General features: G+C 49.2%; 44 protein-coding genes, 1 tRNA gene and 4 pseudogenes. 26 read left to right on the forward strand and 23 right to left on the reverse strand.

The features are described from left to right. Nucleotides 1-8: 8 nt before the first annotated feature. On the reverse strand, nucleotides 9-1160 hold the full coding sequence (locus AC2A1E_RS20180) for a porin (RefSeq protein WP_484385243.1): 1152 nt from the start codon (nucleotides 1158-1160) through the stop codon (nucleotides 9-11). A 318-nt stretch (nucleotides 1161-1478) separates the two neighbouring features. Here AC2A1E_RS20180 and AC2A1E_RS20185 point away from each other — a divergent pair, with 318 nt between their 5' ends. Next, a complete protein-coding gene (locus AC2A1E_RS20185; RefSeq protein ID WP_484385244.1) occupies nucleotides 1479-1922 on the forward strand; it encodes a YybH family protein in 444 nt (147 codons plus the stop codon). A 74-nt stretch (nucleotides 1923-1996) separates the two neighbouring features. Here AC2A1E_RS20185 and AC2A1E_RS20190 read toward each other — a convergent pair whose 3' ends face one another. The 5 genes from AC2A1E_RS20190 to AC2A1E_RS20210 all read right to left on the reverse strand — a co-directional run bounded on the left by AC2A1E_RS20190 (nucleotide 1997) and on the right by AC2A1E_RS20210 (nucleotide 8248). Continuing rightward, nucleotides 1997-2710: a fimbria/pilus chaperone family protein gene (locus AC2A1E_RS20190; RefSeq protein WP_484385245.1), complete on the reverse strand. Its 714-nt coding sequence runs from the start codon at nucleotides 2708-2710 to the stop codon at nucleotides 1997-1999. A gap of 77 nt (nucleotides 2711-2787) precedes the next feature. Continuing rightward, nucleotides 2788-5163 carry a fimbria/pilus outer membrane usher protein gene (locus AC2A1E_RS20195; RefSeq protein WP_484385246.1) on the reverse strand — a complete coding sequence of 792 codons (2376 nt, stop codon included), beginning with the start codon at nucleotides 5161-5163 and terminating at the stop codon, nucleotides 2788-2790. A 109-nt stretch (nucleotides 5164-5272) separates the two neighbouring features. After that, nucleotides 5273-5929, reverse strand: coding sequence for a DUF1120 domain-containing protein (locus tag AC2A1E_RS20200; protein WP_484385247.1), 657 nt, complete (start codon nucleotides 5927-5929; stop codon nucleotides 5273-5275). 77 nt (nucleotides 5930-6006) lie between these two features. Further along, a complete protein-coding gene (locus tag AC2A1E_RS20205; RefSeq protein WP_484385248.1) occupies nucleotides 6007-6645 on the reverse strand; it encodes a DUF1120 domain-containing protein in 639 nt (212 codons plus the stop codon). 712 nt (nucleotides 6646-7357) lie between these two features. After that, the gene (locus AC2A1E_RS20210) at nucleotides 7358-8248 is read right to left on the reverse strand and encodes a LysR family transcriptional regulator (protein WP_484385249.1); all 891 of its coding nucleotides are present in this window, start codon (nucleotides 8246-8248) and stop codon (nucleotides 7358-7360) included. 227 nt (nucleotides 8249-8475) lie between these two features. On the opposite strand from AC2A1E_RS20210, the gene AC2A1E_RS20215 reads away from it, so the two are divergent. The 3 genes and pseudogenes from AC2A1E_RS20215 (at nucleotide 8476) to AC2A1E_RS20225 (ending at nucleotide 10659) form a co-directional block, all read left to right on the forward strand. After that, nucleotides 8476-9672 carry an MFS transporter gene (locus AC2A1E_RS20215; protein WP_484385250.1) on the forward strand — a complete coding sequence of 399 codons (1197 nt, stop codon included), beginning with the start codon at nucleotides 8476-8478 and terminating at the stop codon, nucleotides 9670-9672. A gap of 170 nt (nucleotides 9673-9842) precedes the next feature. Then, nucleotides 9843-10147, forward strand: a pseudogene (locus AC2A1E_RS20220) (alpha/beta hydrolase); the annotation flags it as partial. A 167-nt stretch (nucleotides 10148-10314) separates the two neighbouring features. Continuing rightward, nucleotides 10315-10659: a cyclophilin-like fold protein gene (locus AC2A1E_RS20225; RefSeq protein ID WP_484385251.1), complete on the forward strand. Its 345-nt coding sequence runs from the start codon at nucleotides 10315-10317 to the stop codon at nucleotides 10657-10659. A gap of 170 nt (nucleotides 10660-10829) precedes the next feature. On the opposite strand, the pseudogene AC2A1E_RS20230 reads toward AC2A1E_RS20225, so the two are convergent. From AC2A1E_RS20230 to AC2A1E_RS20240, 3 genes and pseudogenes are all read right to left on the reverse strand, one after another. Next, nucleotides 10830-11162 (reverse strand): annotated as a pseudogene (locus tag AC2A1E_RS20230) (NAD-dependent dehydratase); the annotation flags it as partial. A gap of 155 nt (nucleotides 11163-11317) precedes the next feature. Then, nucleotides 11318-11644: a hypothetical protein gene (locus AC2A1E_RS20235; RefSeq protein WP_484385252.1), complete on the reverse strand. Its 327-nt coding sequence runs from the start codon at nucleotides 11642-11644 to the stop codon at nucleotides 11318-11320. A 116-nt stretch (nucleotides 11645-11760) separates the two neighbouring features. Continuing rightward, nucleotides 11761-12717 carry a globin family protein gene (locus tag AC2A1E_RS20240; protein ID WP_484385253.1) on the reverse strand — a complete coding sequence of 319 codons (957 nt, stop codon included), beginning with the start codon at nucleotides 12715-12717 and terminating at the stop codon, nucleotides 11761-11763. Nucleotides 12718-13064: 347 nt separating this feature from the next. On the opposite strand from AC2A1E_RS20240, the gene AC2A1E_RS20245 reads away from it, so the two are divergent. The 6 genes from AC2A1E_RS20245 (at nucleotide 13065) to AC2A1E_RS20270 (ending at nucleotide 19533) form a co-directional block, all read left to right on the forward strand. Next, entirely contained in the window at nucleotides 13065-13796 is a 732-nt protein-coding gene (locus AC2A1E_RS20245; RefSeq protein ID WP_484385254.1) for a hypothetical protein, read from the forward strand. Further along, the gene (locus AC2A1E_RS20250) at nucleotides 13789-14364 is read left to right on the forward strand and encodes a hypothetical protein (protein WP_484385255.1); all 576 of its coding nucleotides are present in this window, start codon (nucleotides 13789-13791) and stop codon (nucleotides 14362-14364) included. Before AC2A1E_RS20245 ends, AC2A1E_RS20250 begins: the two co-directional genes overlap by 8 nt. A 339-nt stretch (nucleotides 14365-14703) precedes the next feature. Further along, nucleotides 14704-15030 carry a Mor transcription activator family protein gene (locus tag AC2A1E_RS20255; protein ID WP_484385256.1) on the forward strand — a complete coding sequence of 109 codons (327 nt, stop codon included), beginning with the start codon at nucleotides 14704-14706 and terminating at the stop codon, nucleotides 15028-15030. 57 nt (nucleotides 15031-15087) lie between these two features. Next, nucleotides 15088-18306, forward strand: coding sequence for a phage tail length tape measure family protein (locus tag AC2A1E_RS20260; RefSeq protein WP_484385257.1), 3219 nt, complete (start codon nucleotides 15088-15090; stop codon nucleotides 18304-18306). Nucleotides 18307-18314: 8 nt separating this feature from the next. Beyond that, a complete protein-coding gene (locus tag AC2A1E_RS20265; RefSeq protein WP_484385258.1) occupies nucleotides 18315-18890 on the forward strand; it encodes a hypothetical protein in 576 nt (191 codons plus the stop codon). Nucleotides 18891-18927: 37 nt separating this feature from the next. Further along, entirely contained in the window at nucleotides 18928-19533 is a 606-nt protein-coding gene (locus AC2A1E_RS20270) for a hypothetical protein (RefSeq protein WP_484385259.1), read from the forward strand. 132 nt (nucleotides 19534-19665) lie between these two features. Here the strand turns inward: AC2A1E_RS20270 and AC2A1E_RS20275 are convergent. Continuing rightward, nucleotides 19666-20403, reverse strand: a pseudogene (locus tag AC2A1E_RS20275) (SDR family oxidoreductase); the annotation flags it as partial. A 698-nt stretch (nucleotides 20404-21101) separates the two neighbouring features. Here AC2A1E_RS20275 and AC2A1E_RS20280 point away from each other — a divergent pair. From AC2A1E_RS20280 to AC2A1E_RS20295, 4 genes and pseudogenes are all read left to right on the forward strand, one after another. Next, nucleotides 21102-21308 carry a YgaP family membrane protein gene (locus tag AC2A1E_RS20280; protein WP_484385260.1) on the forward strand — a complete coding sequence of 69 codons (207 nt, stop codon included), beginning with the start codon at nucleotides 21102-21104 and terminating at the stop codon, nucleotides 21306-21308. A gap of 11 nt (nucleotides 21309-21319) precedes the next feature. After that, complete coding sequence (locus tag AC2A1E_RS20285; RefSeq protein WP_459399082.1) at nucleotides 21320-21847, forward strand: RNA polymerase sigma factor; 528 nt, start codon at nucleotides 21320-21322, stop codon at nucleotides 21845-21847. A gap of 112 nt (nucleotides 21848-21959) precedes the next feature. Beyond that, nucleotides 21960-22316 (forward strand): carboxymuconolactone decarboxylase family protein, encoded by a 357-nt coding sequence (locus AC2A1E_RS20290; RefSeq protein ID WP_484385261.1) that lies wholly within the window; start codon nucleotides 21960-21962, stop codon nucleotides 22314-22316. Between the two features lie 41 nt (nucleotides 22317-22357). Further along, nucleotides 22358-22471 (forward strand): annotated as a pseudogene (locus AC2A1E_RS20295) (IS630 family transposase); the annotation flags it as partial. 81 nt (nucleotides 22472-22552) lie between these two features. On the opposite strand, the gene AC2A1E_RS20300 reads toward AC2A1E_RS20295, so the two are convergent. The 4 genes from AC2A1E_RS20300 to AC2A1E_RS20315 form a co-directional block, all read right to left on the reverse strand. Beyond that, nucleotides 22553-23152 carry an NADPH-dependent FMN reductase gene (locus AC2A1E_RS20300; RefSeq protein ID WP_484385262.1) on the reverse strand — a complete coding sequence of 200 codons (600 nt, stop codon included), beginning with the start codon at nucleotides 23150-23152 and terminating at the stop codon, nucleotides 22553-22555. After that, nucleotides 23152-24348: an MFS transporter gene (locus AC2A1E_RS20305; RefSeq protein ID WP_484385263.1), complete on the reverse strand. Its 1197-nt coding sequence runs from the start codon at nucleotides 24346-24348 to the stop codon at nucleotides 23152-23154. Before AC2A1E_RS20305 ends, AC2A1E_RS20300 begins: the two co-directional genes overlap by 1 nt. Nucleotides 24349-24353: 5 nt before the next feature. After that, nucleotides 24354-24971, reverse strand: a complete 618-nt coding sequence (locus AC2A1E_RS20310) for a hypothetical protein (RefSeq protein WP_484385264.1) — start codon at nucleotides 24969-24971, stop codon at nucleotides 24354-24356. A 311-nt stretch (nucleotides 24972-25282) separates the two neighbouring features. Further along, nucleotides 25283-25358 (reverse strand) — tRNA-Asn (locus tag AC2A1E_RS20315). A gap of 375 nt (nucleotides 25359-25733) precedes the next feature. Here AC2A1E_RS20315 and AC2A1E_RS20320 point away from each other — a divergent pair. Beyond that, nucleotides 25734-26144: a hypothetical protein gene (locus AC2A1E_RS20320; RefSeq protein WP_484385265.1), complete on the forward strand. Its 411-nt coding sequence runs from the start codon at nucleotides 25734-25736 to the stop codon at nucleotides 26142-26144. Between the two features lie 218 nt (nucleotides 26145-26362). Further along, the gene (locus AC2A1E_RS20325; RefSeq protein WP_484385266.1) at nucleotides 26363-27550 is read left to right on the forward strand and encodes a sugar transporter; all 1188 of its coding nucleotides are present in this window, start codon (nucleotides 26363-26365) and stop codon (nucleotides 27548-27550) included. Nucleotides 27551-27611: 61 nt separating this feature from the next. Here the strand turns inward: AC2A1E_RS20325 and AC2A1E_RS20330 are convergent, their stop codons facing one another. The 6 genes from AC2A1E_RS20330 to AC2A1E_RS20355 form a co-directional block, all read right to left on the reverse strand. Continuing rightward, entirely contained in the window at nucleotides 27612-28343 is a 732-nt protein-coding gene (locus tag AC2A1E_RS20330) for a fimbrial biogenesis chaperone (protein WP_484385267.1), read from the reverse strand. Then, nucleotides 28340-29731: a fimbrial protein gene (locus AC2A1E_RS20335; protein ID WP_484385268.1), complete on the reverse strand. Its 1392-nt coding sequence runs from the start codon at nucleotides 29729-29731 to the stop codon at nucleotides 28340-28342. Before AC2A1E_RS20335 ends, AC2A1E_RS20330 begins: the two co-directional genes overlap by 4 nt. Next, entirely contained in the window at nucleotides 29716-32331 is a 2616-nt protein-coding gene (locus tag AC2A1E_RS20340; protein ID WP_484385269.1) for a fimbria/pilus outer membrane usher protein, read from the reverse strand. The genes AC2A1E_RS20335 and AC2A1E_RS20340 overlap by 16 nt, the downstream gene beginning before the upstream one ends. Before the next feature lie 52 nt (nucleotides 32332-32383). Further along, complete coding sequence (locus tag AC2A1E_RS20345; protein WP_484385270.1) at nucleotides 32384-33124, reverse strand: fimbrial biogenesis chaperone; 741 nt, start codon at nucleotides 33122-33124, stop codon at nucleotides 32384-32386. A 54-nt stretch (nucleotides 33125-33178) separates the two neighbouring features. Further along, complete coding sequence (locus AC2A1E_RS20350; protein ID WP_484385284.1) at nucleotides 33179-33700, reverse strand: fimbrial protein; 522 nt, start codon at nucleotides 33698-33700, stop codon at nucleotides 33179-33181. Between the two features lie 656 nt (nucleotides 33701-34356). Next, entirely contained in the window at nucleotides 34357-35292 is a 936-nt protein-coding gene (locus AC2A1E_RS20355; protein ID WP_484385271.1) for a LysR family transcriptional regulator, read from the reverse strand. A gap of 145 nt (nucleotides 35293-35437) precedes the next feature. On the opposite strand from AC2A1E_RS20355, the gene AC2A1E_RS20360 reads away from it, so the two are divergent. The 7 genes from AC2A1E_RS20360 to AC2A1E_RS20390 all read left to right on the forward strand — a co-directional run bounded on the left by AC2A1E_RS20360 (nucleotide 35438) and on the right by AC2A1E_RS20390 (nucleotide 43453). Next, entirely contained in the window at nucleotides 35438-36172 is a 735-nt protein-coding gene (locus AC2A1E_RS20360) for a DsbA family protein (protein WP_484385272.1), read from the forward strand. Between the two features lie 44 nt (nucleotides 36173-36216). Continuing rightward, entirely contained in the window at nucleotides 36217-36519 is a 303-nt protein-coding gene (locus AC2A1E_RS20365) for a monooxygenase (RefSeq protein ID WP_484385273.1), read from the forward strand. Nucleotides 36520-37113: 594 nt separating this feature from the next. Beyond that, nucleotides 37114-37641, forward strand: coding sequence for a fimbrial protein (locus tag AC2A1E_RS20370; protein ID WP_484385274.1), 528 nt, complete (start codon nucleotides 37114-37116; stop codon nucleotides 37639-37641). A gap of 239 nt (nucleotides 37642-37880) precedes the next feature. Beyond that, nucleotides 37881-38408 (forward strand): fimbrial protein, encoded by a 528-nt coding sequence (locus tag AC2A1E_RS20375; protein WP_484385275.1) that lies wholly within the window; start codon nucleotides 37881-37883, stop codon nucleotides 38406-38408. Between the two features lie 66 nt (nucleotides 38409-38474). Next, nucleotides 38475-39215: a fimbrial biogenesis chaperone gene (locus AC2A1E_RS20380; RefSeq protein ID WP_484385276.1), complete on the forward strand. Its 741-nt coding sequence runs from the start codon at nucleotides 38475-38477 to the stop codon at nucleotides 39213-39215. A 53-nt stretch (nucleotides 39216-39268) separates the two neighbouring features. Next, nucleotides 39269-41872, forward strand: coding sequence for a fimbria/pilus outer membrane usher protein (locus tag AC2A1E_RS20385; RefSeq protein ID WP_484385277.1), 2604 nt, complete (start codon nucleotides 39269-39271; stop codon nucleotides 41870-41872). Between the two features lie 357 nt (nucleotides 41873-42229). Further along, complete coding sequence (locus AC2A1E_RS20390; protein ID WP_484385278.1) at nucleotides 42230-43453, forward strand: Bcr/CflA family multidrug efflux MFS transporter; 1224 nt, start codon at nucleotides 42230-42232, stop codon at nucleotides 43451-43453. Nucleotides 43454-43532: 79 nt separating this feature from the next. On the opposite strand, the gene AC2A1E_RS20395 is transcribed toward AC2A1E_RS20390, so the two are convergent. The 3 genes from AC2A1E_RS20395 to AC2A1E_RS20405 all read right to left on the reverse strand — a co-directional run bounded on the left by AC2A1E_RS20395 (nucleotide 43533) and on the right by AC2A1E_RS20405 (nucleotide 46836). After that, nucleotides 43533-44477: a p-hydroxyphenylacetate 3-hydroxylase reductase component gene (locus tag AC2A1E_RS20395; RefSeq protein WP_484385279.1), complete on the reverse strand. Its 945-nt coding sequence runs from the start codon at nucleotides 44475-44477 to the stop codon at nucleotides 43533-43535. A 20-nt stretch (nucleotides 44478-44497) separates the two neighbouring features. Next, nucleotides 44498-45670 (reverse strand): p-hydroxyphenylacetate 3-hydroxylase oxygenase component, encoded by a 1173-nt coding sequence (locus tag AC2A1E_RS20400; RefSeq protein ID WP_484385280.1) that lies wholly within the window; start codon nucleotides 45668-45670, stop codon nucleotides 44498-44500. A gap of 245 nt (nucleotides 45671-45915) precedes the next feature. Continuing rightward, the gene (locus AC2A1E_RS20405) at nucleotides 45916-46836 is read right to left on the reverse strand and encodes a LysR family transcriptional regulator (RefSeq protein WP_484385285.1); all 921 of its coding nucleotides are present in this window, start codon (nucleotides 46834-46836) and stop codon (nucleotides 45916-45918) included. A gap of 118 nt (nucleotides 46837-46954) precedes the next feature. Between AC2A1E_RS20405 and AC2A1E_RS20410 the strand changes: the two genes are divergently transcribed. The 3 genes from AC2A1E_RS20410 to AC2A1E_RS20420 all read left to right on the forward strand — a co-directional run. After that, nucleotides 46955-47965 carry a zinc-dependent alcohol dehydrogenase family protein gene (locus tag AC2A1E_RS20410; RefSeq protein ID WP_484385281.1) on the forward strand — a complete coding sequence of 337 codons (1011 nt, stop codon included), beginning with the start codon at nucleotides 46955-46957 and terminating at the stop codon, nucleotides 47963-47965. Between the two features lie 18 nt (nucleotides 47966-47983). Next, entirely contained in the window at nucleotides 47984-48544 is a 561-nt protein-coding gene (locus AC2A1E_RS20415; RefSeq protein WP_484385282.1) for a histidine phosphatase family protein, read from the forward strand. A 1048-nt stretch (nucleotides 48545-49592) separates the two neighbouring features. Continuing rightward, on the forward strand, nucleotides 49593-50353 hold a 761-nt coding region (locus AC2A1E_RS20420; protein ID WP_484385283.1), incomplete at its 3' end, for a methyltransferase domain-containing protein.

Raw genomic sequence — 50353 nt, forward strand, 5'->3', positions numbered from 1 at the left:
GTCAGTGGTCAGAAATCGTAACGCATACGCACCACCGTCATGTCACCGAGATTATCGGTGCTGGAGGTCAGAACGTGTTCGACGTCAACACGGAAGCCGTAATCCAGTTGCACCGCAACCCCGAGTCCATTGTCGATGCGCTGATAATCGCGATCGTTGACGTACTCCAGGCGATCCCCCATAAAGTAAGGCATCACCGATTTCACGGCATACTGACCAACCGGCACGGTATAACCTGCCAGGTACTCAATCCCCCAGGCATCACCCGCAAAGTAGTTGGTTTCTGACTGTTTTTTAGTGGTCAGGAAGTTGTTGTACCAACCGCCGCCAAAACTCAGGGTCCAGTTATCCGGTTTCCAGCTCAGCGCCGTCCCGAAGATATTCTGATCGTAAGTGGTGCTGCTGCCATCGGCAGGGCTGCGCATTTCGGCATTGGTATAGTTCCACGCCGTGCCCCAGGTCAGATTCTGTGTCAGATGATAATCCACGCCCAGAGAGCCGCCGCCTTTGCGCTTGTAGCGCAGGCTTTTGCCCGGCAGGTATTCGTCGTCATTGAACAGGTATGACACATAAACGTCGGCATTATCGAAGGTATTTTTGTACTTCAACATTTTGCGCGAACGGTAGGAACCATCGTAATCACCGTTGATCCCGTTGCCCGGCGCCTGGGCCAGCATGTCGTAATCCCAGAGATCGGTTTTGATACCCACTACGTCGTAATACACGCTGTTCTGTTGACCGAAGGTCAGTTGCCCCCAGGTTTTGCTTTTCAGACCGGTATACAACATGCGGCGAGTGGTATTGTTGGCCCCCTCGGCATGGTGGTTGTCCCAATTGAACAGGGCGGGGATATTCACGCCAAGTTCGTAGTAACTGATCCAACTGATGTCATCAAAAAGATAATAATCAGCGGCAAAACGGAAGCGGGTACCGCCGTCAAAGCCATTGCGTTTATAAGAGCCGTTATCGCCATCGCCGGTCATGATGTTGACCTGTGGGCGGATACTGCCACCAACGGTAAAGTTGAGGCGGCTCAGTGGATTACCTGCCTGTGGATCTTGTTTTAGCAGTGTGATTTCAGCTTGGGCGGCGAAGGAAACAGTACCAACAACCAGCGCCAAGCCGATAGCCTGGGTTAAAGAGTGCAATTTTCTTATCATTTTTACCTGACCATACTTACCATAATAACTTGCACCGTTGCGCAAGTACCCCTTTGCTCAGAAAGACCATTTTCTGCGCATTTCCATAGGTTTTCGGTGTGACTGAAAAAATGGGGGGCAGATATAACATAGCGTGCTAAGTAAAAATTTACTTTTCTTGCTAACTAATTATCAGGCTGATGTTCAGAGAGGGGCGGTGAGGTGAGGGTGTATGGATGCTTTTTAATCACTATTCGTTATTTTTATAATATTAACAAAATGTTACCCTGCTGCCTCTTATCATAATCAGGTTCTTTTCCCCACCACGAGGTATGCACCATGCTTACAGTCGGCTACAAAAAAGTCATTGTTATGCTCTTGTTTACAGTCATGGGGAGTGCCCATGCCGCAGACGATCTGAATAGCACTCGTAGCGGTTTTGGCCAAGCCATGGCGGCGCGGGATGTAGAAGGTATTGCACAGTTTTTTGATGAAAAAGGCATTCTGGTCAAGCAGGACGGTTCTCTGGCTAAAGGACGAACCGAGATCAAAGAAGGATTTCGCGAGATACTGGCAGATAAAAATAGGCGTGTCCGGAGCGTTCCTGATTCATCTACTACCGTACAGAATGGCGATATCATTTTACGCAGCGGCCGCTGGCAGCTGATCGATATTAATGGAAAGGTGCACGAAGAGTGGTTTGCCAGCGAGGTATTTCGTAAAAACGCGCAGGGTAAATGGGTTTATTTAATTGATAATCCTTATAACAAACTGCCTGATTAATTAGCCTAAAAACGCCAATGCACCCAGACAGGTGCATTGGCGGATGTACAAATTCAGATTCTCTAATGGTTAAACTATTTGCCGACCGGCAGCGTGACCTCTGGCAGTTTAAAACCATAGCGGCTCAATGGCGTGAGAGTGACCGAGGTCGGGGTGCCGCTAATGGCAAGCCGTTTGGTCTCGCCGGCCTGCAGATAGTAATTCTCCAGTGGAATCACCTTATTGGCAGGCAATAAAGTGATCTGTGGTGCCAAACGGATAACGTGTTTCCCTGGGTTGGCCATCACCAACTGTTGCCCTTCGACGCTGAACTTCAGGTCTTCCCACGGGGTTTTGCTCTGAGCAACAGAACTCGGTTGTACGATAAACCCGATATCCTGGCGGATAGGCATTTTGGCGCTGTTATCCGCAGCCTGGTTGACCCCCTCAAACGAGGCTTTCAGCAACACTTCGTGAGTGAGTGGCGCGCCCTTTTTCAGCACAAAGTTAACCTGCTGGCTTTGATCGGCATCGATACGGGTGATCGGCGGCGAAATCAGGATCTGTTTGCTGAGGTTACCGCCATCCAGATCAATCAGCTTGGTCACCAGTAACAATGGCGCTGAAGAGGTATTCTGAATGTTGAAGCTGACTCGGCCTTCGCTTTCATTCAGGATAATGCCGGTGCTTTCCAGCTTGAATGAAGCCTGTGCAGGAGTAACCATCAGCAGTGAAACCAATAATCCCAGCCCGAGCAGGACGGATAACAGGAGCTGAGGGTGTGCATTTTTTCTGCTCGTTATAGACATAGTAAACCTCACGATGTGTAAACAGAACTTGTTTTAAGTGTAATCCCTGATAATAAGAAAAACAGGGACGGGAATAATTAGCGACAAATCGCTTCAGAGACTTCGTATAACGCGTTGGCGTCGAACTGGGTTGGGGCTTGATAATCGACCAGGCATTCACTCTGATTCATTGCTTTGACGCGCAACGGTTGGCCGATATCATCATTGGTCAGCATCACGTTCCCATCGCCGATCACGGTGCCCATAAATTTGCCGTTGCCGTTCAATACCGTTGCGCCAACGGGGAGCGCAGTCCCCGTGGTATCGCGGATGGTCAGCAGCAACTGGCGGGTTTCGGTTACCGTAAAGCTCTTGCTGGCAACCGAACCGCGCGCCAGTGCAAAATCGGCGGTCGTGCTGTTCAGCCTGATATTCAGTGGCAATGTTTTGGTATCAATCTGCGCGGTTGCTGTCGTATAAGGTTGCAGCGCAGGCAGAATGGCCTTGCCGGAGCGATTGGTCAGGGTCGCACCGCTGCCAGGAGCCTGCACGCGCAGATTGCCCTGCTTGGGAATGTCGACAATCGCAAACGTATCTCCTATCGCTTGTGACGATGTCGCCACGCTGCCGTTGGCGTAGGCCATGGCACCACTGGCTGACAGCGAAACGGAGCGGCTCTGGTTAGACGACTGTGATACCCCGGTGGCTAATTGAGCGTAAGGCGTACGCAAGTTAGCACTACCGCTGACGCGTTGCTGACTTTCTGAACCTGTTACACCCACCGAATAGCCACGGTTTTCCCCCCAGCGGCCTTGATAGGTGGAGCCCATAGACAGAGTATTATCCACTTGCTGTATCCGACTGTTCAGTGTCCCCTGGCCCAGTGGCAACGACAGGCTGGCATACGCCGACTGGCCGAAAGCGGAGGATTGCAGACTGAGACTCAACGTCGCATTGCCCCAACGCTGGCTGCTGGATAGCGTATGGGCAATATCACTGTCGCCATTGCGATAATACTGATTATGCGAAGCCACATAGGAGAACGCCCCCCAGCGTGGATGCGCCCAGGTAATGGCAGCACTGGTGGCATTACGCAATGCCTGGGCGGCAGGATCCTGACGATAGGCGAAGCCACTGAGTGCGTCATCCGCGGTCAGATAATCCTCTGAACGGTAAAGTGTGGACAGGGAGGTAGAGACATTTACCCCCAAATGGGCTTGAGCCTGCAGATCCAACTGATAACCTTGCCGGTTATCTTTACCCCGGGCATAGCCGACCCCGCCACCCACCCAGCCGCGTTCAGTTCCAGCGTAGCTGCTTTTCATCACCAGGTTTTGGTATTCAGACGACAGCAACCCACCGGTTGTCGCCCGCTGGCGGCTGACGGGGCTGAAAGCCAGTTCACCCGTAAGCAAAAGTGGAGCATCCGTGGGCATATCTGCCGTCGCGTTAGGATTGCGATAACGCCCGAGCCCCAGTTGGTAGCTGCTGGCTTCCTGATAGGCATTGATGTCCAACGCATTGGTTACAGAGAAACGCTGCCTGCGGCCATCTTCTTCGATGATCTCGACGTCTGCCGGGATGCCATTGGAAAAGTTGCTGATGTTACTCAGCGAGAACGGCCCTGGAGCGACCACGGTACGGTAAATGGTGCGCCCGCGCTGGCGGATTTCGACGGTGGCGTTGGTATTTGCGACGCCCTTAATCGGCACGATCAATTGTGAAGCACTGAACTGTGCGCTGTCGGAATAGAGTTGTGCGCCGAATAGTGGTAGACCAGAGAAGGAGTCACTATTGCTGCCGAACTGACCAAGTTGCAATACTGATCTGAGCGATTCCACAGCACGCAACGCTGAGGTTTCCTCGGAGGTGTAACGGCTATTGCCCAGGCCGCTGGAGACGCTGCTGCGGTTGCGCACTACCCAGTTACTGAGGTTGACGCCAGGCTCAAATAGCCCTTGGAAAAAGCGCAGGTCGGCGTTGTTACCAGAAATTTGCTGACCGAACAGGTTATAGTTGAGCAGCAGAGCGTGCCCACCGTACTGAAAATCGCCCTGTTCAGGATCAAAAGCTTCTTCGGGCAGCATCAACTCCAGACGGAACTGCCCAGGGTAGGTTCTGACCAGAGCAGTAGGCCATAGTGTGCTCAGTTCTTCACATTCTGAGGCGAGCTTGGGCTGGCGAAGTTTCAGGGCAACCAACAGCGCATTATCAACGCAAAGTTGTCCGTCAGCGTTAAAACGCGCATCGACGGTATAGGAGCGAGCTGCATTGATCTGAATATTGACGGTATTAACGCCGGGAAGGAAACGGGCTTCTTTACCAAAGAATTCGGCAATATCGGCCGTATAGCCAAGTGCAGCTAATGTTTTAAGATCAAATTCCGGGCTCTTTTCATTCGCAGCTTTACTAATAGCGGGCAATAATAGACACGCTGATATTAACGAATAAAACGAGACACGCAACGTTGTCATTCTGGTGCTCCAGTAAACCATTACCGTCAGATAAAGTGATAAAATAAGATGTGGAATAAATAGCGGGCACAGGATGCTGTGCCCGAAAAATTAATTCGTAAACCGATGATTAAATGGCGAAGGAAAAGTTTATCGTCATTGAGCCGTCAATCATGGAACTATCCGTTACCGGGCCGTTCATAGTAGCCGTGCTGGCTAATACCGGGATAATACGCATATCGGCGGTAAATACTCGCCCGGCGACAGGAACAGCATTAGTATCGGACCAGCCATAACGGTTAGTGGAACCAAGGAAATAACCGATACCTGCTGGCGCAGCGGTTAATGTTGAAGAACCTTTTGCGCCGTAATATATCGATCTAGCGACGCCGTCAACAAAGCCATTACGCATCGAAACGGTATAATAACCGATCTTGCCCGTTCCGTTGATATAACCCAACCCAAAGTTGGTGAGGTTTGGCGCAGTTTGGCTGGCCGTTGCTGCCCGGTTATCAGTTGAAGTGATGCTGAGATAGGTCTGTGAGTCGCAGGTCACACTCCAGGTTTTGGTCATTGATGCCAACGACGTTGTGGCACTGGCTGACACCAGGGAAGAAGACAGTTTACCCAGGTCATAAACGCCGTTATCAGGTGCGGCAACGGTGCAGGTGGGAATATCAATACTCCCTTGAACCTTGAGTTCTGCCGTAGTTGCTGCAGCCTGAGCATTCACCACTGTCAGCATGACAGATGGCAGCATGGCGAGGGCAATAAGGTGTTTTTTCATAACAAAATAAAATCCAAGTCAATTGAGTGCTGATAGTTCAGGTCGTTGCCCGTCATGGGCGGGCAACTCTGTCTGGATTAGATGCCGTAGGCAAAGTTCAGCGTCATCGAACCGTCGATAGTGGTGTCATCAGTAATCGGGCCGTTCATGGTGGCAGAGCTTGCCAGTACTGGGCTAACGGTGATGTCAGTAACGAAGATCTTACCGCTTTTTTGAGTGTTGGCTGTTGCTGTAGCCCAACCGGAACGCTGACCGGTAGTGATGTTTGCCGTAGCTGCCGGGGTAAAGGTGGTTGAGTCAGAAGTAAACAGGCTGGAAGCCACGCCATCTACGGTGGCATTTTGCATTTGTGCGGTGTAGTAACCGATTTTCCCGGTATTGTTAACCATCCCCATGCCAAAGTTGGTGGCAGCTACCGCGCTGGAGGAGGCCGCACGGTTATCTACCGGTGCAAAGTTCAGGTAGGTTTCTGCATCGCAAGTAACCGTCCAGGTTTTGGTCATCGGAGTCAGCGCGGTAGTTGCCGCCGGCTTGATCATGGTGGCAGACAGTTTGCCAAAGTCATAGATGCCATCATCAGGGCCTGCCACAGTACAGGTTGGAACGGTCAGTTCACCGATAACTTTCAGCTCTGCAGTTGGGGCGTTAGCGTGAGCGTTTGCCATGGTCAGCAGCAGGGTTGATAATGCAGTTGCGGTAATTACGTGCTTTTTCATAAAACAAAAATCCATATCATGATGTTAATAACAACGTGTTTGGTTTTATTTGCTTGTTAATATTGGCAATATAAAACCGTTAATAAAAGTTGACGGCATACATTCCATCAACTCTTGTTATTAATGGGTTTTCCCCATTAAAAATGTTAACCGAGAGAAGTGCTTGGTTTATATATTGGAGCCAGTGCGGTTGTTTTGTGAGTGGTTGGCTTTTAGCAGAGCACACACTCTTTCTGTTGAAAGGAATATAAACGCTGTAATGCTCATATTGCTCACATTAAATAAATACGCTGTTTTGGCGATGCGGCGACTATAAAAACTTTTCTTATCGCTGAGGAGATATTTTTTTGTTTTGTGTGATGCTTTATTTTGATGTGGTATGGCGGGGATTTTTTCAAAAACAACAAGATAGGTTGTTTTTGGCTAAAACATATGCTGCATTAAAAATGCATTTTATAGTAAAAAAAGAAATAACACTAACAAAAGTGTGGACAAAAAATATGGCTTGATAAGCTTCATTTAGCCGCTGAGACGAAAATATAACCAAGTCTGCGCTTTGAAAAATGGATCGAGGTCAAGTAAATCAGAATTAGTAGGATTTTTAACGATAGATTTTAGCTATCCTTTTGATATTTATTGGATTTAAAAACCCTATTGCCAGTTTTATTGGCGAGAAATTTAGCTGGCAAACGGGTGTTGACGACCTCTTTGGCTAACTTCGGTATCGCAGCGCATCAACAACTAACGAAAATGCGGGGGAAGGCTGCTTTCTGCTGGGATAATAAAGGTAATACCCAGGGAAAGGGGCACACCATTCCTCCAAAATGCGTATCAGGCGCCCGTCTACTATATGCGAGCCAAATTCTTCTTCCGGTAGAAATGCAATGCCCAGTCCGGCTACTGCTGCATCGACCATATGGGCTGACGTATTAAAAATCAATTGCCCGTCGACACGCACATTGACTGGTACCCCTTGGTGTTCAAACTCCCAGACATAGAGCCTACCAGAGGCTGTCATACGCATATTGATGCAGTTGTGATGAACCAGATCCTTTGGTGTTTGCGGCTGCGGATGATGAGTGAAATAGTCAGGGGATGCCACAGCTGCCATGCGCAATGGTGGGCCAATTGGGATTGCTATCATATCTTTATCAATGGTATCCCCTAGCCGGACGCCGGCATCAAACCGGTCGGCCACGATATTACGGAACCCGTGGTTGGCATCAAATTCCAATTTTATATCGGGATAGTTGCGCAGTAAGGAGGATAATTTCGGCAGCAGCAGGGAATGCAGAACATTGGGTCCACAGGTGATACGCACCGTGCCAGCGGGTTTATCGCGTAACGCCGTCAGCATGTCCAGTTCTGCTTCAATCTCATCAAAACGATTGCCAATCGCCAGCAACAGCCTCTCTCCAGCGGCAGTGGGGGAAACACTGCGTGTAGTACGGGTAAGTAGACGGATTTTTAAACGATTTTCCAGACTCGTGATCGCCTGGCTCAGGGCTGGTTGAGTGACGCCAAGCTGCGCAGCGGCACGGGTAAAACTACCTTCGCGCGCGACTGCCATAAACGAGATCAGATCATTAAGGTTACGTTTCATCTTATCTCCTTGCCGGTATTTATAATCATGGCTTATAAGCCCATTAAGTATTCATTAGCTAGTCAGGATACGTCACGTGTGTAGAATTTTCATCAACGGGTAGCGCAAGGCGGGTCAATGAATTCCATGTCCGCATTCCCTCATTAATTTTCTAATACTTGAGTTTTACTCCCATGAGTAAAGACACAACTTTGGCTTGAGCACCGGAATAAGAGAGATAAGGCGTTATGACCCCATTAGTGAATGAGACTTCGGCCCGACAGCCAACCACCTATTGGAGCGGCGTGCTGGCAATGACTCTGTGCGTGTTTGCTCTTGTGGCATCGGAGTTTATGCCGGTCAGCTTGCTGACCCCCATCTCCCGCGAACTGGGCGTCAGCGAAGGTTTAGCGGGGCAGGGGATTGGGATTTCAGGTGCGCTGGCGGTGTTGACCAGCTTGTCGATCTCCGCACTTGCCGGGAATATTGACCGTAAGGTTCTGCTGCTGGGCCTGACGCTGTTGATGGCGCTTTCCGGCATGATTGTCGCGATAGCGCCTGATTATCTGACCTACATGCTAGGACGCGGATTACTCGGTGTCGCCATCGGCGGCCTCTGGTCAATGTCAGCGGCGACGGCGATCCGCCTGGTACCACCGACTCAGGTACCGCAAGCGCTGGCCATTTTTAACGGCGGCAATGCGTTGGCGATGGTGATCGCCGCGCCGCTTGGCAGTTATCTCGGTGCCGTCATCGGATGGCGTGGGGCATTCTTTTGTCTCGTCTTGGTGGCGTTAATCGCCTTTGTCTGGCAGTGGTTCAGCTTGCCTGCAATGGTGGCGGCAAGGGACGGCAAGCGTTCAGGTAATATTTTGCGCCTGTTGAACAATCGGTTTGTTGCAACCGGGATAGCGGCCTGCGGCATCTTCTTTATGGGGCAGTTCACGCTCTTTACCTACGTGCGGCCGTTCCTGGAAACGGCTACCCATGCCAGTGTTTCTACGCTGTCGCTCACGCTCTTGATCATTGGGGTTGCAGGCTTTATCGGCACGCTGCTGATCGGTGTTTTTCTGCGTCGTGGATTTTATCCGACGTTGATTGTCATTCCGCTGCTGATGACCGCGATTGCCGGGATGCTGATCGCGTTTGGTTACAACATCGCGATCGTTATACCCCTTCTCGGCATCTGGGGGCTGGTAGCGACCGCCGCTCCGGTCGGTTGGTGGACCTGGGTTGCCAGAACACTGCCTGATGATGCGGAGGCAGGCGGTGGGCTGATGGTTGCGGTAATACAGCTCTCTATCGCGCTGGGTTCCACCCTTGGCGGACTGGCGTACGACCACAGCGGTTATCAAAGTAGTTTCGCCATCAGCGGCATCCTGCTGACGATCGCGGCCATGCTGGCCGTATTGGCATCACGTAAAGACCCTAAACACACTGCATGAACAGGGGTTAATGCTCTGAAAATGCAAGCCATTGATGTGTTCAGCCTTTGAACCTAAGAAGTTCCTCCTCCGGGGTCGTGGTGAATGGGCAGGTACGTTCTACCTTCTGTGGCGTAATTTATTTTTTAACCGAGTGGGCTGCCACCCGCTTATCCAATAAGGATAGTGTTATGAGAACCTTGACTATGATGTTAGGGCTGTTAATCAGTTCGTTTACTGTAACAGCAGCCGATATGTCTCAGGGGGCAGATAATTTTTACAAAAGCGATAAGGTCACCCAGCAAAAGGTGACTTTTAAAAACCAGTATCAGATGGATGTCACTGGCAATCTGTTTATGCCAAAAACATCAATCAGAACGCCAAAAATCCGGCGATTATCGTTGGTCATCCTATGGGGGCGGTGAAAGAGCAAAGTTCTAACCTCTATGCGCAGAAGTTGGCAGAACAGGGTCTTGTCACGCTGGTTATCGATCTTTTTCAGCAATAATCTGAAATAAGGGGAGGCTGATTTCAACATTGCCTGGGGAGAATACGGGTATGAAAGGCCACCGCAGGAGTATCGTTTTCGTTTCGCTTATCATTGCAATGATTGGATGTTCTTTTGTCAGTTATGCTTACTCACAATCTCATAAGGAACATGGCATGAAGATTCAGATGAAAATTAACGGACAACGCTATGACATTACGCTTTACGATAACCCCGCGGCCAAGGCATTTGCTGCACAGTTGCCTATGACGCTGGAGATGACGGAGTTAAACGGTAATGAAAAATATGTAGAACTGCCTCATACGCTGCCCACCAGCGCGACACTGCCCGGCACCATCCACAATGGCGACCTCATGCTGTACGGCAGCCGGACATTAGTGCTGTTTTATGCAACGTTTAAGTCATCTTACGCATACACGTCCGTTGGCCGTGTCGATTCGCCACAAACCCTGGCTGAAACCATAGGTAAGCAGAACGTGCGGATCGAGTTTTTTAACTAATAACAGCCAAAGTGAAAAGGCTGTAGAACATCCCCTAACAGCATCAGCATAGTAAGGGTTACAGCGTCAACACAACCTCGGTGCGGCAGTTGCAAGCAGGCTGTGGGGGGGGCATGTTTCTGCCTCCCCACGGGGGGTACGTTTTCTGGAAGGTGAAAACCTGCAGTTGCTTACGGGATCATCTTCTCGGCTTTTAATTTATCGAACAGTTCGATAAATGAGTCGCGAGTGCACTGATAATCCATAAATCCTGCTTTTCGGCTTTTGCTGATGTCGGTAAATACCTCCATCGGGCGGCCCAGATCGGCATCGGTATGCCACCATGACGCCAACTTATTGACATCCGCCTGTTTCAGAGAGAACTGTTCGGCGATCTTTTGCCACTGCGCAGTGGCCTCATGCATCCTGCCTTCCAACGGTTGTATTTCACCGCTGAATGGCACTGGCTCTATGCCAAAGTAATGGGCGATTTCTCCCCACATCCACTTCCAGCGAAACACATTGATAAGGAGTGAGATAAATGGAGTAGGAGGAGCGCGATAATTACGAAAAATACGGGCAAATAGTAAAAAATATCGTGATGGGGATGTAATTCTTTTTCATATATTGAAAAACACAAAGCAGAGAAAACGCCGAACTTAGCGGCGTTTCTGAAGCACTATTTTTCAGCGGTAGAACTACATTTAGAAACTTTCAGTACCTCAAGCTGGTTTAACCTGTCCTGAGCCTTTTTTCTTGCATCAGATTTAGCCATCCCATTACCAATACCGAAGTCTCCAAGAGCACCCAGTACAGTTCGACCATCAAATTCTCCCGTCCGTTCAATTTCTTGCTGTACACTTTTAACTCTGGCTATGTCCTGTTCAACCCCTTTACAGTCAAGAGTATTGGCTTCATCTAAACTTAATGGAGCTGCCACAGGATACTGTTTTGTTGCACACCCCGAGATGATTAGCGTACTTATAATAAATAACTTCTTGAGCATTCCTTTTCTCCTAAAATGAAAAAATGTCTTAATTGAATATATACTAACAAAATAAAACTTAGCAAGGCTGAAAGTTTCAATATTCAGCCTCAAATTTGAGTAATTCATAGACTTTATTAGGTTAATGTGTTTTCTTTTCCCTCTTTAGCCCAGTCGGGCACTGGGTCGTAAGCCACATATTCGGGAAGGTTGAAATTGCTGCGTAAATCTCGCAATTTCGCTTCTATAGTATTAAGTGCCCCAATCATGTAGTGAGCGTGTTGTTTTCCGGTACGTTCGCTATTCTCCAATAAAGAATTAAACCCATTCTCAATATTAGCAAGTTCAACATTAGTTACTGAGAAAACAAAAATATTAATTTCTTGAATAATCTCATCGGATTCTTCATCTGGTTTTTCGCGCGCAACGCGTTGCCGTAGCTTGAAATTCAAATCCTCTTTTTCTGTAATTAACTTGCTGACTTGCTCTCTCTTCTCAGCTACACTTTGGCGGCTAATTTCCAAGTCAGTTTTAGTATTTTTCAGTTCGTTATTTAAAGCCTCTTTTTCCTTTATGTGTTTAGCAATTAATTCCTCGGCTAAATCAAGTAATGCGATTTTATCACCTTCTTTAGCAACTTCGATTAATGCTAATTGCTGGTCTTCAGGTAACTTTCGATATTGGCGTAATTCACGGTAGCCGATACCCATGCGAGACATAGATTCGAGGGCTTCTTCGCCAAAAATCTGGAGATTAGCTATTGATTCATTAGCATGCTCAGGTGTGTACCCTAGTAAGTTACAAAATTCCGCCCATGTACCTGAAAACTCAAGACCGTCTTGGTTTTTCTTTCCTTTAAGTTGTTGATAAAGTTTATTTTCCTTAACGAACGCCATTTTTGAAGTCAAGACTGTCTTGGAAAATTTCGCAAAAGCTTCAGCCATTTGAGCCTGACCAAGAAGCTGGTTCAGCAGATCGCGCTCATCATGAAACTCACTTTGAAGTGTCGCCATGAGGTTATGAGTTGCTTCCAGTTCGGGTTTTAGTGTGGCGTCTTGCTCTAATGGTATCGGTGGGTTTTTCTTACGGCCCATAGGGGTTCCTCTTTGTAGTAGTTGCCTGGGTAGACGGAAAAAATCACTTCAAAATACCTCTATTTATTAACTCCTTACGGAGTGTTCGCTTCATCCAGCCAGCTATAGAATCATCTCCATCCTGCTTTCTTGCCTCTTCTATCGCATCACGTAATTCATTGTCCAATCTAAGTTGAAAAGGGGCGCTAGCTTTCTTTGTACTCTTTTGTATTGACATATGCATTATACCTAATTACATTTTAATTGTCATTTGATTGTATATCACATTGAATGACAAAAACAACAAAGCCCGGCAGTGTTGGAGCACTAACCGGGCTTCTAACCACTAACGTTAAGAGGTTAACGCAATGGCTAACAACGATTCTAACCGCTTAAGCGCGGCTAACCAAGGTGCAGGTCAAGTTCTACGGTATTTCCCTGAATTACTGCCCGAGGTTGGAGAGCACTACGTACAGAAAGATGGCGGTATGGTAGCTATCATCAAGGAACGAACCAGTGGTCGCGTCGTTTTTTCCTACGAACAATACCCGCTAGCTAGCCACGACTACTCACTCAGTAGCTTTGTTCGTGATTTTAATCGGCTAAAATCACCAGTCTCAAGCGCCACGAATGAAGTCGAGGGTTCCGTTCGTTACGTGATCACCCCTGAGAACCTCAAGTTCTACTGTCGTCAGTTGTGCAAGGTGGCACTGCGCTATGCTGATGAAGCTGAAGTTCTGGAGCTAACCAGTTGTTTCGAACAGATAGCCTCATTGATGGTCAACGGCAATTTTGGCGTAGCGGCATCAATGCCAGCAAATAAGCGTAGTGACTATTGCTATGAGAGTTGCAAGATTGTCACGCGCCATGCCACCCCCAGTGAGCTGAATAAAATCAGTCTCGTTATTGAAATATTTATAGCCACCATGCTGGCAGGTAACTACCGTCCTGGCCTAAATTCTGCCGCCTATGAGGTTTATAATAAGTACGTTTTACGTGATAGAGCAATTAACAATATTGTCAGTCAGAAACTTGATGAAATAGCGCGGAATGGTTCTGTTAATCATTCACCACGTATGGGAGGTAATGACTATGAGTAATATTATTAACATTGCTGACCATAACGGTGATGAATTTCAGTCAATGACTGACTTCTCTCAAGGCTGCAATAATGATGTTCTTTATGTGAAAAAAAATTCTAGCAGCAAGGATTTATGGGAGGCCACCATCTCAAGAATGACGGCGGTTAAAAGCCTGCTGGAATTTGGCAGTGTAGCAACACAAGCGGCCAAGAGTGCTGAAAGTGAAGTCTCCATGCTGACTGATTCGGCACTTATTCTTGTCTCTGATGCAATTTCTATTCTTAACACGCTGTATGGCACTTTGGGGGGCGTAAGCCCAAGTGAGGATGAATCTTCAGATTCGCAGGATTGGGTATACATTTTGTCCGAGGATGATGCTAACCGGCTTGAGGATGTCAAGGATATTGCGAATATGTTTTGTAACCTGTCAGGTAAATCAACAGGAACAGAAACCATTGAATTAAACGGTGACTCCTTCTGTTCAACGATGGGCCGTATTTCAGACAATATTGGTGATACCATCAAGAACTTGCCCAGGATGCCGCTTTCGGTGGCGATGAGTCATGCTCTCAAAGATACCCACTGATGTTGCGACGGCGTGGTGATTAGATCGCCACGCTAACCGCTTATCTTCCCTACTTGTAAAAACGCCTAAAACGCCCATAGTGGCGTTTTCTGCTTTTCTGGCACCGACATACACTTTTAAACTGATATCCGTATTGTAATAGCTTCTAATACGGTTGCCGCGCATTTTAGATAGTCTGGTTAAACTGCCCACACTAGCGGCATATTTTTCACACCTTCTTTTCCTTCCCAACCATCCAGCAAATTTAATCCGTGTATAAACGATGGGTGTTTTATACAGCGATAAAGTATTCGCACATCAATCAACAGAGTGTTGAGTATGAAAGTTAGAAATTCGCCGATGGCATTAAAACGCTATGCCCTTTATGAAGATATTGCTACGTATGCTGAAAAACTCGCAATAGATAATGGTTTGAACTCGCAGCAATGCCAGCGCTTTGCCGATGGCATTGTCGAGGTTATTGCCCGTGAGTTTGGTGGGCAATTAATCTCATTTCCCAAAAATCTTGGCAATGAAAAAGAGCTTCGAGATTTGGAAATTTATCAAAAAAGGCAAAGCGGCATAAGTATATGCAGATTGGTTAAAGAGTATCAACTCAGCACTGGTGCAATATACAAGATATGCAACAGGGTTGAATCAAAATCACACGCACAGCCAGAAGGATAATGCATCATGGCTACAGGTAACTCTACGCTTAACCTTGCCTTGCGCATTACTGCCGATATGGCGGAAGCCAAACAGGCGCTTACATCACTGACCGGGGATATAAAATCCAGCGGTGAGGCAGTAGAAAACAGCCAAGGCCAGTGGCAATCTCTGGTGGTATCGCAACAGGCTGTAAGCGAAGCTATACGGCAACATACCCAGTCTCAGCAAGTGCTCAACAGCGAGTTGAATACCTCTGTGACGCAATCCCAGCGTGCGGCTCGTAGCGCTGAAGAAGTGACCGCTGCCTGGAATGCGCAAAGTTCCCGCGGTCATGCGTTATACCAGGAAGAACAGAAGGTTGCCCAGGCTGAAGAGGCGGCAGCAAAAGCGGCTGAAGCACATGCAAAAGAAGTCGACAAGCTGAAGAAAGATCTGGACAGCTTGCTCGGCAGTATTGATCCAGCATCTAAAGCGCTAGGTAAACTGGACGCTCAAGAGGCTCAACTGCGTAAATCGCACAAAGCGGGCCTTATTGATGATGATGCATTTAAGGATTATCTCGGCAAAATCAGCGGGCAACGCGAAGCGCTGGGGCAACTGAGTGAAGGTACTGAGACATTATCACTCAAATCCCGAACGGCGAGCCGGGAACTACGAGTTCTTATCCACCAATTGGCACAGGGTAATATCCGTGATGCCAGCAACAACATTTTTGAACTCGGTAATCGCATGGGCCTGCTACCGCCACTATTCAGTGCAAGTACCCTTGCGCTGACTGGTGTCATTGGCGCTATTGCGGCATCCGGCTACGTTGTGCTCAGTGCGATTTCAGACCAGGATACCTTTAACCGCAGCATTCAATTAACCGGTAATTATTCAGGGGTCACTGCCAGTCAGTTGGAAAAAATGGCGGTGCAAGGCGGCGAGCTCAGTAGTAATTACGCACAAGTGCGCGATATTCTCAACGGCCTTGTCAGTAGTGGAAAATTTACTGGCGAAACACTGAGTTCCGTTTCTCAAGCAGCCTCTGTAATGGCTGAACTTACAGGAAAATCCGCCAGTGAAGTGGTGTCAGAATTTATCAAAATGTCTGAAAGCGCCACGCAATGGGCAGTCAACTCCAATGAGCAATATCACTGGTTAGACGGCGCAACCTACCAGAGAATTCGCTCACTTGAAGAACAAGGGCGTCATGAAGAGGCGATAGAAGTTGCCTCAGACGCCTATAACAAGGCGGGTATGGCTCGGTTGGATGCGTTGAACAGCAAGCTAAGTATGGTGGCGAGCGGCTGGAAAGGTATCAAGCAACAGATGGCCGAGGCGATTCAGACCGCTAAGTCTGGGGTGTTTGATTTCCCTGGATTTGAAACCCCGGAAAGCAACCTCGACACACGAATTAGCCGCCTTAGCGAGGTCATTACACGGAATGAAAAACGGAAAAGCCGATTAAGTGCCGATGACCAGCAACGCCTGAAAGAAAACAAAGAAACGTTGGCCTTCCTTGAGGCTCAAAAAGCTGCCCTTGAGGCCAGTACCAAAGCGGAGACTGAACAGCAGGAAATCCATGATAAGGCTATCGCCGCGGCTGAAAGTTTGAAATCTACCTGGGCAAATAACACCGATGAAGTTAATCGTGAAGCCAATGCCGTTGATGAGCTTAAGAAAAAATATCAGGCTATGTGGGCTGACAAAGGCATGCGTGAGGGCACCGATGGTCTGCTCGACAAGGGAGTCACATCAGATGACGGCATCAATTTCTCAGGCGGTCAGTGGGATATTGATGTGAAAGCTCTGGATAAAACAGGGCAAAAAGCCAAACAGTTCAACGAACAGCTTCAGCGGCAGTTAGACCTGAAAAAATCCAATACCAACGCGGCCAAGGTCGAGTATGAGATTGAGCATGGTCTGTTAAAAAACGCCACCGAAGAAGCGCAAAGCGATGCCCGTGTGCGTGCTGAGTTGCTTGATGAAGAAGAAGCCCGGCAAAAAGCACTCAAAGTCAGTGCGGCATCGGATAAAAAGTCATTTGCCGAGAACCAGCGCTTTATTGAACAGCTTGAGAAACAGGCTACCAAGCACGTTGAAGGAGCCGCTGCGCTGCGGGCGCAAGAAATCGCGACACGTAACCTGACTACCGCACAGCGCCAGTCTGCTGAAGCGGCGAACGCGGCGATCAATGCCCGTGAATTTGCTACTCAAAACGTCCAGTTGCAGTTGGAGTATATGCGGGCTATCGGTGAATCCGCTGGAGCCAGTCTGTTACAGACCAAAGAAAAGTTTGCTCAGTTACGCACCGAGTTTGAGGCTAGTGGTAACACAGAGGGACTGAGTTGGCTTGATAAACTGTTACCGGTCACCGAAACCAAAATTCGTGTCGATGACATGAAGAAACAGCTCGATGATCTGTTTGCCTACCAATCCCAGCAGGAAACCAGCATACAGGCACAAGTCCAGGGTGGTCTGCTGTCTGAAATCCAGGGTCGTCAACGTCTGGTAGATTTGCATCAGGAGGTTGGCAACAAGATCAAAGCCTATCTGCCGCAACTCAAAGAGATGGCTAATCAGCCAGGCGAAGCGGGTGAAAAAGTCCGTGACATGATCAGCAAGCTGGAAGAGCAACTTGGCAAGCTGAATCAGGCTGGTAATGAACTGACGATTGCCTTCCGTGATGGTCTGCAAAGTGGTATCGAAAGCTCATTGATGGGCCTGGCTAAAGGCACTATGAGCCTGTCCGACTCGGTGAAAAACCTGGTACTCAGTATTGTTGACGGCATGGCGAAAATCGCTGCACAACAATTGGCGCAGATGGCTACATCAAGCCTTATGGGGGCATCTGGTGGCTTAGGTGGGATGTTTGGCGCGGTGTTCGCCGCAACGGGTGGACATGTCCAGGGGCCTGGAACATCAACCAGCGACTCCATTCCGGCCATGCTCTCAAATAATGAGTATGTGACACGAGCCGCCGTAGTTCAACAGCCTGGCGCACTGGATTTCCTGCACGATTTTAACCGCCAGGGCATGGCCGCACTTGAGGCCTGGTTGCCTCGCTTCCATCATTCAACAGGTGGTTTGGCCGGTATACCTGCACCATTTTCGACAGAACAAGCGTCATTGCCTGAAATAGTCACAAACAGGCCAGGGATGACGGCTGATCCCAATATCATCTTGCAACAAACTCTGGTTTTAAACCCAGCAGATGTGTATGTCCAAGGAGCACAAACAGTAGCAGGTAATCGTCAGTTCATGACGCAGATACAGGCTAATCTTCCGACACTTAGACAGATGCTTAAATAGGTAAAATCATGCCACAAGTCCGTAATTTAGATATTTTTCGCCCTGGTACATTCACCGCAATGGATGGTAGGGAGGTGACATTCAGCGAGCAACAACTTGCTGAGGTTGCCAATACCTACAATCCCCAACTTTTTAAGTCACCACTTACTATTGGTCACCCGAACGATAATAAGCCCCACTTAGGAGATGTTCTGGCAGTCTATATGCACAATAGCCGCCTGAATATTGCCGCTGAGTTCTCTGAGGAGCTTTTTGATGGCGTCAAGTCTGGCATGTACAAGAACCGTTCGGCCTCTTTCTACTTACCTGATTCGCCGGGGAATCCAACGCCAGGGCGCTTCTACTTGCGTCACGTAGGATTTTTAGGCGCTGCGCTACCAGCGGTCAAAGGGTTATCAGCGCTTAATTTCTCCGTCGCTCAAAGGGTTGCTCCCGTTGATTTCGCCAGTACGGCAACCCCGATATGTTTTGCTGGTGTCCAGGATTGCGATATGTCCGCGCGTATCCCTGTTCGTCAACCTGATGGCTCTGTGAAACAGGCGTTCCTGTGGCGCGGCCAGTTACTTTATCGCGCTGACGTATAACTACTCGCTATTTTTTCTTGGAGTTTGAATAACTATTATGGCTAAATTAAACCCTCTATCAGCCCTGAAAGAAGTCGCCGCTCAAATGATGGGTGTTCGACGTAATTTACAGTCTGATTTATCAGACACACGCAATAAAATATCCTCGCTTGAATATGAATACGAGACTATTAATCAGTCAACTCTTAGTCGGGCCGGCTTGTTGGAGGCATCACTTTTAAATATTGATAATTTGCATAATCAGCTTGTCAATAAAATGAGGGTACGTATCCTGACAACGGCTGAGCGCACGACTAAAGGAGTAGATTATGATGGTGGTGCTGTAACCAGTTTTCTCTATTCAGCACGCAAAGGCGGAAGTCATGGCTATATGTTTGGAAGGGTCACAGGTTTTGATGGCTCAAATCCGCATGAATTAGCACTCCTCTATAACCATGAAGAGATTAAGAGCGTGCTTCGCAGTGCCTTTGAAGGCATTAGTGATAGTGAGTGGCCTGATTGTTCACCCCTCACTGGCCCTGATGCCCTCAATAGAATGGCTGAGATTGAGTCACAGCTCGCAGAATTGCGGCAGCATGAAAGCGAGTTAGTGACAGCGGCAGATAAAGAGGGTGTTGATATCGGTCAAGGCAGTTCTTACTGAAAACATCCTATCAGCAATGAAGTCTGAAGCACCTTAACGGGTGCTTTTTCGTAATTCTTTTTCATATATTGAAATTATTTTCTCATCTAATTATCGCGCTTTTGTGCGTTCAATTATCGCGCGGCACATCAACACATCACCATTGACCACATTGAAATCCTGATCCGCTGCCTGCTTACTGGTTGCCGCCCACAGTAACTGCGACGCCAGCAGACGGGCATCCGTCATATCGGTCACACCATGCCATTGCGCAGACGAACCCGGAAAGACAAATGGCTGCCCGGTTTGTTTGCACAGCGTGGCATACACCGCCAGAGTTTGTCCCATATTCATCGCGTTACCTACTGCATAACCGATAATGGTATGTGGGCGATGCACAGACCAGCTGAAATGGTATTTTTCCGCGGCGGCAAACACTTCATCCTCTTGCGCGTAATAGAAATTATCTACCGGTTGGCGCCCCTGTTCTTCGCGGAATGGCGTGAGTGGCACCTCCCCTTTACCATAAGCATCAAACGGACCAAGGTAGTGTTTCAGACCCGTGACCAACGCCACATGACCCCCCTTCAGGCTACTGCCCAGAGCTTCCAGCACGTGGCGTACCATCGCACCATTAACACGGATATTTTCCTGTTCATTCTCCTGCCGCGCCCAGACGCTGAAGAACACCTTATCGACCTCAATACCCTGCAATGCGTTTTTCACCGCCTTCTCTGAGGTTAAATCCGCTGTCAATGCCGTACAGCCTTCTGGGACTGGGGTGTTGCCACGCGACAGGCCATAAACCTGCCAGCCCTCGGCCAACAGCCTGGTCGCCAGTGCGCTACCCACAACACCGCTGACGCCAACAATCAATGCACGTGATTTCATTCTGTTACTCCTTCGGAGCTTTGAGGTTACGTTTAATGTGAAATTGAACTATTGGCAGGGTTGTCAGTGAAAAATGCAGCTATCGACAACGACCTGATGAGTGATCGGAAAACACGCTACCCGCTGTCCCAGTCTAAGATGGGGCTTGGGTTTAAGATATAGCAGCAGGGGCTGGCAGGCCAGGTATGTACGCATCTTTACTCTGCTTGTTTATCGCTGAATAGGTTTTAACGCCTGTCTGGCCTGATTTTCATGACGCCAGGTTTGTTCTGGGTCAGTACTTTGGCCAGTTCGGCGCGTGAACCGTCGCGTAGCTTTCTGGCCTTTACGGACGCCGCCAAAATAACGCTGATCCAGTTCAATACTTCACAGGTTTGTAAGACCAGATGAGGCTCAATGATTTGCCTCAATCTACACAAAAACAAAGTTGCTGAGTTCGGCTGTATCAAGAGTAAATCGGCCGCTGAGCGAGAGGCCACTAACAACACCAAGGATTCAAGCGGCTTTAATTACACTTTTTTGTTAATTTACAGAGTATTATATTCATTTCTAGCGGCCGGAAAAATTGCTTGTCTGCTACAGCCCCGAAAATATTTTTAATCCGGCGAATCCTTTTAAACGTTTAGGCCCTCTTTCTCTTTGCAGGTACCAAACGATTTGTTCCTGCCATCCATTATTCAGCCAAAAGAGAACCCATTATGTTCAATCGCAAAAATGTAGGGAACAAAGAAAGAATCGCCCGAGTTGTAGGGGGGTGCCTGTTGATACTGTACGGGCTGATCGGCCTCCATACTACGTGGTTGGGGATAACCATTGCGGGCGTCGGCTTTGTGAGCCTGGTTACTGGTGCATTGCGATACTGTCCGGTGCGTGCCGTGGCCAGTCGAAAATCCACAGGTCACTGAGCGGGAGCCTCATGCGGATTCAAGAGAATACCTTTGCTGCGGCCCAAGCTGGGGACCCCGTAGCGTTAGAGCATATGCTGGTTCAGCTACGTCCGGATATCCGGCGTTATGCCCGTTACCAGTGTCAGCGGTCGTCTGCGATAGATGATGTGGTACAGGAAGCACTCATTATTCTCTACCGAAAAGTAGGGACAGTTCGCACTGCATCAGCACTAAACGGGTGGCTGTACAAAATCGTCACACGCCTGTGCATGCTGCCAGCCCTCATGTTCCTGAGGGGAATGGAGGATCTGAAGAATATTGAAAACTCGTCCCGCTTTGCCGAGATACCGGTGAATGAACTGCGCATGGATCTGGTTCATGCACTGGAATCTTTGCCTTCAACGCATCGCGAAATCATTCTGCTGCGGGATTTGCAGGAAATGACCATCAGTGAAATTGCCAATTACCTGAACATCACGCGTGAAGCGACAAAAAGTCGCTTACATCGCGCACGGGCTCTGGTCAGGGAATATCTGCTGGCGGAAAAATCTGCATAAAATTATTGAGTTGAGCATAGAGTGCCGATTTGCTCGGTTTGAATCAGGCAGAGTTTGTCCTTGCGAGGGCAATTAAGATGCCTTTTACTACAATGAGTCAGCGAGAATAATCATGACCGTATATCAGCGCCCTGAAGACTTATCCCTTGCCAAAGAACTCCTCCGGTTGGCGCCCAAAGAAGCACAAGCATTTCTTGGTTTGAAGTCGGCTGCCGAACGCACAGATGGCCTCATCCCCGAAAAGTACCGCGAGCTTATCTCTATCGCGGTCGCTCTCACTACTCAGTGTTCATATTGTATTGATGTACATGCAAAGAACGCTGCCAAGGCTGGTGCTACGCGAGAAGAAATCGCAGAGACGGTTTTTATTGCCTCAGCGCTTCGCGCCGGTGCAGCCGTAGGCCATGGCCTTCTTACATTACGACTTTTTGATGAGGTGCCATTGACGAATCATCAGCAAGGCGAGTGACATTATCGTTCAGCATTCAACTTGATGCGCATGGTGCTAGGGTAACCCGGAATCATAGCTGCCGTTCGATGTGGCAATTACTGAAAAAGGTACGCCACTTTATGAAAACGGTCAGCCCATTCCCTGGTAGGAAGCACGGTCAGGCAAAAGTGTAGCGGTATTAGGATCAGCTATTTAGTGGCGGCCAAAAGTGCGATGCCAGCATATTGCTCGGCGGCATTGCGTTCAGAGAAAAGTCACATACCGTATCGGAATTGCTCGAAATCAACGACGCCGGAAGCGCGTACTTGAGACAACGCCGAGCCATACTGCAGCAACAGGTTCAGTTGGTAGTCGATCCTTGCCCGCAGTCGTTGCTCATGATCGTCGGCAGGAAGCGGAGTTCTTAGCGTATTGTTTGCATCACGTACGATAATATGGTCCGGGAGATAGCAGATATGGTTGTTTTTATAACCGCTGCTTCGCAGTTCATGGATCGGATAAGCGCCGCCCATTCCCGATGATACGCTGACCAACAGCGCTGGTTTATGACCCACATATTCTGCTTCGCAGAGCAGTAGGAAGTTTTTCAGCATCGGCGGTGCCATGCCGTTCCACTCTGGGGTGACGATGATCAATGCTTCAGCATTGATCAATCGTTCATTACACTCTTTAAGCACTGACCATTTCTGCGCATTCGTTTCCACATCTTCGTCCCACAAGGGCAGGTTTATTTCAGCTAAATCGAGCGTATCGACAAAGTGTTCTTTCTGCTGGAGCTGGTGAGCAATATAATTTGCCACATTGCGGGAGTTTGATTGCTTGCGATGGCTGCCTGTCACGATAGCGATATTCATTACGATCTCCTTATTTTCTGCGGCCGATTAGCATAAAACGACCACAACATTAAACTGATAGGGGCAGTGGCGCTGATAATCAGAACATAGGACCAAGCATATTCGTAACTTTCCTGGAAGAGGATGACGACCAGTCCGGTTGCAATCACGCGGTTAATCAAGGTGAATAACTGGCCGGTCGAAAAAACGCGCCCGATTTTTTCGCTGTCTATTTCAGTAAGAACGACATTCTGACTGCTTATACGTGATGCGGAATTAAATAAACCAAGGAAGAAAGCTCCGCATAAAATCACCGGCAAAGTGGGGGTGCTGGCGATCAGTAGAACTGTTAAGGCGAAACCGCCGGTAAAGAGGTGAACCAATTTTCTCGCAGAGAATTTGGGTGCCAACCAACCCAGCAACAGGCTAACTAAAATGGCGCCCAGGCCATAAATGATGCCGAAGGAAGCGTAAGATTCAATCGAGGCATGCAGCACTTCGTGCATAAATGGAGCCTGAATAACGTTAACCACCATGATACAGACAAAGGGTACTGCACCTACCAGAAGATATAAAATGATATTCCGGTTTTCTGGCTGGAGCTGAATAAGCGAGCTTTTGGGTATCTGAGTGTTTACAGGAGAGTGCCGTTGGTAAGGGATTGCTAGCAAGATAAACAGAGAGATGGCAATCAGCGTGACCAGCAGCACAAAGATAGTATCATAGCTCAAATATGACGATACAGAGATGACTAATAGCGCAGAGATCAATGTTGATGCTTGTGATTCCATCTCAAGAAGGGAGTTGGTTCGTGATAGATAATCACCGCTGAATATATCTTTAATAAACCCCTGCCGAGCGATATAGAAGATAGCATAATAAAATTGAATGACAAAATAGGAGGCGACTAAAGGTAGCATAATGCTGAAGGAGAAGTACCGGCTGCAAATAGCCAGGATGAAAGCGATACAAATGATGACATTGAGCACCGTGAGTAGATTTTTCCTATTGAATTTGTCGACCAGCATGCCGAACCATGGCGTGAAGAATATAAGCATCAAGGAAGATATTGTAGCCATTATCGCCAATAGTCTGGGTTGCCCACCTTCATTACTTATATACCAAGGGATGATATACATCCCTATGCTTACGGCGACCGAGGAGAAGAAATTGGATGCTACCAGTAAGGTTAAGCAAGTATTTTGCGACAAGTTCATGAGTATTACACCATTTTCAACTGTGTGCCGGGTTTTATCTGCTCATTATGTAGTTCGTATTGTTGAAGATAGCCTGAGCGACCTAAAGTCGCAAATATATTGTCGTTGATATGTATAATGTTTTTCATATAGTCCTCGCTGTTATAGACGCTGTCTAACTGAGTCGCGGACAAACGGTCATAGAGCCAAATTCTGCGGTTGTAAGTGATGAAAACGATATAGTCATCGATGAAAACAAAGTCCTCCACCGTGTTGTCATTAGGGCTGATAAACTCAACATGGTGTTGCCACTGTTCATCAAAGAAGATTTTATGAATAGAACCACTGTAAGAAATATAGAGCGTCTGGTTATCAAACCACTTGAGGCGTTTTGGCAAGCGACAGTCGGTGGTTTCAATGACTCGATTGTGCTCCAGGTCATATAAATAGATTTTGCCCAGACGTTCCGCAAAAGCCAGCGTAGCGCCATTTGGCGAGATGCCCAGTGACCAAATCGGCTCGTCCCCCTGATGAAGAGTGGTGATCTGACCGTGGTGATATTGGTAGACGGTGCCGTTTTCGCTGGCTAGATAGCAGCACTGGCGCTGCGGACAGTAACAGACGTCACGAAAAGCGGTGGGCAAATCGTGCCTCGTGCTGGTGCCGTTTTGATTGACAATGATGCCCTAGCAAAGCCAACGCTCGGTTAAAGTCGTTGGAAAAGCGGGCTCTTTGCGTTATGTAATGCTCTACTCCTCATTGTTTTTCCTCTTCATGAAATGGACTTTGACTAATCTGGGGTAGACTGAAATGAGGGAACAGGTCAGCTGTTAGTGTCCTGATTTTGTGAGCTATTACACTTGTTTTTTTGTTATGACGGCACTTAAAATCCCAAGTGTCAGCGCCATGAAACGCAAAAACCCCGCTTAGTTGCCTAAGCGGGGTTTTTAAAATTTGGCTCCTCTGACTGGACTCGAACCAGTGACATACGGATTAACAGTCCGCCGTTCTACCGACTGAACTACAGAGGAATCGTGTGAACGGGGCGCATGATAACGGCGGGCTGTGGGTTTGTCAAAGCACTAAAGTGAGAAAAAAGAGTGTTTGTTGGCGGATTGAGCATCCTGGATTGTTTTTCAGCACTTTTTCTTGGTTAAGGGCAGTAAAAGTAGCCTACTAACCTTTTAAGGTAATGATATTTATCAATTCGATGTTACTATTCTTTATGTTCCGCATGGATTATTTTTAAGATTATTCTATGCTATTCTGGAAGATGTTCTGTGATGATAAGGCTATTGTGACCTTTGCGGGCCTTGTCAGGGTTATGCCTGTTACTCTATGCTACGCAAAGTCATTTTTATGGCGGTAAACCACACCGTTCCTTTGTTTCCCGGAGTTTCCCAGTAATGAAAAAAACAATCGCGGTAGCCGCAGTGTGTGTGTTGATGGCAGGGTGCCAGAATATGAATCAGCGCCCTAAAGCCAACACAGCCCCTGTGGCAACGCCGCGCCCGGCCGCTGTGACTCAACCGGTGGCACAGCCTGTAATTTCTGAAAGCACAGAGACATTGGTCGGTTCATGCATGAAAGAGCTGAATGCGTTGCAGCAGGTCAATCAAGAGATGTACCAGACTCGCAGCATTGAATTGAACCATATTCTGTCGGAAGCTAAGCTGTATATGCGGGTTCGTGACAACGTAAGCACCGATATCCATCAAATCATGGATGCCGCTTATAAATTCCGTATTTCAAAAACCTGCAATCAGATCAGAACCGATCTGACCAAAGCACTGGTTCAGCGTGTTGTTGGTTCGTAAAGCTTCTCTTTAGGAGCAACTCGTATTCAAGATTTCTTGGTATACGTGTTTTTACAGTAGAAACGCTCTCATTTGGGAGCGTTTTTGTTTTTATCCCTGCCGTCGCCAGTGGCGATGCTGTTGAAAAAAACAGCGAAATAAAATGTGATCTATATCGCATTTTTATTGCTGGTTGGCTAACATAGCGCTATTGCCTGCCCCTGCTATGGATCATCGTAATGGAAGAAGTCAGTCCTTCCCGCTCAACCGCCTGGATGCGCGTGGTTGTTCTCGCCGTTTCAGCATTTATCTTCAATACTACCGAATTTATCCCGGTCGGATTATTGAGTGACATTGCCCAGAGTTTTGAGATGCAAACCGAACAGGTTGGCCTGATCATCACTATTTATGCTTGGATCGTTGCCACCGCATCGCTGATTTGTATGCTGCTGACCAGCAAAATTGAACGGCGCAAACTGCTGATCGGGGTATTTGTCCTGTTTATTGCCAGCCACGTGCTCACCGCAGTGGCGTGGAACTTCACCACGTTAGTTATCTCTCGTGCCGGTGTGGCGCTGGCGCACTCGGTGTTCTGGTCGATCACCGCGTCGTTGGCGATCCGCGTTGCTCCTGCGGGCAAAAAAGCGCAGGCGTTGAGCATGCTGGCAGGGGGCACTGCGTTGGCGATGGTGCTCGGGCTGCCGTTAGGCCGAGTGGTGGGGCAACTGCTTGGTTGGCGCATGACCTTTATCGGTATTGCCATTTGCGCCACTCTGGCGCTGCTGATGTTGTGGCGTTTGCTGCCAGAGCTGAAAAGCGAGCATTCCGGTTCACTTTCCAGCGTGCCAGTGCTGTTCAAACGCCCTGCGTTAGTCAGCCTGTTTATGTTGACCATTATTGTGGTGACGGCACATTTCACCGCCTACAGCTATATCGAACCCTTTATTCAGAACGTGGCGGCGCTGACGGCAAACTTTACCACGCTGATGTTGTTGCTGTTCGGGGCGGCCGGTATTCTCGGCAGCCTGCTGTTTAGCCGCTACAGCGAACGCTTTCCCTCGGGTTTCTTTATTGGCGCGATTGGGTTGTTGGCCATCAGCCTGTTGCTGCTGTTGCCCGCTTCGGGGAGTGAAACGGCGTTGACGCTGTTGTGCGTGGTGTGGGGCATGGCGATTATGGCGATTGGCCTCTCGATGCAGGCCAACGTATTGCGCCTGGCACCGGATGCTACCGATGTCGCCATGTCGATCTACTCCGGCCTGTATAATTTTGGTATCGGCGCAGGTGCGCTGCTGGGTAACCAGGTCAGCCTGCATCTGGGGATGTCGAATATTGGTTTTGTCGGCGCGCCGCTGGCGCTGATCGCTCTGGGCTGGTGCGTGCTGAGTTTTTACCGCAGCGAACGTTTGCAGCAGCAGCGGGTTTGATAAGAATTGGCCCCACAGGGCCAGTTTCCTGCCTTGAAACTCTCGAGCCTTGGGTTGTTAGTTACCGCTTAAGGGATTTTTTGCCTTCAACACCGTTACCATCATCATTGATCAAAATATAACGGATACTGTCCGGTTGCCAGTTCGCTTCGCCACTGAGTTCCAGCGTCTTGCTGGAGAAAGGGGCCAGCATACCAATGCCTGCCGGATATGATTTACCACCACCCGTAAGGCTGGCTGCACTGAAGGTAGCGTAATAGGGTGAGGTGTTTTCGACTTTAAGTTTCAGCATACCAGGCAGTCTGATCAGGCTGAACTGCTGCTGTTCTGTCAGTTTCTCGACATTCGGCTTCAGGTTCTGCGGCCGATAAAACATCTTCAATTGCAGGCGTACTGCCACTTTTACCGCAGAAACACCAGGCGGTAAGTTGGCATCAGTGGGGGGGATCTCGTAGACATTCAGCCAGTAAAGGGATTCACGATCCTGTGGTTGCTGTATCTGAGTGGCTAGCAGGCGCAGGTTTTTCCTTTCTCCCGGCTCTAGCCGGAAAAGCCCCGGCAGTGGCAACACCGGGACGTCTCCTGCTGTTTCCGGTGTCCCTTCCGGGGCTCCATTATCAATCCAGGTCTGCACAATTACCGGATAAGGATTGCCGTTCGACAACAGCAGTGACCGTTCGCGATCGGCAGCGGAAAACACCACGCGCGATGATTCAATAATCACGCCTGCCTGTGCCCAACTGCTGAACAACAGCGCGCCTGCAATACATAATCCGGTTAATTTTCGCATCATTGCACCTGAATAATAACCTGAGCTGTCGCGCTCACTTTGCCCGCGGTAACCGTTTTGCCTGGTAAGGCTTTCAGCGTGGCATTAAGGTTTTTAGTATAGGTGGTTACGCCATTGACGACACCCCCAGCGGTTGCATCCGTCAATACCGGGTACCAGCCCGCATTGTTGCCCCCCAGCACCGAGCCACTCAGCGTACTGAGCAGATTCAATACCGTGCCGTTGGTACGTGAAATCTGAATGCCTACGCCGCTGGCGACGTTGGGATCGGTGCCATAGCCATCGGATAAAAGATAGCTGACGCCTGAACCGGCGGTACCAAAGCCAGCGGATACAGCTGCCGCCGCGTTGGCGGGTTGTACCAAAATCCCCATTGCTGTCTGGTTGGCAGCCACTCCGCTAGCCAATGCCACTAGGCCAGCATTGGCAGGGGCCCCGGTCTGGCAGGCAAACTGAATCGTTATCGGCATCTGGCGTGTCACGCCGGATTTCAGTTCCGCTACCGTAATAAGCGGGAAAACAACCGTAGGGGTCACGTTAGTGACCGAACAGCTCGCCGCCCGGCGGACATAAATACGGTTATGCAGGTTGACCGCGCCCGGCCAATAAGCGTACCAACCACCATATATTGATAAGGAGTCTGCGCCAATGCTTAGATTGGAGGAGAGGGTTCCCCCCTTAAAAGCGATATAAGTGTTGGGTTGTGTCCAATTGACAACGCCGGTAGTGGCTGAGCCTACGGAGTTACTCAGGCGAAATAGCTCTACTTTGGTATTGCTAAAGTTTTTGGCCTTAACCAGTATCCACCCTTGTGAGTCCGTATCCAGGTTGGTCAAGAGGCGCGCTTTCCAGTAACGAGAATAATATTCGCCAGTAACCAGATTAGTCGCTCTCAGGGCTACGCCATCGATAATAGTTTGATAAGACTCTGGTAAGCCATAGGCAGAGCCTACCTCTACATAGCCTGCGTAGGTTGAGTCTCCGTTGGTGGCATAGTACTCGTACAGCTTTCCAGCTTCGCTGGCGGTGCAGCGGAATAGGATTTGATCTGAATTGTATGTTTGAGCCCCAGATTGTAGGAAGTCAACGATACCGCTGGCAATCAATGTGCCATTCGGCTGAAAGGTGCTGCTGTTGACATTGATAACGGTCTGTAAGGTACCCAAAGAACCTGCCGCATCAATGGAACCGTCCCAATTGGCTGCCGTGCCTTTGCCCGCTTCGGTATAATAAGGTGAGCTTGACGTATTGTTGATGGCCGTGATTTTGTAACACTCTGCCCAACTCGGCGTTGCCAGCGTGATGCCCGCCAGCGTCAGCAATGCAGCAGAAAAGGTTTTGCGCATAGTTGTTATCTCACGTTTTGCTTTGAGCGTCAGTGGCTGTTGCATGGTAACTCCAGACGATACAGTGACTGTGACATGTCCTGACCGCGTAAATCGTAATTCAGGGTGCATTGCTCGCTGGCAGACTCGCCCCACTTGACCTGCAATGTTCCTTGCTTGCCTGAAGCGCGGGCATAAATCTGGTTGCCTTGGCCCACCAGGCCGATAACGGCATTATTGCTGTCATACACGTTGCTGCCCAGCGGTAAGTTGCCACTTTGTGCGCCCAACAGTTTGATCAGCAAGGCATAACCTTCCAGCGTTTTGAAGTGGACTTTGACTACCGAGCCAGCATATGGCGCTACGCGCTGCTGGTTCTCGGTGAGTTCGGCACTGGCGTTCTCAATCCCTTTGGCGTCGAGGCCGATATCGTTATAACGATAGGGCACCAGAGAAGGGACAATGGCATAACCGGAGCTATTGATCTTTGCACCCATGCCGTTAATCACATCAGCACCTTTTACCCCATCCGCTTCAACCAGCCCAAAGGTATCGCCCAGATAAGGGCCGAACGTCACACCACCGCTATGCAATACCGCAGCACCACGGGCGCTGGCGCCACCTTGAGTATAATTTTTGCCCTGTGAGAAGCTGCCACCGAAGGTAGCTACAGACATCTGTTTGGTCAGGTTGGTACCGAAACTGGCTCCGGTACCGCCAGAGTCGAAAGCACCATTAACAGTATAGCTTAGGCTCTGATCTTCCCCGAGAGTCCCGGCCAATGCGCTTTGGTAGTTAGTATTGCCGTTAGCACCGGTGGAGTGGCTGATACCTGACGACAGGATCGGCGAGCGTGAGCCTACGCCCAGCGGGATGGAAACCGAGAACATAACAATATTCTGCGTGCTGCCGTTGGCCGCATCTCCCGCTGACTGCACACCATAGCGTGTACTGCCGGTTTGCTGGCGGCTGAGCGACAGGTTATAGCTGATATTGTTAAAACTGTGCGAATAGGCCATCTGATACTGGGTATCACGTCCACGGTTTCCGCGGTAAGTGCTGGTGGAGCCGGAGAAATAGATCTGGCCGTATTCCCCTAAGCTTTGGCTCACCGTAGCGACAAACTGATTGCTCTGCTGATAGGTGCTGGATGACCAGACGTTGTTGTTTTCATACGCATTGCGTAATCCCAGGACGTCGTTCAAGTCGCGATAGCCCTGAGTCGAGTAGCGATACCCGGCCAGCGCCAGCGTGGTAGAGGTCGGAATAAAGGTGCGGCTGTAGGTTGTACCCAGGCGCCAACCATCCAGGGTCTTGCCCCACATGTCTGCCCGCGAATACACGGCATTGACGCCCACCGCACCAAGCTGACTGCTAAACACGGCCCCACCGAGTAATGCCTGGTAGCCGTCAGAGACACGGATACCTGAATTGGTGGTAATGGCGTTGGTCAAACCGGCCTGATAGGTCAAATCGGCAAATGTCGCATTGCTGTTACCGATGTTGCGGACCTGCCCGGCAGCGATGCTCAGGTTAGAATGCCCTGGTCGCATCGAGTCTGGGACGGCAGAGAACGGCACCGTAAAGGAAGAAATGCGGCCATCGGCTTCCTGTACTTCCACCACCAGGTCACCTTGGAAACTGGTCGGATACAGGTCATCAATGATGAACGCGCCGGGTGCGACGGTGGTCTGATAAATCTGCACCCCTGACTGGCGCACGCTGACTTTCGCCGTGGTAGATGCCACGCCGCGAATGGTCGGCGCATAGCCACGTTGTGATTCCGGCAGCATACGATCGTCGGTTTCAAACAAAATACCGCGAAAGCCCAGGCTGCTGAACAGGTTGCCCGAGGTGAAGCTTTCGCCCAGCGTCAATTGCCCTCTGATTGACGGCAGTGGGCGCTGTACGTAGGTGCGTATCGAGTTCCACTGGCTGCTGCTTGTGCCTTTATCGCTGTTATAACGCGTAAAGCTCGATTGCTGGCGGAATTGCCACAGACCAAGGTTGATACCCGAGTTCAGACCCAGATAAGTGGAGTCTGTCGTATTGCCGGAAGCTTGTGTCCGGTAATAGTTGGTGTCGTAATTGCTAAACGCGACGGTTTCTCCGGCGGATAAATCGTTGACCGGTACTGCACCGCGTGCTTCACGCTTCATCAACAGTTGTGGCACGGAAAGATCGAGACGCAGGCGTGCAAAATCAAAACGGCTGGATGCGCCATCGACCTGTTGCTCCAGATTCAAGCAATTGGGCACATTCTCAGCTTTGGCTTTGATTGCGCTAGGTAAAATGCCCGCATCAAGCAGCATATCCGCTGACAGACAGGCTGAGACCTGACCTTGCTCCCCAGCGGCGAACAGCAGGGACTTTCGGGTAAAGAAATCACCGTTGACGAAGATATCAACCTGATAAGTTCCGGGCTCAATGGTGTTAGCCTGGTTAAAACGGGCGATGTTCTTCTGTTCTTTGGCACTGCCTACCAACATACTGTCATCGAATTCAAACTGGTTGTTGTTGGTGGCTGCGAAGGCTTGCGGTATCAACAGCCCCAGCAAAAGCGCCAACGGCTTGAGCCGAGTCCCATTTATCGGTGAATTGACCAACACTGCCTTCCCTTGGCGAATATCGGAATAGCGTGGGGAAATGGTTATTTTTGTGTGCATTCCTTTAGTCCCTAAAACGCGAAATCCTGGTACTGCGAATTAATACGGCCGATCAGTTGAGACGGCTTTCTTGGCTGGTGTGGCCACCGTAGTCATTGATCAACGTAAATTTAATCTTCTGCGCACCAGCAGGGGACTGGGTACCTTTTTCTAACTTCCAGCTTGCCTGAGACTTCGGTGCCACCATCTCCGTCTTGAAGGGCACTTCTTGATTGCCTACCACTGCGGCGGCTTTGATAATGGAAGCGTAATAGCCGGAGTTATTATTGGCCGTCAGCACCCATTGCCCTGCTTGTTGTTTCAGTGAAAATTGGATTTGCTCTGCAACTTTTTCTGGGCTACCGACGATATTTTTAGGGCGATAGAAAATTTTGAGCCGGTTACGCAGCACTACCAGCATCTGGTTATCTGCATTATTGGCCATATTCTTCGGTGGGATCTGCACACTGTTCAGGTAAAACACCGATTCGCGATCCTTTGGCAAGTCTTTACCGGTAAAGACCAGACGGACTGACTGACCGGTTTTTGGCTCAATACGGAACAGGGCGGGTACCACGACAAAGGGCCCATCAGCACTGTCAGGTGTTGAGGTGGGATTGTTGATGTCTGACCACATCTGCATCACATACGGAATACTGTCATTATTGGTGAGTTGTATCGTCTGTGATTGGGTATCCGCTGGGTAGATGATCCTGGTGTTGAGCATGACTACGCTGGCGGTCAGAGGGGCAGAAAGTAACATAAGGAATGCGGAGAACGCGCCAAGCACGATCCCTGGATATTTGATCGTCACACGAAGTATCCTCTCGGAATGCCCCTTCCACCTGAGTGGAAGGGGCAACACTTATTACTGATAAGACACTGCGTATTGCACGCTACCCAACACAGAACCTGCGGTGGCGGCGTCTTCAGCATAATAGCGCACGGCAAAGTCATGGGATGCAGAAGTTGCACCATTTGCCAGTGACAGACCATTAGCACCGGTTTGGCCGGTCAGATCCAGAGGAATCGCTGGTGTTGCAGGGTCAACCAACTGCAGGGACACATTGGTGGCGGAACCGGTGTTGCCCATATTGCCAGTTGCAGTCAGGTTGTTGCCTACAAACACGGTTTTAATTGCGGTGGTACCTACAGAAGCTGTGCAACCGGTCAGGCTGATGGTGAACGGTGTTTGACCTGCAGTAGCACCGGTCTGATCCAATGCGCTAGCTGCAACCGTTGGCAGCAGGATCAGCGGCGTTGAGGCGTTGCCGTTGATGCTAATGTCACAAGTCTGGTCAGCCACTTCACCCTGGAACTTAATGGTGTTGTCAGCCAATGCAGCGGTGGATAAAACCAGGCCAGCAACAACGATCGCGATTTTGTTCATTTTCATGTTAAAAATTTCCCTTAGGTTAAGTCATTGGCGAATTGATTACTGATTTCGCCGTTTCCTGTGTTTACAGCTCTACGTTTTTATTGACCTGATTCTCGGATAATTCTTGATTGCAACATGCAGCAAACTGCGGGCTTACATTGTTTACTCAAGAGAAGTCCGATAACACTGTCTCCATGTGTCAGCCAGCCAATCTATGAAAATGCGCTAAATGCGTTTATTGATTAGCCTGCCGTTGACGAGATATATCCTAATCCAATTGGCTCTAATTGGAATCATTAACTATTAAATGATTTATTTTAAGTTTATAGTTCTGTATTTAATGTTTTATTGAGGCCATTTAATGAGTAAGTATCGCACTGATTTGTGAGGTAGGATATTTCACTAAGTATTTTCCTAAATTTTTCGTCTGGGAAACATCTTATTCTGGGTGGAGGGGGATTGATGCAGGTCAAATATTGTATTGATGGTGTGGCTGATATTGCAGGTGATGTTTTTATAAATTTTTTCTTACATTTACTAAGAAAATGACACTTTTTAAGGTGATCCTCAGTTATGGGGCAGATTGTTCTGGTATGTCTCTGTTTCCATTAGCGTTGAAGCCGCAACGCTTTTCTCACCAGAGGTACTTCGCTTAAGAGGACTTCCGTTCAACCTCGGTTATGCAGATCCCATGGTTTTAGGCTCAGGGAAGGATGCGTTTGCAGAACGTTGAATGCCCAGTCCACAAAGCTTCTTACCCGCACGGACAAGTGTTTAGTGCTGGGGTAAATGATATTGAGCTGTCGGGGGGGAAAACTCCACTTCGGTAAGACCGGGCACAGCACGCCTGCATGCACCAACGATTCAACGGCGAAAGGAGCCGCAGGGCAGATGCCAACACCAGCCACACAGGCGGCAATCGAAACCTCGTTATCATCGAATAACCAATCATAAGGCCCGTCGATCTCCCGGCTCTCTTGGGCCGATCGCAGTTGCCAGATCAGTGGACGATGGTTCCGGCTGCTGAACCAGCTGATTTTCTGGTGTGTTAGCAGTTCGTCGGGCGTGTTGATGGGGTCATGAGTCAGAAGGTAATCAGCGGAGGCGTAAAGCCCAAGATGAACATTGCAGATGTGCTTCGCAATCAGGCTGGAATCCTCCAGGTGCCCACCCCGGATAGCGCAATCGATCCCTTCTTCAAAGAGATTGCTAATTCTGTCACTACAACCAAACCGCAGTGAAATATCTGGAAATTTCGCCTTGAATTCGGGTAATCGTGGAGCGAGCAGGTAGCGAGCAATCGATGCCAGCACTTCTACTCGTACCTTGCCCTGTGGATTTGTCGCCTCACCTTTGAGCGAACCCTCCAACTCTTCTATCTCGCTGAGAATCTCAAGGCAGCGCTCATAGTAGGCGGTTCCCTCTTCTGTCAGGCCCATCGTGCGAGTCGTCCGGTGCAGGAGCCTGATACCCAGAAGGCGTTCAAGGTCGGTGACCCTCTGCGACACCCTGGCTTTGGGCAGTTCCAGTGCTTCTGCTGCACGCGTAAAGCTGCCGGTTTCAACCACCCGGACGAAAGTGAGCATTGCGGTAAGTTTGTCCATTTGTTCTCAAAAGTTGAACAGCTATTTCATTTAAAGCGTATTTTTCATCAATTCGAAACCCATTACTCTATTTTCCCTTACCTTCCTGTCGGCGTAGTACTTATGGCATGGGTCAGTCAGACAGAGTATTTACCGGAGAAACCTGATGATGAAATGCGATCCTGATGCAGGACACTGTACCTTGAACGGGTCAGAATATGCTTCGGCGCTGGCTATTGTGCCACAGATAGAAGGAGTGGCCGTCCACTATATTGGCGACCCCATGTGTTCCTGGTGCTGGGGGATTTCACCGGTTGTCAGTCAGATTGCTGATTTCTGTCAGCAGATGGGAATCAACTTCGCCATCACGACTGGGGGATTACGTGCCGGTGGCGGAGACCCTTGGAACGAGGCCTTCAAGCATTTTCTGCGTAAGGAGTGGAGCCACATTGCCCAAGTCACGGGCCAGCCGTTTGGTTTTGACCTGTTGCAGGCCAGCCACTTTGACTATGACACCGAACCGGCTTGCCGTGCGGTTGTGGTCGCTAAACAGCTTATGCGGCAAAACAACCAGACACCGCGCGAACTCTTGGCTTTCTTTGCTGCCGTTCAGCGGAGGTTTTATGTTGAAGGTGGCGATCCGAAAGAAACCGAGTTTTACCGTCAACTTTGTGCACAGAGCGGTTTGGATTTTACGCTGTTCAGCCATGCATTTAACTCCAGCGTAGCCAAAAAAGACGTCTACCAGGATTTTGTAAAATGCCGTCAGTGGGGGGTAAGTTCTTTCCCCACTTTGCTGTTGGAGAATCATGGGGCCATGAGCCCTTTGAGCACCGGCGATGCCACAGCGCAGCCGATAATTGCGCAAATAAAAGCTCGAGTGGGATCAGATATCGTTTAAAGCGGCTGATCATGAAACCTTAATAAGTGTTAGGAGGATTACCGATGTACTACATTCTTCAAGTTGATTTTCCCTACTCAGGGCCATGGGGAACTGCCATGCACCAAGCTATGGAGGAACTTGCCCGCTCGATTTCCGAGGAGCCCGGTTTCATCTGGAAATATTGGACAGAGAATCAGCAAGAGAATGAAGCTGGGGGGATTTACCTGTTCAGTGACGAACGTTCTGCGGCTGCGTATCTGAAAAAACACACCAGCAGGTTAAAAGGCTTCGGCATCTCTAGCGTTAACGGCAAAATTTTTTCGGTTAACGAAGCCTTATCACGGCTCAATCACGCCCCTTTCTAATAATGAAGGCTGTTTAGCTTAACGCTTTGGGTACACGAACTGAGGGGGAGGGGATAACCTTCCCTGGTAGCAGTCAGATATCGGATAGAGAATGACCGGTTCTGGTGAGTAAGTGTATAAGGCTCGTACAGCGTTCAGATCGCTACGGAACATAAGTCTGACCATTCTTCGTTACATTCTTGAGAGGATTCCCAGAGGTTTTATCTGGGAATTATCCTTGAGAACTATCTTACCTGGGTGTGCTTCTTGGTGTTCATGCATTAATTTAATGCATTAAAACATTAAAATCAGCTTTTAATTCTTAACATTCAACATTCAATGGTTAATGATTCTATTTTTGTGGCTGCTGTGTAGAATATCTCTCGTCGAATCAAGCTAATCAATCACTGCTGTAGTGCATTTTCAGGGATTGGTTGGCTGACATGAAATCGGTGATATCAGATTGTTCTGGTGGTGGAAAACGCCTCACATTAAGTTTAAAGAGCAATCTGAGTATCAAGGCCGATAGAGAGAACGTACTAACGTTGCCATTGGGAATGAGAACCGCGAGTTGCTCGTCCCTTTACTACTGAATATGAAGGTTGAATACAGAGTATGAAAATGAAAAAAATTGCGATTGTTGCTGCTGGCCTGGTTTTTTCTACTGCTGCATTGGCCGATAACACCATTAAATTTCAGGGTGAAGTGGCCGACCAGACTTGTGACATCAATATCAATGGCAATGCCTCAACACCGCTGATCCTGCTGCCAACGGTGTCGGCCACATCGCTGGCTACATCAGGCACGACTGCTGGGCGGACGCCGTTCACCATCAGCCTGACCGGTTGTACAGCTTCTGGCAGCACCACCGCCATCAAGACCGTATTTGTCGGCAACAACCTGACCGCTAACGGCCGTATGGGTAACACCGGGACTGCGGGTGGAGTGTCACTGCGCTTGGTAGACCCAGCAGCGCCAACGACTCCATTGGATCTGACGGGGCAAACCGGGGCTGCGGGCCTGTCTTTGGCCGCGAGCGCCACTACTGCGTCGCATGACTTCGCGGTGGAATACTATTCTGAAGGCGGCGCGACCGCAGGTTCTGTGCTGGGTAGCGTGCAGTACTCCATCTCTTATCGGTAATAAATCTTTCTTGTTCAAGCAGGCCAATCAATAAATGTATTTAACACATTTCCCAAGATTGGCTGGTTGATACCGCAACAGCAGACTGAGATTTCTCTGGTGACTGTGGGGCAAAAGACCCACGGTGAGGAGAGATCTGTTAATTAAATCAATAGAGAACGTATTAACGTTGTCGTGGGCGAATAACAGCGCTGATCTGAACAATTCGCCTATACTGAATCTGAAGGTAAGTACAGAGTATGAAAATGAATAATGTTGCACTCATGGTTGCTGGGTTGGTTTTGTCTACCGCTGCATTGGCTGATAACACCATTAAGTTCCAGGGTGAAGTGGCTGACCAGACTTGTGATATCAATATCAATGGCAACGCCTCAACGCCGTTGATCCTGTTGCCAACGGTTGCAAGCACCGCACTGGCTAATTCAGGGGATACCGCAGGCCAGACGCCATTTACCATTAGCCTGACCGGCTGTACGGCTTCTGGCAGTGCTACCGCCATAAAGACCGTGTTTGTCGGTAACAATCTGACCGCCAATGGCCGCATGGGTAACACTGGCACCGCCAGCAATGTGTCCCTGCGGTTGGTTGACCCGGTAGCGCCAGCAATTCCTCTGGATCTGACTGGGCAAGTGGGTGCAGCGGGCCTGTCACTGGCAGCGGGCGCTACTTCTGCGGCGCATGATTTTGCGGTGGAATATTATTCTGAAGGCGGTGCGACTGCAGGTTCCGTGTTAGGTAGCGTGCAGTACTCTGTGTCTTACCAATAATAAGACATCCCCTTCCACTGCGGTGGGAGGGGGATTTAGTTAGGGCATTGAACGAGGATGTTTCGTGTGAAAACCAAATGTTCCGGTATCGTCATTAGTGCTTTATCCCTCCTGTTCTTGTTCATTTCTGAACACGCGCTAGCCAGCGTGGTGATGCTCAATACCCGAGTGATTTATCCGTCCGGCTCACAGTCGCAAACTGTCCAACTCACCAATAATGACAACATCCCCTATGTGGTTCAGATGTGGTCAGATATCAATAACCCATCCTCAACACCAGATAAGGCAGATGGGCCCTTTGTCGTGGTGCCCGCCCTGTTCCGTATTGAGCCGAAAACCGGTCAGTCAGTCCGCTTGGTCTTTACCGGCAAGGATTTGCCACAGGATCGCGAATCGGTGTTTTACCTCAATAGCGTACAAATCCCGCCTAAAAATGTGGCTGGAGCAGCAGAAAACCAGATGCTGGTGGTGTTGCGTAACCGGATAAAAATTTTCTATCGTCCGAAAGGTATTGCCGGTAGCCCAGAAAAAATCACCGAACAGCTTCATTTCTCTCTGAATCAACAGGCAGGGCAATGGGTGCTGACGGCGAAGAATGATTCCGGTTTTTATGCTTCTTTTATCAACGCCGCCGCAGTGGTAGGCAATAAAGAAGTGCCTTTCAAGGCGGATATGGTGGCACCAAAATCGCAGGCAAGTTGGAAATTAGAGAAAGGGGCGGCGTCGCCCGCTGGCGCACAGAAAGTGAAATTCACGTTGGTCAATGACTATGGTGGACATACTCGCGCCGAAGCCAATTTGAATTGATCAGGACCTTGTATTCGTTGGCGGTCAGTATCCCTCAGCCAAGGGACTGAAAAATGCACATAAAAATTACTTCAAGCGTTTCAGAACTGTGCCAACGGAGGGCGGAGGTCAACAGCATCCCGATGAACGCTGCCAGGCTAAGACCGCTGGCACTGTTGCTATGGCTGTTGATTCCTCAGGTTTATGCGGAAACGGTCAATAGCGCGTTTGAATTCGATGACAGCATGCTGGTGGGCAGTGCCAAAGAACAAAAGAGCATTGCCCGTTTTAACCAGGCTAACACCATTGAGCCTGGCACTTATCAAGTCGATATTTTCATCAACGGTAATTTTCTGTCCCGCCAATCATTGGTTTTTGCTGCCGGAGAGAAAGGGGTGGTTTCTGCCTGTCTGACTAGGGACAGCATGATTGAGGCAGGTATTTTACCTACTGAGATCAAAGCGAAAGCCGGTGATACTTCGCCATGTTTAAATCTGGAACAACAGGTTGAAGGGGCGTCCAGCCGCTTCGATTTCGCGCGTTTGCGCTTTGATCTGTTTGTGCCACAGGCATTGATGCAGCGTGAAGCGCGCGGTTCGGTCTCAACCAAAGATTTATCTGTGGGTGAAACCGTGGCGTTTGCCAATTACGACACCAATTATTACCGGACGCAGGCTTCCCATAGTACCACCGAATCTACTTACCTGGGGCTGAACTCGGGTATCAACCTTGGCCTGTGGCAATTCCGCCAGCAATCGAGTTTTACGCGTTATACCAGCGACAATAGCCCAAGTAACAGCCGATGGAACTCAATTCGCAATTATGTGCAACGTCCGCTGCCGTCAATTGGCAGCCAGTTGACGCTGGGCGATAGCTTTACCTCCGGCAGCCTGTTCAGCAGTATGGGGTTCCGTGGTATTCAACTGGAAACCGACGATCGTATGCTGCCGGAATCGCAACGGGGTTACGCGCCCACCATTCGTGGCGTGGCGGCAACGACAGCCAAAGTCAGCGTGCGCCAATCAGGCGTGCAGATCTACCAGACCACGGTGGCACCCGGTGCGTTTGTGATTGATGACCTGTATCCGACCAGCTATCAGGGCGATCTGGTGGTGGAGGTGCTGGAAGCCGACGGCCGCGTTTCTTCCTTTACCGTACCGTTCTCTGCCGTGTCCGATTCGATGCGGCCAGGGCACTCACGCGTGAGCTTTTCTGCCGGGCAGGTCCGCAACATCGGTAACAGCAATGCAGCATTTAGCGATCTCACCTATCAGACCGGGGTGACCAACGCTATTACGGCGAATACGGGAGTGCGTATTTCCGAGGGCTACCAGGCGCTGCTTGGTGGTGCCGTGCTTGCTAGCCAACTGGGCGCCTTGGGCGTCAATGCCACCTATTCACGGGCGGATATGTGGGGCAAAAACCTCGATGGATGGCGTGTTGGCGCCACTTACAGCCGTACTTTTGCCCCAACGGCTACCACGCTGGCACTGGCTGGTTATCGCTATTCTACCGAGGGCTATCGCGATCTGAGCGATGTGCTGGGTTTACGTGAGGCCAGTAACAGCAATGAAGTGTGGTTATCCAACACCTATCAGCAGAGTAATCAACTGGTGGTCACCGTCAGTCAGAGCCTGGGGGAATATGGGCAGGTCTATTTCTCCGGTTCCACCAGCACCTACCACGGCGGTCGTGGGCGTGATACCCAATACCAAATGGCCTATTCACACAGTATTAACGGCGTTAGCTATAACCTGTCACTGGGCCGCCAGCAGACCGGCCGTACGCCAACCGGAATAGTAGCAGAAAGCGAGGTGGATAATGGCCGCACGCAGAACGTCATCATGTTTTCGGTCTCTGTGCCGTGGGGAGCCGGTTCCCGTTCACCGCTGATCTCTGCGGGTTTCACTCATGAAACCGGCGGTAACAGTAACTACCAGGCGGCACTGGCTGGCACACTGGGTGAAAACCAAAGCCTGAGTTATAGCGTTAACGGTGCCTTTAACTCCGGCGGTGAGGGAGCCAGCTTTGGGGCGAATATGACGAAGCAGTTGCCTGTGGTCACCGTGGGCGGCAGTTTTTCACAAGGCAGAACCTACACCCAGGGTGGAGCCAGTGCCCGCGGTGCTGCGGTATTGCACAGCGGTGGCGTGACGTTTGGCCCTTATCTGGGTGATACCTTTGGATTGATCGAAGCCGAAGGGGTAAAAGGCGCTGAGGTGATGAACGGAACTGGGTCGAAGGTGAATCGCTCAGGCTATGCCATTGTTCCCTCGTTAGTTCCTTATCGCTACAACGATATCAGCCTGAACGCCAAGGGAATAGAAAACTCGAGTGCCGAACTGACTGAGAACCAGCAGCGGGTAGCGCCTTACGCCGGTTCGGTGGTCAAAGTACGCTTCAAAACGCTGGAAGGCTACGCATTGCTGATCAAAGTTCGCGATGAACAAAATGGTGGTTTGCCGTTGGGCAGCAACGTGTATGACAGCAATAACACCGTTATCGGTCTGGTGGGCCAGGGGAATCAGATTTATGCCCGCGCGAGCGGAATGCAGGGGCAACTGCTGGTGAAATGGGGCGATTCTGCCAGCGAGCAGTGTACCTTGAACTATGATTTACGCGGCCAGGATATGAAACAGTCGCTGCATCGTCTGGAGTTGCCGTGCACCAGGCCGTGACACAGCGTTCGGTCGCCATGGGATTCGGTGGAATTGCATGATGAACGGTGACTGCCGATGGGGGATATTCTCTTTATATGTTTAACACCGACGTTACTGCTCCAAGGTTTTTTTCCATCTGCTAAAAACTTATCGACCCCTTTTCCTGCCCAATTTTTCCTTGCTCAACGTCAAAAATAGGATCAAGGAAAACATCTCGTCAGCCAACCTGTTACTGATGGTTCTGTAAATATCGCCAGGGGAATCTTGCGATTTGATCAAAAGGTATTTATTGTGTGGATTGTTAACATGTTAATGACCTGTCTTTCTAAACTATATCATTAGGTTATAAGGGGTTGTTTATGATGAGGAATGGCTATGCCGTCTGCCTTCGCTAGTCGACCACCACGCTGGCTGATCCCGTTGCTCGGATCGCTGGTGGCTTTTGGCCCGCTGTCGATTGATATGTATTTGCCCGCCTTACCTGCTATGGGGCAGCAGTTACAGGCAACGCAAGGGCAGATGCAATATACGCTGGGGGCGTTTTTCGCCGGTTTTTGCGTTGGTATGTTGCTGTATGGGCCGCTTAGCGATTGGCTGGGGCGGCGGAAATTGCTGTTGAGCGGCATGCTGCTGTTTGTGATTGCCAGCGTGCTGTGTACGCAGGTAACGCAGGTTGAGCAACTGGTGGCTTTACGCGCTTTACAGGCTTTTGGCAGCGGGGCAGCCGTAGTCATGGCGCGCGCCATTGCCAGGGATGTTTACACCCACGACGAACTACCACGCGTCTTATCGTTAATGACGCTGGTCACCATGATTGCGCCATTGCTGGCCCCGTTGCTGGGTGGCGCTCTGCTAACGTTTTTTGACTGGCAGGCCATCTTTATGCTGCTGGCGGTGGTTGGCTGTATCAGTGGCTTACTGGTGCTGTGGGTATTGCCTGAAACATTAAAAACGCGGCCCGAGCATTCAGGCAACATCCTGAAGGCGTTTCACAGTTACTGCCTGCTAGTGAGGGACCGAGAGGCGATGGGGATTATCGCTACCCTGGCGTTTTCCTTTGCGGGTATGTTTGCTTTTATCAGTGGTTCCCCCTTTGTCTACATCAGCTATTTTCATATTCCCGCGCAATATTACGGCCTGCTGTTTGGCTGCAATATTATCGGCATGATTGCTGTGCTGTTGCTCAACGTGCGGATGCTGAAAGTCTACAGCCTGCCACGCTTATTGATGATCCAGAGTAGCGCTCAGGTTCTGTTTGGCCTGTTGTTATTGGTATTCCATCAACAGAGTCTGACGGTTCTGGTGATCCTGATTGTCCTGTTTATGTCGCTGGTGAATGCTATTGGTACCAACAGCCTGTCGTTATTGCTGCAACAGCGTGGTCAACAGGCGGGGAGCGCCAGCGCATTGGCGATTTCGCTGCAGTTTGGCATGGGGGCGTTGGCGAGCTTGGCGGTTTCCTGGTTACAGGATGACACGCCGTTTGCCATGACGCTGGTGATGGCTGTCTGCGCGGCGCTTGGCTGGATAGGGCAGCGGATGTCTGTGGCTCGTTTACGCCCGCAAGTGCACTCGGTCAGTTCTGAAAAAGAAGAGTAAGTCACAGGGATTGGTGATGACCGCGCCATCATTCGTCGTGCTGGTTAGATAAGACGAATGATGGCCTAGCCCGGTGTTTTTAATTGGCGCTGGCAATAATCCCGCGCAATAGCTTTTTCAAGATCTCCACTTCATCGGCAGAGAAAGCGTTTAACATCTGTTCCTGCTGCTTGGCGGCGATATCCCTTAACACCTCGGCTTGCCGTTCACCGGCGTTCGTCAGGTGATAGCCGTTTTCAGTGCTCGATATCAGCCCTTTACGACGCAAGGTTTCCTGTGCCTCTTCAATCTCTCTGCTCGACATGGCCACTTCCGCCATCAGGCCCGTCATATCAAGGCAGGCATCGCTGTCCAGCACCAACAGCATTCTGGCTTCACTGATACGCAATCCAGTAGAAAGCTGCTTGGGCTGGTAACTGGCCTGATAGCTGCGCAGCGCCTGCGTGAGCAAATAGTAGACATTTTGATTAAGACGCTCTTGCCTGGCGCTAACCACCGGGCTATCCGCAACCCGCTCCGATACTTGCTGATAAGGCAAGACCATGGAATAAGCCCCCTGGTGATACACCAGCGGAGCACGGCCCAGATCGTCAAACGCTACCACCTTGCCGATGAGGATCCAGTGATCGCCGCCGTCAACTTGCTGGTATTTTTCACACTGAAAACGTGCGGCACAGTCGGCCAACAAAGGCGCACCGCCTGCACCGATCTCAGCCTCCACGCCAGCAAACTTATCCTCGCTGGGGCGGGCAAACCGATTGGATAAATCTACCTGATCGGCGGCTAGGATATTAATGGCAAAGTGGCTGGCTTGCTCAAAGACCGAATAGCTGCCGGAGCGTTTATCAATGCTCCACAGCACCAGCGGCGGATCCAACGACACTGAGTTAAAACTGTTTGCTGTCATGCCCACGCGGGTGCCATCCGGGGTTGCAGCGGTCACGACCGTCACACCAGTGGCAAAGTTACCCAGCGCACGGCGAAATGCGCGGGGATCCAGGGCATTGTCTGTGTGATTTGTCATCAAATAGGTTCTCCGGCTTGTTACACCATGGTTGGATCGGGTTCTAACCCCATCAGTTCGCGGCCCAGGATCTGCGCACAGACATCGTAATCGGTATAAGCGTGTGCCCCGGTCATATGCGAGTCGCGGAACAGACGCTGAATTTCATTGTTTTCCATCCAACTGGTGGCTCCTGCTGCGCTGAACAAGCGATCCACCGCCGCAATACACATTTTCACCGCATAAGCCTGATTGGTACGCCAGTAAGTCAAGGTGTTGTGGGTAGGATATTGATGACGCTTGCCATGTTCGGCATGTTCTTCCCAGGTTTTCTCCAGGAAGGCACGGGCAGCGGCAACTTGGTGGGTTGATTCTGCCAGGCGCATCAGCGCCGGGGTTGCCGTGCCTACGCTGGCTCCGGTGTAGGCGCGCACACGGTTTTGGGTTTTCTCCTTAAATGCCACCAACATTCGCTCCGCCACGCCCAGGCTGATAGCGGCAAAACCGCAGGCAAAATAGGGGCGATAAGGCGTGTAGAAAATATTGCTGTCAGGATAGAGATCATAACCCGAAGAACGCCCCTGCATCATGTCTTGAGCTGCCTCGATGCGGTGATTGGGAATAAAGGCCTGGTTGATAATCAAGGTCTTGGATCCACTGCCGCGCATACCTACTGCATACCAGTCATCACGGATTTCGTAATCGCTACGTGGGATCACGCCAAAGCTATAGATGGGTTCACCGGCGGCGTTTTTGCGGCGAAAACCGACAATCGCCCATTCAGCATGATCGCAACCGCTGCTCCAACCCATTTCACCGCTCAGATAAACGCCGCCTTCACCTTCCTCAATCCGGCCAAAAGGGGCAATGCTGCTGCTGGCGGTGGCGTCCGGGTTTTCTCCCCAGATCTCTTGCTGTAGTTTGGCGGAAAACATCGCCAACTGATGGCTGTGGGTGCACAACAAGCTGAAAGCCCAGGCGGTGCCGCCACAGGCACCGGCCAGTGCGGCGACACAATCGGTAAATTCTGGCAAGGAGATTTCCAGACCACCGTATTGTTTCGGCTGAAAAACACGGTGCATGCCTATTCCTTTTAATAGCCGGATATTTTCGTCAGGCACTTTTCGCTCTCTTTCTGCCTCTGCGGCATTGGCAGCGATCAGTGGCAGAATGGGCAGTAATTTTTCCAGCATTGGGTTAGGCGTTTTCATCATCGAACTCCCTCAGGAATGGTAGATATACGGCAACTAATCCTTCATCAACCGCCCTTTAAAGCAGCTCAGGAAGCGGGATCAGGTGTTAAGCCCCATGTGATGGTTGTTCAACGAGTATGCGATAAAGATATTTTAATGGAATGTAACATTCAGGTAAAAAATTGTACTTTTCATGTTAAATATTGGAAGTGTGATCTGACGACACCTGCGTTATTGACGTTGTCGAGTCTCGCTTTGCAAAAGATTCACATCGCTAACTGGGGATGCTGTCGACAAAAATCTGCCAGATGCTCAATCAGCGCCCTGACTCTGGCTGGAACATACCGCTGCTGTGCCCATACCGCATAAATTTCCCGTTGGGCACCTTGCCATTCCGGTAGTACCTGGACGAGTTCACCACGCTGTAATGGGCTATGGCACAAACTGGCTGGGCAAAACAGAATCCCTAATCCTGCCAGCGTTGCTTGCAGTGCCAGATAAACGCCGTTAACACAAAATTTCCCCTGCGGTTGCCAGCGGATGGTTTCCCCACTCTGGCTGTGTCGTATATCCCAAGTAGATAAAGGCGCGCTGACCACCAAATCCCGCAGCTTCAGCTCTTCCATCGATTCAGGCATGCCGTTTTTCGCCAGATAATCAGGAGAGGCCACCAGCATCACTTCCTGGCTCTGCCCCAGTTTCCGCATATTGAGTAATGAATCAGGCTGAGCCCCCACGCGGATTGCCACATCTGCGCCGCTGCCGATCAGATCCTGCGTGTAATTGTTCAGTTCCAGCTCAAGCCGGATTTCCGGGTACTGCGTCAAAAACGACATCCAGGCCGGAGCCAGGTTGTCATTGGCTAAATCTGCTGGAGCCAGTACCCGGATCAGGCCGCTGACCTGATGCAGCGTTACATCGAGCTTTGCCGTTGCCTGCTGTAGAGAATGTACCAACGGGCGACACTGTTCGTAATATTGCCAGCCTTCACGGGTCGGCGTCATTCGGCGGGCGCTACGGTGCAGCAGGCGGCAACCCAGATGCTGTTCTAACTTCTGCAAGCGACGCGTCAGCGTAGGTGCCGGAATTGACGCTTTTTCCGCCGCTGCTCGCAGACTCCCTGTTTCTACAATGCTCACAAATAGCGCTAATTCATCCAGAATGATTTCATATTCGGAATTTAAGATTCAATTTTTCAATCTAGTTGCATTAATTAACCTTGTCTAGACTTTCTCTATCGCTGTCATGCAAGTATCAGTCCGCTTGAGTGTGGGTAAAACGTTTGTCGCAATAGGGAATAACATCATGCAAAGTTACCGTTTCGAACAGTTTGGCAATCTTGACCACTTAGCGCTTCATCAGGAAGAGATGCCGGTACCTCAGGCGCGGGAAGTGCTCGTTCGGGTGCGTGCCACATCGCTTAACTATCGCGACCTGGCCATTATCAACGGTCAATACACATTACCGTCCAGCCCTGGAAATATCCCGCTATCCGATGCCGCCGGTGAAGTGATACAGGTGGGCAAACGGGTTGAACGTTTTAAGGCTGGCGATCGGGTAGTGAATACCTTTATGCCGCGCTGGTTTGGCGGAGATTTTCAGGCTTCAGCCCGCGATGAACTTTACGGTAGTGATCGCGATGGCTGGCTGACAGAATATAAAGTCGTCAGCGAGGAGTCACTGTTAACGTTACCCGACTATCTCAGCTTCGAACAGGGCGCAACCCTTCCCTGTGCCGCAGTCACCGCTTGGGCGGCACTGAACGGCGATCGACCGATTAAAGCCGGTGAAACGGTATTAACTTTAGGCTCTGGTGGCGTTTCGCTGTTTGCCATCCAGCTAGCAAAAGCAATGGGGGCCAGAGTCATTGCTACTACTTCTAGCGAAGCTAAAGCCGCACAGTTGAAAGCGCTGGGTGCTGATGAGGTTATCAACTATGTTCAATACCCTGACTGGAGTCAGGAGGTTCTACGCTTAACCGCTGGTAAAGGGGTTAATCGGGTGATCGAAGTCGGGGGGCCGGGCACGTTGAATCAGTCTATTCTCTCCATCGGTATGGGTGGCGAACTGGCGCTGATCGGATTTGTCGCTCAGGATGCGGTTGCCATAGACTTTTTCAGCCTGTTTAAAAGCGCCGCTCGCTTTCGGGTTATCAGCGTGGGCTCGCGTGACGATTTTGAACAGATGAACCGGGCGTTTACGCAGCACAAAATCATGCCCGTTATTGATAGCGTCTTTCCGTTTGCCGAAGCTAAACTGGCCTGGCAGCGTTTTGATTCACGTCAGCATGTTGGGAAGGTTGTTATCAGTCATTAACGTAGCAGGAGCTCTTGAGTGAAAATCGTTCTGATGAGGCATGGAAAACCTCAAATCGACAGGCAAAGTACATTGAATGCTATAGAGTTCGGCGTTTGGGTTGAGAAATACAATATTGCGGGTATCAATAAGATGTACCCACCACCACAGATAGCCGTTGAGCAGATCAATCAATGCGCATTTATCGTGTGCAGCAACCTTGCACGCTCGTTGGAGTCTGCGAAAATTCTAGGTGCTGAGCGTATAGATGTTTGTGACGCGATGTTCCGAGAAATGGAGATGCCCCATGCGGCATGGCGCTTGCCGAAACTCTCAATACCATTGTGGTCGGCATTTTTTCGGCTTGCCTGGGGATTAGGGTATTCAGCAAATATAGAGTCATTCAAAGCGGCTAAAGAAAGAGCGCACCATTGTGCCGAGCATCTGGTCAGAATGGCCTCCACTCATGGTGCCGTGTTGTTTGTGGGGCACGGTATGTTAAACGGGTTCATTGCCAGAGAGCTCAAAAAAATGGGGTGGCGATGTTCGGGAAAACTACCCAAAAAGTATTGGGAACACACTGTTTTTCAGTTCCAATAATATAAAATTAATCACCAATCCTAACTTCGTTGAGCAGGGAACTTTCTATTGCATCACCAGGCACCGGGCTCTCATAGCCTATGAACAATGTTACAGGGGTGCATTGCGGATATTCGGTATGTAAAAATCCCGCTTAAGTTTCCTTAAGCGGGATTTTTAAATTTGTCTCCTCTTACTGGATTCGAAAAATATTTTAATTTTTTGATTTTTCTATAATAAATTTATGCTTTTTGATAGCTAAGCCCCTAAAATTTTTGATTATTATTAATGTGATGGTTCTCACGATTTGATAGCATCCTTACTGTATCGAGCTGGTTGATTCGGGCCTCTTGCCAGATGCAAAGATAATGATGTGTATGCTTCGCTAATTAACTCTTCGTTAACAATCCTCTAGATTTGTAAGGATGAAAATCCATTTTTAAAGATAAAATTTGAGTGGATATTCAAATTGAAAATTTCAAAATTCCCACATTTTTTGTCAATTTACTGGTTTCTAGATAATATTTGACTAAGACACTCATTTCTTTATAGGAATAAATTAAAAATCATAAAAATCAATTTATTGCATTTTATGTTTAAATTTTAAACGCATGATGATGATTCAAATTCAATTCATTTACTTTATTTATAATTGTTCATCATAAATATACCAATAACCAATTATATTGCATGATCCTGATATTTAAAGTTGAAAATGCCAATTCGTTTGAAATTAAAACCTATGAGTTTATTTAATTTAATATAAAAAACCATCTCATAAAAGAGAGCATTTATTCAGAACAGCAATCATCTGTGATTTCACTAATGCGTGAAGTTAATTCTGAATAGGCCCATTCGTAGTTCTCAATCCAGATGATTTCATCCATGTCCAAATTTAATTATTTTGTTTAATATCAGTGCATTAAGGTGATTCATAAATCATTTTAATGATTTTTCAGACAAGATATTGACTGATGATGCATCGTAGGGTTATACATTGTTGGGCGATGTAATAATGAAATCCTCCTTCATTCTGGATGCCACTTTGTAAAATTTCAGGAGTAGTCCCATGCATTCTACAGAAAGTGAAGTCACCCAACGTGTCAGTGAAGTACAGAATTATTACGGAAAAACCTTAGGGGATAAAAATGATCTGGTCACAAATGTTTGTACCGTAGATTCAGAACCGACAGGCGAAATAAAAGAAATTCTCTCTCTCATTCATCACGATGTTCAAACCCGATTTTATGGTTGTGGGACACCATTTCCTCCTCAATTAAATGGCGCTACCGTACTGGATTTAGGATGTGGTGGAGGTCGTGATTGTTTTATTCTGTCTAAACTGGTTGGAGAGAAAGGAAACGTTATCGGAGTTGATGCGACAAAAGAGCAGGTGAATTTCGCAAGAAGTTATATTGAGTATCATCGTGAAAAATTTGGCTATGAGAACTCCAATGTTCAATTTCATCATGGACGTATTGAAGAATTGAATGCACTTGATATTCCTGATGGCTCAGTTGATATCATCGTATCCAACTGCGTCATAAACTTATCTGTCGCTAAAGAAGATGTTTTAACGGGTATGTTTAAACTGTTAAAACCGGGTGGTGAAATCTATTTTGCTGATATCTATTCTGATCGTCGGTTACCACAGTCACTTAAAGATGATGCCCAAATAGTCGGGGAGTGTATTGGTGATGTTCTCTATTATGAGGATTTCTTCAGACTTGCCAGGAGAGCGGGGTTTAATGATATTAGAGTCGCTGCCAGCTCATTAAAGCAAATACAAAATAAAGAGATTGAAGATAAGCTTGCGGGTGCCCAGCTTTA

Source organism: Serratia sp. HNCC26DJ206 (genome assembly GCF_057180605.1).

Excerpts from the sequence above, each read along its gene's own strand:
- AC2A1E_RS20180 (WP_484385243.1), bottom strand. The coding sequence starts at position 1,160 with ATGATAAGAAAATTGCACTCTTTAACCCAGGCTATCGGCTTGGCGCTG.
- AC2A1E_RS20185 (WP_484385244.1), top strand. The coding sequence starts at position 1,479 with ATGCTTACAGTCGGCTACAAAAAAGTCATTGTTATGCTCTTGTTTACA.
- AC2A1E_RS20190 (WP_484385245.1), bottom strand. The coding sequence starts at position 2,710 with ATGTCTATAACGAGCAGAAAAAATGCACACCCTCAGCTCCTGTTATCC.
- AC2A1E_RS20195 (WP_484385246.1), bottom strand. The coding sequence starts at position 5,163 with ATGACAACGTTGCGTGTCTCGTTTTATTCGTTAATATCAGCGTGTCTA.
- AC2A1E_RS20200 (WP_484385247.1), bottom strand. The coding sequence starts at position 5,929 with ATGAAAAAACACCTTATTGCCCTCGCCATGCTGCCATCTGTCATGCTG.
- AC2A1E_RS20205 (WP_484385248.1), bottom strand. The coding sequence starts at position 6,645 with ATGAAAAAGCACGTAATTACCGCAACTGCATTATCAACCCTGCTGCTG.
- AC2A1E_RS20210 (WP_484385249.1), bottom strand. The coding sequence starts at position 8,248 with ATGAAACGTAACCTTAATGATCTGATCTCGTTTATGGCAGTCGCGCGC.
- AC2A1E_RS20215 (WP_484385250.1), top strand. The coding sequence starts at position 8,476 with ATGACCCCATTAGTGAATGAGACTTCGGCCCGACAGCCAACCACCTAT.
- AC2A1E_RS20225 (WP_484385251.1), top strand. The coding sequence starts at position 10,315 with ATGAAGATTCAGATGAAAATTAACGGACAACGCTATGACATTACGCTT.
- AC2A1E_RS20235 (WP_484385252.1), bottom strand. The coding sequence starts at position 11,644 with ATGCTCAAGAAGTTATTTATTATAAGTACGCTAATCATCTCGGGGTGT.
- AC2A1E_RS20240 (WP_484385253.1), bottom strand. The coding sequence starts at position 12,717 with ATGGGCCGTAAGAAAAACCCACCGATACCATTAGAGCAAGACGCCACA.
- AC2A1E_RS20245 (WP_484385254.1), top strand. The coding sequence starts at position 13,065 with ATGGCTAACAACGATTCTAACCGCTTAAGCGCGGCTAACCAAGGTGCA.
- AC2A1E_RS20250 (WP_484385255.1), top strand. The coding sequence starts at position 13,789 with ATGAGTAATATTATTAACATTGCTGACCATAACGGTGATGAATTTCAG.
- AC2A1E_RS20255 (WP_484385256.1), top strand. The coding sequence starts at position 14,704 with ATGGCATTAAAACGCTATGCCCTTTATGAAGATATTGCTACGTATGCT.
- AC2A1E_RS20260 (WP_484385257.1), top strand. The coding sequence starts at position 15,088 with ATGGCGGAAGCCAAACAGGCGCTTACATCACTGACCGGGGATATAAAA.
- AC2A1E_RS20265 (WP_484385258.1), top strand. The coding sequence starts at position 18,315 with ATGCCACAAGTCCGTAATTTAGATATTTTTCGCCCTGGTACATTCACC.
- AC2A1E_RS20270 (WP_484385259.1), top strand. The coding sequence starts at position 18,928 with ATGGCTAAATTAAACCCTCTATCAGCCCTGAAAGAAGTCGCCGCTCAA.
- AC2A1E_RS20280 (WP_484385260.1), top strand. The coding sequence starts at position 21,102 with ATGTTCAATCGCAAAAATGTAGGGAACAAAGAAAGAATCGCCCGAGTT.
- AC2A1E_RS20285 (WP_459399082.1), top strand. The coding sequence starts at position 21,320 with ATGCGGATTCAAGAGAATACCTTTGCTGCGGCCCAAGCTGGGGACCCC.
- AC2A1E_RS20290 (WP_484385261.1), top strand. The coding sequence starts at position 21,960 with ATGACCGTATATCAGCGCCCTGAAGACTTATCCCTTGCCAAAGAACTC.
- AC2A1E_RS20300 (WP_484385262.1), bottom strand. The coding sequence starts at position 23,152 with ATGAATATCGCTATCGTGACAGGCAGCCATCGCAAGCAATCAAACTCC.
- AC2A1E_RS20305 (WP_484385263.1), bottom strand. The coding sequence starts at position 24,348 with ATGAACTTGTCGCAAAATACTTGCTTAACCTTACTGGTAGCATCCAAT.
- AC2A1E_RS20320 (WP_484385265.1), top strand. The coding sequence starts at position 25,734 with ATGAAAAAAACAATCGCGGTAGCCGCAGTGTGTGTGTTGATGGCAGGG.
- AC2A1E_RS20325 (WP_484385266.1), top strand. The coding sequence starts at position 26,363 with ATGGAAGAAGTCAGTCCTTCCCGCTCAACCGCCTGGATGCGCGTGGTT.
- AC2A1E_RS20330 (WP_484385267.1), bottom strand. The coding sequence starts at position 28,343 with ATGATGCGAAAATTAACCGGATTATGTATTGCAGGCGCGCTGTTGTTC.
- AC2A1E_RS20335 (WP_484385268.1), bottom strand. The coding sequence starts at position 29,731 with ATGCAACAGCCACTGACGCTCAAAGCAAAACGTGAGATAACAACTATG.
- AC2A1E_RS20340 (WP_484385269.1), bottom strand. The coding sequence starts at position 32,331 with ATGCACACAAAAATAACCATTTCCCCACGCTATTCCGATATTCGCCAA.
- AC2A1E_RS20350 (WP_484385284.1), bottom strand. The coding sequence starts at position 33,700 with ATGAACAAAATCGCGATCGTTGTTGCTGGCCTGGTTTTATCCACCGCT.
- AC2A1E_RS20355 (WP_484385271.1), bottom strand. The coding sequence starts at position 35,292 with ATGGACAAACTTACCGCAATGCTCACTTTCGTCCGGGTGGTTGAAACC.
- AC2A1E_RS20360 (WP_484385272.1), top strand. The coding sequence starts at position 35,438 with ATGATGAAATGCGATCCTGATGCAGGACACTGTACCTTGAACGGGTCA.
- AC2A1E_RS20365 (WP_484385273.1), top strand. The coding sequence starts at position 36,217 with ATGTACTACATTCTTCAAGTTGATTTTCCCTACTCAGGGCCATGGGGA.
- AC2A1E_RS20370 (WP_484385274.1), top strand. The coding sequence starts at position 37,114 with ATGAAAATGAAAAAAATTGCGATTGTTGCTGCTGGCCTGGTTTTTTCT.
- AC2A1E_RS20375 (WP_484385275.1), top strand. The coding sequence starts at position 37,881 with ATGAAAATGAATAATGTTGCACTCATGGTTGCTGGGTTGGTTTTGTCT.
- AC2A1E_RS20385 (WP_484385277.1), top strand. The coding sequence starts at position 39,269 with ATGCACATAAAAATTACTTCAAGCGTTTCAGAACTGTGCCAACGGAGG.
- AC2A1E_RS20390 (WP_484385278.1), top strand. The coding sequence starts at position 42,230 with ATGCCGTCTGCCTTCGCTAGTCGACCACCACGCTGGCTGATCCCGTTG.
- AC2A1E_RS20395 (WP_484385279.1), bottom strand. The coding sequence starts at position 44,477 with ATGACAAATCACACAGACAATGCCCTGGATCCCCGCGCATTTCGCCGT.
- AC2A1E_RS20400 (WP_484385280.1), bottom strand. The coding sequence starts at position 45,670 with ATGATGAAAACGCCTAACCCAATGCTGGAAAAATTACTGCCCATTCTG.
- AC2A1E_RS20410 (WP_484385281.1), top strand. The coding sequence starts at position 46,955 with ATGCAAAGTTACCGTTTCGAACAGTTTGGCAATCTTGACCACTTAGCG.